The following is a 54,270-nucleotide window of genomic DNA, read 5'->3' as shown; positions in this document are numbered from 1 at the left end:
AGTCCTGCCTCGGCTGATGGTGGACGCTACGGCGAGGTCAGCGGACCGGATAGCGACTTCGCAGGCGTAACAGGGTCGACTCGATGCCTGCTGCGTTTGCCTTGACGAAACCCGTTGCCGCATAGAACTTGATGAAATCCTTGAGCCACCCGGTGTCGCGGTAGTCGAAGGTCTCCACCACGCGCGTCAGGCCTGGGGCGACGCTCTCGAACTCCCAGCGCCAGCGATGCCCCAGGGGGTGACGCCATTCGATCACCTGATCGGGAATCAGCCGCGTGATCGTGCTGGTGATGCGGTAGGGCAGCCCGAGACGGCGCATCTTGGTCGAGAACCTACTACCTTCAACCACGGCCGTTGGCACGCTAACGTTGCCCACCACGGTGCCGGAGCCATCCAGTTCGGCATGCCGACGCGGGTCGGCGGCAATGGCGAACAAATCCGAGGGGCTGGCACCCACCAGTACGGCCCTACTCACTTGTCGCGATCCGGCGTCGACCATGTCGACAGCCGTTGTCCTTGATGTCATATTGATTGTGCCTTCGGTTGAGAATCGCGTGCGCGGCTCTTGCGGCTGGGAACGGCTCAAGAGCCTGCCGATCGTCACGATCACGCCGCGATTGACCATCTGGGGTCAGATGACCCACAAATGTACGATAGCAATCCGACGGGAATGCGTCCACGCCGGCGTTGCCCGAGGGCGCCAAATCCCTTGACCGCCAGCGCCAGCGAAAGTCATCGGCGGTCACAGTCGCTAACCTCGTCGACAGAAGCGGTATCCGCATGCAAGACCAACGATCCTCGAAGGGGAGTGCCACATGTCTGTTTGGTTCATCACCGGCGCGTCGCGCGGGTTCGGCCGCGAGATCGCTCGCGAGGCCCTTCGGCGTGGTGATCGGGTCGTGGCCACTGCGCGCGATGCCGGCAGCGTGAGCGCGGCATTCCCGCAGGCGGATGATCGGCTCTTCGCGGTAGACCTGGACGTGCACCTACCGGATCAGATCAACGCTGCAGTCGATGCGGCGATCGAACGGTTCGGGCGCATCGATGTCTTGGTCAACAACGCGGGACGCGGGCTGGTGGGCGCGGTCGAGGAAACCTCTGACGCCGAAGCACGTGCGGCGTTCGACGTGAACGTGTTCGGCCTGCTCGACGTGACCCGGGCGGTCCTGCCTCATCTACGTTCGCAACGCTCTGGCCTAATCGTCAACCTGTCCTCGGTTGGAGGATTCGTCTCGTGGGCGGGGTGGGGTGTCTATTGCGCCACCAAGTTCGCCGTCGAGGGACTCTCGGATGCGATGGCGCAGGAGTTGGCGCCGATGGGCATCCGGGTGACCGCGATCGAACCCGGGCCGTTCCGTACGGACTTCCTCGACGCAACCAGCCTGCACGTGGCGGACGCCCAGATCGCGGACTACAGCGAGAGCGGCGGAAGCGCCCGCAGTTGGGCGGTGGAATCCAACAAGGAGCAAGCCGGCGATCCTCGCAAGGCCGCTGCGATCATCGTTGACCTTGCGGGTCGCCCCGACCTTCCTCCTCGGATTCAGCTGGGCGCGAATGCCATCAACGACGTGGCCGCCAAGCTCGAGCGCACCGCCAAGGACCAGGAACAGTGGCGAGACATCGGCCTTTCGGCGGATTACTGATATCCCCCTCAGTACCGGAGGGAGCCTCGCGGTCGGCACCCGCACCAGGGGGAGACGCTGGTCGATTCGATGCGGGAGCCGGGCGGTGTGGCACCTCTCCCGGACGTTGGTCCTATACGACGAGCGCGGCTGCGGTCGCATGTACCGCGCGGCTCGGCTGGGGGCGTAACGACCCCGCCTATCGAAAGGTCTACGCGTCAAGGTCTACGCGTCGCAGTTTCAGTCGCGCGCCATTCTCACTGCGTCGACCACCAGCGGAAGATGCGGTCTAGCGCCTCTCCAGCCGAGACCTCGGGCGCATCGGCAGCAACCGAGCTCATCGTGAGATCGGCAATGTTCGTCCAGTCAACGGTGGCCACGCCGTTCCGGTAACCACATACGACAATGCCTTGGCCTTGCTGCGGCGTCCGACCGCGGTGCCACGGTCCTGGCGACTGAAATCCACCGGGACAGTCAATGATTCGTAGTCGGCGCATTGATTCGACGAATCTGGTAGCCAAATCAACCTCGTCGCGATAGGCGACGAGTGTTGCGGCCGTTGGGCCACCGGCGTCGACACCGGCCGAGCACTGGATGCTGGCGAGCGCATCCGGTGGAACTGCGGTCGCGGTGCACCCATCGGCATCGAAGCCGCCGGGAAGGGACCGCAAGAGCAGTGCCTGGGCCAGTGGCTTGGGTGCCGCTACACCGGGGGCTGTCGTACGTGTCGATGACGCGGCGGTGGCTTCCTCGGCGAAGCGGCCGAGGAGCACCGAAGCCGCGACGGCCGCCACGGCAATGACGATCGCGCCCGCCCCGAACGCCCCAGCCAGCGGGGTGCGTCGGCGCTCGACTTCCACGCCGTCGGCCTCGCAGACGTCGTCGGCGAATAGCTCCGACCATTCGGCTTCGTTCTCGGCCCGTCCGCCCGACTGCCGACCCGGCCCGGATGGGATCGGGTCGAAGTTCCCTCGGCTGAGGACTTTTGGGCGGATCACGGTGTGCTACTCCTGCGTAGTATCGGGGGCGCTACCCGACGGCGTTCTTTTCCTGCTCCCATAGAGACGCCTACGGCTGCGGAAGCGTTTCCTTCACGGGATTCGAGGCGGACGGACCGCTGTGCCCTTTGGTGACGTGCTTACGGAGGAGACCGGGTACGCATGCCGGTAACCGGCGAGACCGTGGGGACTACCGTCCGTTCTCGATCCGGTCCCAGACGGACTCGACCAAGAACATCACCAGATCGACTACTCGCTCCCGAGTGAGCTGTGAGCCGCCCTGCGTCCACTCGGCGAGCAATCGCTCGGATGCCGCGAGCAGACCGATGCAGATATGCCGCCGGTCCGGGTCATCACCGGGCGGCAGCGACTCAGCCATCAAGGCTGCGAACGTGTCAAGCGCTGCCTGACGCTGTCGACGGCACTCTGGCCCCGCAAGCGCAATCTCCCTAAGCTTGATCCGCGCCCGCCCTGGAGCTTCTTCTAGCCACCGGGTGAGGGTGTCCAGCATCGCCCGGACGCCGTCCTTGGTCGAGCAGCCGGTAGCAGCCATCGCAGCATGAAGCACGACGGCTTCCTCGTCGATCACCTGCTTGTAGACCGCGGCCAGCAGTGAATCCATGTCGGCGAAGTGCTCGGTGAAGAAACGTGCCTCCAAACCGGTGCGACGCAGCACCGCCCGCATCGTTGTACCCGAAAAGCCATTCTTGCCGAAGAGTTCGAGTCCAGCGCTGATCAGCGTCATTCGACGCCGTGCGGCGGCGGCGCTTCCATCGTCTCGCATGACCCTCTCCCGGTATCGAGGCGGCCGCGTCGAGGGCCTTCGCCTACTCCCTATCTGAACGCAGATGACTCCTGATGCATTCCGCGGGTGATCCAGTGAAGGGAACATCAACCACAACCGGCGGTTTCACATGGCGATCGACTTCAGAGCGGGTGGCACGACCGTCTCGCGGCCAGGTCGTAGGTGGGGGCGTCGACTACCCGGTCGGGGTTCGAGGCTAGCCACCACTCACCCAAATGGACCTTCGGCGCGACTCATCGACGCGAACGCACCGGCTCCTTGCGGGGTTTGGCCGAGGTCGGCGCCAAAGGGTGCGGGGGCGTCGGTCGATCCGACGACACGTGCTCACTGACCGACTCGAACAGCATCATCACCAGGTCCACGACACCCTTGCGGCTAAGGCCGCGCTCGCCGTCCAGCCAAGCGTTCGCGAGTTCGTATGTGGCGGCGACCAGACTCACCGCAATTAGTTGCCGGCTGCGCTTGGCACCGCCAGGTAGCAGATCCGCGACGATCGCCGCCATCGCGTCCATGTCCTTACGGCGTTGGGCTCGAGATGCGGGACCGGCGCTGAGCACCTCGTGCAGCTTGATTCGGGCGCGTCCCCTGTCTCGATCCAAGGAGCGCATCATCACCTCGAGTACCGCTCGAGCGCGATCCGTGGCTGATCCGCCTGTAGCGGCCGTCACTTCCCGGCACGCGACCAACTCCTCCTCGACGATCCGTGCGTGCACCGCTGCCAGGAGCGTATCCAGGTCCGCGAAACTCTCGTTGAAATAGCGGTCCTGCAGCCCCGACTGCCGCAGCACCATACGGATGGAGGTTTCGGCGTATCCGTACTCGCCGAACAGCACATAACCCGCGTCGATGAGACGCTCGCGCCGCTCCGCGATCCGCTGGGTCGCGGACTTGCCGTCATAGTCCCTCATGGCGTGTCTCCGTTCGCCGCCCTGGATCGGGTCTGCCTGGTCAAGCATATAACTGATCTGGTGACGGGAAACGTCCGATGACGACTCACCCCGGTTCGTCGCCAGCCCCCGTGGGCGACGGTGTACGACGGCGACGCGGTGCGGGGGCCGAGCCTCCCACTCTGACGAGCCATCGCAACGAGGAGTGGTCATGCCCGGAAAGCCATCAACCGGGTCGCTATCTGGCAGCGCGTTCGTTCAGAAGATAGGTCGTTGCCCTGAATGCCGTTGCCCTGAATGTCGCTGCCCTGAATGTCGTTGCCCTGAATGTTGCCCTGAATGCCGTCAACACCACGCTTGCTGCGGACTACGGCCGTCTCGAATTTGTGCTCAGGACGCCAGATGGCTTGCCCCACGGCGCCACGCACTCGTCCGCGTCAGGTAGTTCGGATAGCCTCGGCCGGCGGGACTTGGCTCCCGCCATCGGTCGCGGCCACAAAGGGTCGGCCGTTCGACGTCCCAGCCACCCCAGGAAACGAGAGAGATGATGGCGACACCCCCGATCTACAGCCAACTGTTTGCAGACCTCGCTGCAAAACCTCCCACCCCGACGCTGGACGTCATCAACGCCACGGTCGAGATCGTGAGCTTCTACGAAGACATTTGCGTGCTTCGGGGGGTGGTTCCGCCCGGCTCGGTCGTACCGATGCACCGGCACGACGACTTCGAGGACTTCTTCATTCTGTCCGGCCGGCAGCAGGTCTTGGTGTCGGATGGCGAATCGCTGGCGTGGCGCGAGTGCGTTGCCGGTGACTATCTGCGCATCCCTGGACACGCCGTGCACGCACACCGGAACGTCTCCGATGAACCGGCCGTCGACATGATCATCACCACCGCGCGGCTTGGAAGGTTCTTCGAAGAAGTTGGCCGCCCGGCAACGGAGCCGCTGACGCCGCCGACGGACGCCGAACTCGCTCACTTCCTCGCGAAGTCAGCAGAGTACGGCTACGTGCTGAGCACGCCAGAGGAGAACGCGCGCTACGGGATCGACCTGCCTGCGTTCACCGCGTGAGGGTGCCATGGTGGCGCTGCGCCGCTGCAGGCAGGTGGGTGGGGACTCACAGCGAGATGTCCGCACCCACCTGCGCCTTGGGCATCGTCGACCTGGTCGGCGGCCGTCACACGTCGATGCGAGACGCGTCCCTTCGCACGTCACTCGGTCGAACGCCGTAACGATCGCTGAAGTCTCGGGAATGGTGCGCTGCACTGCGGTACCCCCACCTCTTCGCAACTTCGCCGATCTTGAGGTGGCGCAGGCTGGGATCCGTGAGATCCCGATAGCTCGCGGCGAGTCGTTGCTCCCGAACCCATGTACCGAAGGTGGATCCGCCATGAGCGAACACGCGGTACAGCTGCCGAACCGAGATCGCGCATGCGGCAGCGACGTCAGCCGGTGTCAGCTCGGGATTGCCCAGCTGATACCGCGTCTCACGCTGAACGTGGAGCAAGGTCTGCGCATGCGGGGAGAGAGGAGAACGGGAACCGGCGATCTGCTGGAGCGTGGCCCCCAACAGATCGAGACCTGAGTCGAGGAAGCGACCCGTGAGGGCAGACTCGGTCCAGTCGGGGTCCACGACCGTCACGAAGAACGGTGCCAACACGCGGCCCGCGACGCTCGAGGCGTCCACACGGACTGCGGTGATCGCCGAGGAGTGCACGCCCGCGGCGTTGAGACGACGACGAGGCACGCCTATGAGTACGTGCTCGAACCGATCGCTGCCGCTCAATTCGATTGCATAGGGCCGTGACGTGTCGAGTAGGGCGATGTCGCCGGGCTCGAGCGTCGCACGTCGACCATCCTGAGCCATGCGAACGGTCCCGCGTAGGTGGACGGCCACCAGGTAGTCGTTTCGAGGTCCCCGGCGGATGTCGCCGGGCGTTCGATAGCTCGTCATCGGGCTCCCCGTGAAGTGTGCGATCGACAGGCCGTCCAGTCGTCGGTGGCGGTAGGACCCGACGACGAAGTCAGCGGGCGAGCCTGCGACACCGGGGTGCAGCCGCACCTTCACCAGTTCCTGCTCGAGTACGGCTCCCAGCTCGCTCACCGCGCGGGGCAGAGCCGAACCGCTGACCTTTCCCTCGGCGCTGAACAGTGTCTTCACGCAGATTCCTCCCGGGTCGGTCGCCGTTGGTCAACGGGACCCAAATCTGATGTCATTCGCCATCTGATTCTACAACGCGGCCCCGACCGATTTGTTCCACTTATCTGGTAGCACGTGCCGTACGTTGAGCGCGGTCATGCCCCGAGTGCCCTTGCATCGACCGTGCCACGCTCTTTCACGACGGTGCCTGCTTCTTTGACGACCCACGCCACGGCAGCCGAAGCCTGCACGTCCAGCGTTAATCTCGCCGAGGTGCCCCAAGTAGCCATGCCAGCGGCGGGTGAACTCTTCGAGCGGCGCCGTCGGGTGGGCCTCTCGAGAACAATACCGACGAGCACCGTGCTCGTCCGTGGGGTCACGTCGATCGAAGGATGAAAGAGCGAGGAATGCCACAACAATCAGATTCATATGACTACATCGTCGTAGGCGCCGGAACCGCAGGCTCCGTCGTCGCGGCCCGGCTTACGGAAGACCCGGGCGTTCGGGTGCTGCTGATCGAGGCGGGTGCACCCAACACGACGTCGACGAGCGACTTCCCACCGGCGTGGCCGGCGTTGCTGCAATCGGCTCAGAACTGGGGCGGCGAGATGACCGTCCAAGCGGCGACGGGTACGTCCCCGCACATCGGACGCGGCAAGGGAATTGGGGGATCGTCCGCCATCAACGCGATGGTCTTCGCACGTGGCCACCGAGAGTCCTACGCCGACTGGCCCGAGCGGGGAGCCAAGGGCTGGGCGTTCGACGATCTGCTGCCCTTCTTCAAGCGCAGTGAGACGGCGGTTGGCCGCGAGGCGACTCTTCGCGGCCAAGACGGTCCGTTGGTCGTCGGACCGGCCTCCATCCTTCACGAGATTCCTGCTGCCATGTTGCGCGCGGCCGTCGAATGCGGGCATCCGTCTGCCGACGACATCAGTGGTGGAAACGAGATCGGTTTTGGTGCAGTCGATCTGAACATCGTCAACGGACGCAGGCAGTCCGCGGCGAACGCCTACCTGACTGACGGGCCGGGGCGGCCCAACCTACGGCTGGAATCCAACGCGCTGGTTCACCGCGTGACGTTCGACGGGGATCGTGTCACCGGTGTCGAATACGGCATCGGCCCGTCGACGGTGACGGCGAATGCGCGCGAGGTGATTCTGTGCGCCGGGGCGATCGGCACCCCACAATTGTTGATGCTGTCCGGTATCGGTCCGGCGCAACACCTTCGGGATCACGGCATCGCGGTGCTCCACGATCGCCCCGGGGTGGGTTCGAACCTTCAGGACCACCCCATGACGGCGGCGATCTGGGCCTCGGCGCGCATGGTGTCCCCGTCGACGCGCAACCACGGTGAGGTCATCGGTCTCATCCGGTCGGAACTGGCACAGAGCGACGCACCGGACATTCAACTGATGTTCGCCGAAAATCTTGCCGGTGCCCAGCCGGAAGTTCCCAACGTCTTCGGACTGTCGGTGTCCGGCATGCAGCCCCACAGTCGCGGCACCGTCCGGTTGGCCGATGCCAACCCCGCGTCGCTACCGCTCGTCGACCCCAACTTCCTTGGCGACGAACGCGATCTGGAGGTACTCGTGCGTGGATTACGCATCGGTCATCAGATCGGCAGTGCATCCGCGCTCGACGAGTGGCGCGGTCCCGAGATCATCCCGGGGCCGGCGTTCTCCAGCGACGATGCGTTGCGGGCATACGTCAGGGCAAGCGTTGGCAGCCACTACCATCCCATCGGAACCTGTGCCATCGGTGACACCGTCGACTCCGTCGTCGGCACCGACTTGACGGTGCATGGCATCGACGGCCTACGCGTCGTCGATGCATCGGTGATGCCCTCGCTTCCGTCGAACAACACCGTCGCCACGGTGTACGCGATCGCCGAGCGCGGCGCACACCTGTTGCGGCAGCAATAGCGCCGCACGACCAGGATGCCGCCGGGGGCTAGCTCCCGGCGGCATCGTTCGGCGGAGCCCGATCCGCGCGCCCGTAGGCAGGACACAGTCGACGCAGTGGCGTGCTCCCGAGGTGGCCCACGAGCTGCCAATCCTTAGCCCCGGCCGCCGTATTCGCGCAACGCCGCTCGCGTGCGCTGGCGCACCTCGGCGGACTCGCCGATGAGGACGGCGACGAACTCGTCGACGCCTGCCTCGCGCAGTTCGTCGAGCTTGGCCCCCACCGCCGTCTCGTCGCCGACGATCGCCACGTCCTCGGGACCCGTCAGGCCCTCACGGTCGAGCATCTTGCGGTACGACGGCAGTGTGCCGTAGAAGGCGAGGTGGTCGGCCGCGTGCTTCAAGGTGCCGTCGACGTCGTCGGTGACGACGATGGGCAGCCCCGCAACCACCCGCGCCGATCCGGCCGGCCGGCCGGCCAGGGCGGCTGCGCCACGGATGGCCGGACCGACGTACGTCGACAGCGTCTCGGGCCCGGTCATCCACGTAAACGTGCCCGAGGTCCGCCGCCCCGCAAGTTGCAACATCTTCGGTCCCAGCGCCGCGACGTAGACCTCGACGGGCTGGGCTGGGCCCGATGCGATCGACCCCCGCGCCGTCACGGTCTCTCCGACGGCGGCAACCTCCTCGCCCGCGAGCAGGGGTTGAAGTCCGTCGAGATACTCGTTGAGGCGGCGAATTGGTCTGTCCCAGGGGATGCCCCACCACTCCTCGGAGACGACGGCGTGTGTCAGGCCGACGCCGAGTGAGAATCGTCCGCCCGAGATGACGCTCAGGGCCAGTGCCCGCTGGGCGAGCAGCATCGGGTGTTGATTCTGGATTGGGACCACGCCGCTGGCGACCTCTATCGTGTCGATCTCGCGCATCGCGGCGGCGAGGATCGTCAGGAGATCTAGGTCCATTGGCCACTGGCCCATCCACACCCGACGGAATCCCTCGTCGCGAAGCATGGCCAAATTGGCGACCACGGCGTCGACGGGATCCTGGTCGGCGGCGTCGCTCAACAGACCGAACACGCTGATGTCCATGAACTCACTTTCCCGGGGGCGCCGTGCCCGGCGCGGTAAGTTGGTGGCTGGCTCCCGTGGCGGTCACGTCACCGCAACGGCGTACACGCGGCGAGGGACGAGCCGCCCGCGAGGTGCTCCCGCAGTCTCGTCTTGAGGATCTTGCCTGCCGCATTCATCGGGAACGCCTCTACGACATGCCATTCGCGAGGAATCTTCTGTGGTGCAAGACTTTCGCCCAAGAACGTCTGCAGGTCGTCCGCGGTGCTCTCGCTTCCGGCCGACCACCTCACGAATCCGACGGGACGTTCGCCCCAGTAGTCGTCGGCGGCGCCCACGACGGACGCCTCGGCCACCGCGGGGTGACGAACCAGCACCGACTCCACCTCGGCCGGATAGACGTTCTCACCGCCGCGGATGATCATGTCCTTGAGCCGTCCGCAGATGTGGAGGTAGCCGCGTTCGTCCATCCAGCCGAGGTCGCCAGTGTGCAGCCACCCCTCGGCATCGACGGTGTCGGCGGTCATCGCTTCCTCCAACACGTAACCGGCCATGACGTTTTCGCCGCGGACGCATACCTCTCCGACACCGGCTTCGCCCTCGTCCACCCCTGGGTTGCCCGCGGTGGCGATGCGGACTTCGATACCCGGGAATGGTCGTCCCACCGAGTTCCAGCGGTCGCGTGCCTCGTCGGCCGGGCTGGTCATCGTGATGATCGACGAACTCTCCGTCTGGCCGTAGACGATGGCCAGGGGCACCCCTAGCTGGGTCTCCACGCGTTGCGCGAGCGCGGGTTCGACCAATGCGCCGCCGGAGACGGCCACTCGTAGTGACGACAGGTCCGCCGCATCGAAAGACGGGTGGTCGAGAACGGCCCGCAGCATCGTGGGAACTCCGCTGAGGACGGCCGACTTCTCCTGTGCGGTCACGGCGAGCTGCAGGCCCGGATCGAAGGTGGGGAGCATGACGTTGCGACTTCGACTGTGGATGCACCCCATGGCGACGACGACCAATCCCGCCACGTGATGTAGCGGCATCGCGTGAACGTGGGCATCGCCTGCCCGAAGACCGAGGCGCTGGCTGGCGCGCGCCGAAGAGGTGACGACGCCTTGGTGGGTGAGTGCCACGCCCTTGGGTCGACCCGTGGTCCCAGAGGTGTACTGGATCTGCGCCACGTGCGTCCCTGCGACCACCGGTAGCGGCCGCGCATCGTCGCGCTCGTGGCGGAACGCGTCGAAGGTCGACAGCGGTACTGCGTGGCGGAGTGCGGGGAGTCGTCGACGCAGGTCGGCGACGTCCGACGCGATGTCGGAGCCGCGGTACTCCTCGACGTGGAAGACGACGCTGGCTGCGGAATGGCCCAGGACGTAGGCGGCTTCCTCGAAGCGGAGCGCGGGGTTCACCGGGACTACGGTCATGTCGGCCAACGAAGCGCCGAGCTGAACGTGGATCCATTCCGGCACGTTGTGTGCCCAGATCGCCACCCGTTCACCCGGTTCGGCAATCTGGAGCAAGGCGCGAGCGGCTTGTTCGGATACGTCGAGCAGCTGCGCGTAGGACCAGGACCGCGCCACGGCACCGGGGGCGACGCCCTCGCGCAGGGCTACGAGGTCGGGCTCATCCCTGGCTGCTGCTCGCAGCAAGTCACCGATGGTGAGCCGTGATGGGGGCGCGTCGGCGACGTTGCGCGGTCCGAGGGGCATCTTCGTGGCTCCGATCTGACCTCGTTGAGGGGAGACGGGATCGAGGCCGTGGTCAACGACGAGCCCGCGATATCATATGGCGCGTGCCATCAGAAGTCAAAGCGCCGGCACGAAATGCTCTGTGAGGACTCGAAACCGAGTGCCCCGTCTTTAACTGGTATCACGTGTCCTCAGATGAGCTAGGATATCCATGCTGACTCCACGCAATCTGAAAGTTCTCAGGCGGAGACGCGACAGGCTTCAAGACATCGCGCGACGAGGCGCCACACGTCGCCACCAACGAAATGGGTGTGCAGTCCCGCAGACCGAGCGGGGCCCATTGGAAGGTGGTTGACACCAAATGCCGGTAGTGCGGTGCGTCATTGCGCGACTTCTGTACCGCGCCGCCGACGTCGAGCTCCCAGAAAGGTATGCCATGCCCCAAACCGACGATCGCAGCGAAGAATTCGTTCGTGAAGCGTTCCCGCACGGTGAATACCTGCTCCGTCGCGCGTGGTACCTCACCCGTCAGCGCGTGGACGCCGAAGACCTGGTCCAGGACACCATGCTCAAGGCTTATGTCTCGTACGGCAAGTTCCGCAAAGGGTCCAATCTGCGGTCATGGCTGTGCCAGATCATGGTCAATACGTGGGTCGATCGCTATCGGGCGGCGCAACGTCGGCCGTCGGAGAAGCTCAGCGCCGACATCACCGACGCGATGTTCGGCAACGTCCCGGCAGGCATGCACGGTGGCCCGCCATCGGCCGAGGCGGAGGCGATGGCAGCGCTGCCAGGCAAGGCTCACCGAGCGCTGCGGACACTGCCCGCAGACCTGCGGTTGACCATCTACTACGCGGACATCGAGGGATACCGCAACACCGAGATCGCCGAGCTGCTCGACATCCCGGTCGGCACCGTCGCCTCTCGGCTGCATCGAGGTCGGAGCCGTCTGCGCGATCTGCTCATCGGTGCCCACTGATGCGGAGTCCGGACGTAGTCGTCGCCTTGCGTGCCTTCCGCGTTCGTGCTGCGCAGCGGGCTGCCGTTGGAATCCCGCCGATGGCTCGCTGGCGGTCTGCGCATAGAGGCTGCGCATGCAGCGGCCGCTCCGCGCCATGCATTGTTCTGCCCCCCACATTCGTTTTTTGACAGTGGGTATGCGGCACGCCGAGTGTCACGAGGCACTTCGCACATCGCTCCCTCGGACAAGGAAGCTGTTGGAGCGGTGTTGTCGCACCGAATCGATCGCCTAGTGGCAAGCGACGCGCGCATCAGTCCGATGCGCGGCACTTCGAAGAATGGTTACCGAAAAGGGTGAACCCGGTCGCCAAGGAGCGAGACTCCACGTCGAGAATCGATTGTCGATCCGTAACCCCGCCTGGACGACGTGACTGTCGAATTCGTCCACCGTGTATCCGTGCTCGGAGCCGAACCCCACGATGACGGGTCCGCCGTCACGTACGTGGGCAGCGACGCTGCGCAGTACCAATACCTCGGTGTCAGGTTCGAGGAACGGCATGACGTTGCCCGCTAGTACCGCGGAATCGAACATGCGCCTGGCCTGTCCCGCATCGCGGAGGTCGAGGTCGCGGAGGTCGGCGACGACCCAGTCCACACCTGGGTGGTCTTCCCTGGCCGACGCGATCAGCAACTCATCCGCATCGACCCCCACCACCGTGTACCCGGCGGAGTTCAGTGCGGCGCCCACACGGCCTGTCCCGCAACCTGCGTCAAGCACCGACGTGCCCGGATCGATCACCGCGCTCACGAACCTAGCCTCACCGCCTAGATCGGCCCCCTCTCGGGCGAGTCGTCGGAAGTGGTCGATGAGCCACTGTGAGTGGCCTTCTGGGGTGTCGGTAATCCAACGGGTCTTGTTGTCGCGCATCTCTTCGGTCTCCGTCTCAGCTGCCGGGGGTGATCGTCCCGAGCAGCGGTTTGAGCATGTCCGCCACCGCCGTCGTGGCGTCGGCGACGGCCGATTGTCTAATCTCCTCGGGGATCTGCCCGAGATCCGCATCGTCGCCGATCACGGCGACCACGTTGGTGCCGAGCTCGAGAGTGTCGGGATCCCGGCCGACCTCCTCGCACCGCTGCCGCGCGACCCGCACCTCGTGGGAGAGCGAGTCGAACGGCGCCATGACGATCTGCCCGTTCCGTAGCTGAAGTTGGTGACGTAGAGGCCAAGTTGAATCGCCACGTGTCAAGCCCTCCTGTCAGGATCCGGTCCTTGCTGGACCGCCGATGTTCGACGCTAGCGTCGAGGTCGGATCAGCTCGACATCATGGCACTGTGCATCAACATATTTGGCAACCTGAGTGAACGTCCCTGAGCCGCGGGTCGTTGAGTGACGCAGGCGCGCAATGGTAAAGACTTCCCACTCGGTGACAGAGCGGGCGACCATTCGTAGCCGACGACGAAGCATGTCCGATGGCCTCGGGCAGCCCATTGCGGGCCGAGTTTCAGCTGGCGGTCTGCGCGTAGAGGCTCTTGCCGCCACAGACGTAGAGCACCTGTCCCGTGATCGACCGCGCCGCCGGGCTGGCGAGAAACCCTGCCGCGTGTGCGATGTCGGCCGGATCGCCCAACGTGCCCATCGGTTGCGCCTGCAGCAGCCGCTCCATGACCTCGGGCGGTTCGGCCCTCAGTAGCGGCGTGTCGATGAGTCCCGGTGCGAGGCAGTTGACGGTGATGCCGTACTTCGCGAGCTCGATGCCTAGCGCGCGCGTCGCCGAGACGACGCCACCCTTCGACGAGGCGTAGGCGAGCTGCCCGAACCAGCCGAGCCACGCCCTGGAGGCAATGTTGATGATGCGTCCGGTGCGTCTCGGGATCATGCTCGTGGCGGCCGCCTGTGAACACAGGAACACCCCGGTCTGATTGACGGCGATGGTCCGGCGCCAGTCCTCGTCGGTGATCCGCCGCACCCCGCGGTCGATGCTGATCCCCGCGTTGTTGATCAAGACGTCCACGGGTCCGAGGTCGTTCTCGACTGCGGCGAACATGGCCTCGACCGAGGGCCGTGACGCGACGTCCACGGGAAGTCCTAGGGCCCGGCCCCCGTCGTCGACGATCGCCGCCGCCGCAACGTCGGCGGCCTCGGCGTTGAGGTCGGCGACCGCGATCAAGCCACCGCGCGAGGCGAATTCGCGGGCGATGGCCAGTCCGATCCCGCTCGCGGCACCGGTGACGACCGCGACGCGGCCTGCCAAGTCCAATTGGGACGACATGTTCTTCTCCTCATTCGGTGGGTTCACATTCGGTGGGTTCACACGGACAGGCTCGACAGCAGGCTTGCGCCGCCGCAGCAGTGCAGCACCTGGCCGGTGATGTAGCCGCTTCGTTCGTCGAGGAAGAACGCCACCGTGGCGGCGATGTCCTCGGCGAGGACGGGCGTGCCGGTCAGCGGCAGGGGTTCGTGGAGATGAGTGCCGGGGACGACGCCTGCCTCCCGGCGCGCCGCGGCGTCGAGGGGCAGGCCGAGCACCGCATTGACCGTGACGCCGGCGCGACCGTGTGCCAGAGCCAGACTGCGTACGGTGGCCACCAGGGCGGCCGAGCGTGCGGCCGTGCGGGGGCGATTCGGCCAGCCGAGCCAGTCCCGGCTGCCGACCGCCACGACGCGGCTGCCGCCGTCTGCGACCGCCCTCAGGTTGGGACCCAACGCAGTGACGTAGTCCAGCAGCGTCCCGGCTGGATCCGGGTCTCCCGACTGCTCGTCGGCAGCGAGCAGACCTGGGACGTACACGGCCGTCGTCACCGCATCGGCTCGGTGCGCTAGGACGCAGGCAACCGACCCCACGTCGTTGACGAGGTCGGCGTGGGACCCCGCGTCGCGGAGGGCGCGGACGACCGCGTCGGTGACCTCGTCGTCGCCACCGGAGAGCACGACGGCTCGCGGCGCCGTGCCGGTCATGACTGCACCTGCGCACTGGTGAGGATGTGCACCGAGCAGGCGCCGTTGTCGACGCCGAAGATGCCGCCACCCGTCACGTGGGTGAGTCCGACGCGTGCTCCGGGGACCTGCAGCTCACCGGCCTGATCGGTGAGCTGCCAGTAGGTTTCGGCAATCTGTGCGACGCCGGTGGCGCCAACGGGATGCCCTCTGGACAGGAGCCCGCCGCTGGGGCTGACGGCGACGCGGCCGTCGCGGTCGAACTCGCCGGTGGCGACGGCGACATGGGCCTTGCCTCGTTCGGCGATGCCGAGTGCCTCGGCGTGGAGGAGCTCGGCGACGGCGAACGCGTCATGCAGCTCGACGACGTCGAGGTCTTCGGGCCCGAGCCCGGCCTGCGCGTACGCGGCGGTGGCGGTCCGGTCGGTGATGTCCGGCCACGTCATGTCGCGGTAACCCGTCGAGAAATGGCCGGAGCGAACGACACTCGCCGCCACCCGCGCCTGTGGCCCAGCGAGGGTCGCCGCCACCTCTTGCGAGCAGAGCAACACTGCGGCCGCACCGTCGCTGTTCGGGCAGCAGTGCAGCAGCCGGAGCGGATCGGCGACGGGTCGCGATTCGGCGACCTGGTCCCGGCTGACTTCCTCTTGGAAGTGGGCCCGCGGATTGGCCGCACCGTTGCGTCGGTTCTTCACCGAGACGTTCGTGAGGTCGTTGACCGTGGCATTCCAGTCACTGAGGTATCGCTGAGCGCGCATGGCGTACGCGGCAGGCATGACCATGCCCTGGTCGATCTCGATGTCGGCGGTCGTCAGGGGAAGCGTTCCGCCGCCGAGGGAGGACAGGTTCTCGGCGCCGAACGCGACGGCGCAGTCGGCCGACCCGGAGGCGACGGCCTGCCACGCGAGATGTACGGCGGATGCGCCACTTGCGCAGGCATTCTCGACGGTGAAGACCGGCTGGCCGGAGATCCCGACGCGCTGCAGCACTCGTTGGGCGAGTAGTGAGCCGCCGTAGACCGAGCCGCCGAACCCGGTGTCGACCCGGTCGGGTTGCACACCGGTGGTGGCGAGCAGTTCGCTGACGGCGAGGTAGCCGAGTTGGTCGGCGGGCAGGTCGCGGTGCTTGCCGAACGGGTGGACGGCGGCACCGGCGATGAACACGTCCCTCATGGGTTCACTTCCTCTGTCGTGGGGCTGACGGCGTAGGAGTACATCGGTCCGTCCTGGTCGGCTCCGATCTCGGCCAGGCGCAATGCGACCGGTGTGCCCGGCGCGAGGGCCGAGGTGGTCGTCGTGTGGGCGAGCAGTCGCACACCGTCGACGTCGACGTAGGACAGCACGTACGGGGGCCTGAATTGCCTGGGACCGATCTGAACGACGGTCGACGCGTACGCCGTGCCCTCGGTGGTGGTCAGTTCCTCGGCAACGTCGCGGGAGGCACAGGTGCAGCACTGTGCCCTGGCCGGGAACCAGCTGCTGCCGCACTGGCGGCAGCGCGTGACGCGGAGCACCGCGCGTGTTCCGTCGGTGAGGAAGTGGTCGGCTCCGGTAACCCGCCCGGTGGGCGGACCGAATTGTTCTGTGCCGTTGATCATTTCGGGTCCTCGCTCTCTCGTGGTGATCATCTACCGTGATATTCGGGTGTGCGGTGTTCGGCGAAGGCGGTGCGGCCCTCGATGCGGTCGTGCGTGTCGCGCAGTACGCCCCACAGCAGCTGCTCGAGCTCGATCGAGCGGCTCAGCGGGAGGTCTTCGGTACGCGTAGCCAGTGTCTTGATGCTGCGGACGGCGAGCGGGCCGTTGGCGGCGATCCGCCCGGCGATCTCCAGTGCGCGTTCGAGGAGTCGCTCGGGGTTCACCACCTCGCTGACGAGACCGACCCGGTGGGCCTCCGTCGCGTCGATGCGGTCACCGGTGAGCAGCATCTGCATCGCTGTCGCTCTGGGGATGGCGCGCAACAGCTTCGACACGCCACCGACGGCGGGGACACTGCCCCAGCGGGCCTCCGGTAGTCCGAACGTCGCGGTCGTGCTGGCGATGCGGATGTCGCAGTCGAGTGCGATCTCCGCGCCTCCGCCTAGTGCGTGCCCGTTCACCGCGGCGATGAGTGGCTTGTTGATGTCCAGTGCACTGAGCGTGATTGCCCTGACGTACAGCCCGCTGGCGACGCTTTCGTCGTGCGGCTGGTAGTAGGTCTGCGCGAACGACGCATCGCTCGGGAGTGTGCGCTTGAGATCCGCTCCGGTGCAGAAGGCCCGCTCTCCTGTCCCGGTGAGCACTGCGACGTGGAGTTCGGGATCGTCGCGGAAACCTCGGAGCGCGGCGTTGAGGTCGATCATCGAATCGACGTCGAGCGCGTTGAGGGCCTCGGGGCGGTTCATTCGGACGACGAGGGTTCTGCCGTGCCTTTCGCTGGTGATGGTCATGTCAGCCCGCTACTCCTTCTGAGACGAGTTCGTCGTAGGTGTTCTCGGCAACGCCGAGCAGTTCGATGCAGACCGCCCTGGTGTCCGCGCCAAGCAGCGGCGCGGCCGATCGCAGGTGGCCTGGTGTGGCGGACAACCGGTACGGGATGCCGTCATAGACACTGGCTCCCATCACCGGATGTTCGAGGCGGACCCAGTGTCCGCGGGCTGCGAGTTGCTCGTCCGATGCGACGAGCTGATCGGCGCGCAGCACCGGTGAGGCGGGCACTCCGCGCGCGGTCAGTTCGCCGGCGAGGCGATCAGCGTTCCACCTTGTCGTGACTTGCCCGAGCATGTCGTCGAGCAGTTCGCGGCCGCGTCGTCGACCGTCCACGGCGTCGAACTCCGGGTGGTCCGCCCAGCCGGGGTGGGGGAGCGCGGCGCGGCACGCCGCCCATTGGTCGTCGGTGAACACCGCGATCGCGCACCACTCGTCGTCACCGGCGCACCGGTACACCCCGTGGGGAGCCGCGACGTCGTCGCGATTTCCGACACGACTCACGGGTTCGCCGGCCGCCGCCGCCACGATGGCGGGACCGATGGCGTTGATGGTCGACTCCAGTTGGGAGACTTCGATGTACTCGCCCTGCCCGGTGCGCTGGCGCTTGTGCAGCGCCGCCAGCACTGCCACCGCACCGTGCAACGGGTTTGGGACGTGGTCCGGGTAGTTGGTGCCGGTGCCGACGGGGGGCCGGTCGTCGTACCCGGTCAGGCCGAGGATGCCGCCTGCCGCGCCGATCGTCAGGCCGTAGCCACGGCAGTCCCGTTGGGGCCCTTCGGTGCCCATCATCGGCATCTCCAGGTAGATCACGTCGGGCCGTACCGCCTTCGCCGCGTCATAGCCGAGCCCCAGCCGGTCCATCGTCCCTGGACTGAAGTTGTTGACGACGACGTCGCTGCACCCGATCAGGCGTAGTGCAAGCTCGTGGCCGCGAGCATCCTTGAGATCCAGGCAGATCGAGCGCTTGCTCGAGTTGCGGTTCGCGAAGTAACCGCTGCGTTCGGTGCCTCTGACGCCGTCGCGGAACGGCGACATGGACCTGATCGGGTCGAGCCGCGTCCTCGATTCGACCTTCACCACGTCTGCGCCGTGGTCGGCCAGCGGCTTGGTGAGGAACGGCCCCGCGCCGACCCAGGAGAAGTCGGCCACCCGAATACCCTGCAGGGGAAGTGGAAGATTCACGATGCGCCCTCCTCGAGGATGCCGATGTGAGACGTGCGGAAGCGGTAGGGCGGTCCTGGCAGCGTGACCCGCCGACCGTCGACGTCGACGGTGCGAAAGTAGTCCCGTGCCACCAGCTGCGGATTGCGGAGCAGGTCTTGCGGCGTGGCGACGGGTGCGACGCTGATGCCACGCTTCTGGCCCGTGGTGAACAGCTCGCTCTTGGTCCTCGACCGCGCGAACGCCTCGAAAGAAGTGCGGAACAGCTGGCAGGCATGAGGCGTGCGTCGAAAGTCGGCCTGCTGCCAGGCCTCTGCCCCGAGATCGGCCGCCTCGACCACACCCCCGTCGAGGAGCCAGTCCACGATGGCGCCCCACGCCAGGGGTTTGCCACCAAGGCCGCCGACCAGGTAGATCCAGCCGTCCGCGCAGCGAAACAACCCAGTTCCGGCCTCGGTGGGACCGGCTCCGACGCGGTTGCGGACCACGCCCTCCAAGTCGAAGTACTGCGCGGCGTTCTCGATCGAATGTGCAACGGCCTCTTGGGCCGACAGGTCGACGACCTGTCCGCGATGCTCCGTCACGAGGATTCGCAGCGCGATCAGCGCGGCCGTCACGGCATGCGTTCCTGCGATCACCGCGGTCTGCTCGCCGAAGGCCCGTACCGGTTCGCGGTCGGGCTCTCCGGCCAGGGCGAGCAGACCGCCCGCGGCCATCAGGGTCAGGTCGCTGGCGGGCCGGTCGGCGTACGGTCCGGTGAGTCCGAAGGGACTGATCGCGACGTGAATCAGCCCGGGGTGACGACTGGTCACCCTGGCGGGGTCGAGACCCCTGCTCCGGAGCGCCGCGGGTCCCTCGCTGGTGAGTAGTAACTGCGCCAGCGGCAGCAGTTCCGCCAACTCCTCGGCGTCGTGAATCTGCTTGCCCGCGTTCATGAATGTGTGCCGATGTGGTGAGCCGTGGGAGTCGCCCGTCCTCACTCGCAGGACGGTCGCTCCCAGGTCGGTCAGGAGCCGGCCTGCGTACTCACCGAGGCTGGTCGTCGCGTCGACGACGGTGACGTCGGACAGGGGAGCCGAGTGGTCGATGGTGGACATGGCGGTCACCAGCCCGGCAGGACGAGGGCTGCCCACGTCACCACTGGGGCCACCAGTACGAGGCCGAAACCCCAGATCATCAACCCGCGGTAGACCATCGGCTCGCGACCGTCCGGAGCGTTCGCCACGACGAGCGCGCCATTGGTGGAGAACGGGCTCGAATCGACCACCGAGGCCGAGATCGACAGTGCTGCAACGAGTGCGACCGCCCCGATCTCGCCCGCCGCCAGCAGGGGCACGGCCAGGGGTATCAGTGCCCCGAGGATTCCGGTAGTCGATGCAAAGGCCGAGACGACGGCGCCGACCAGCAGCAGCACCAGGGCTGCGAGCAAGGGCGAGGACACCGAGGCGATGCCATGGCCGACCCAGTCGACCGTCCCGACGGACTCCAGATAACCGACGTAGGTGACGATGCCGCAGATGAGAAGGACTACGCCCCAACTGATGTCGGCGGTCGCGGCCTTCGCCGTCGCCGGGGACATCACCGCGAGGACGGCCGCGACGGTCAGCGCAGCCAAGCCGATGTCGAGGTCGAAGACCAGGGCGCCGACCGCTAGGACGCCGAGCCCGACGATCGTCGTGATCCGCTCGCGAAGGCTGCCACGTACGGACGTGGCGAGTTCGGGCGCCTTGGTCTTCAGCGCGCCGCCGTCACCACCGGGGCCGGGCGGTGACGCGATTGGCGCGGGGGCCGACGAATCCGTCACCGGGCAGCGGGCACCGGACCGCAGCAGCTTCATTCCACCGAACGAGACGTAGATGACGACGGCTAGTACGAGGTTGAAGACGAGGTTCGAGGCGAACAGCACCGTCGGGCTGCCGGGAAGCCGGCTGGTGTCGACTATGCCGTTGGTGATGACACCGAGCACACCCAGCGGGGAGAAGTTTCCGGCGGCCGAACCGTGAATCACCATCAGACCCATCAGAAGTGGGTTGATGCCGTACTGCGCGGCCAGGGCCATGCCGATCGGCGCGATGATCGCAACGGCCGCGGGGCTGAGCGCCCCGAGCGCCACCAGGACGCCGCTGAGCAGGAACATCACCCAGGGCAGCGCCGCCACCCGGCCTCGGACCGCGCGGACGGATCCCTGGACGAGCCAGTCGACGGTGCCGTTGCGGGTGGCGATGGCGAACAGGAACGTGACGCCGACCAGGATCACGAAGAGGTTCGCGGGGAAGCCGGCGAGTACGTCCTTGACGCCGGATCCGAATACCAGTGACCCGACGCCGAACGCGCCCACGAGAGCCAGTACGCCGAGGTTTACCGATCTCACGGTGCCAATGACGAAGATGAGGGCCAGTACGAGGACCGCAATGAGGTGTGGCGACATGCTTGCTCCTGAATGGTGAATCACTTCGCAGGTGCGTAGTGAACTTCGAGATACCGAAGTGTAGGCGTGGTCAACGTCACCCGTCAATGGATATTTCGCAAACACGGATTCGACTTCGAGTTTTGATGGCACGATGTGAGGCGTGAACCCAGCCCGCCTCGAACGAGCGCTGAGCATCTTGGAGTACCTCGCCCGCCATCAGGAAGGCAGCGCGCTCAAACCAATGTGCGCCGACCTCGTCATGCCGATGAGCAGCGCACACGACCTGGTCACTGCACTGATGGACATCGGCGCGGTCCGGCAGATCGACCAGAAGACCTACGTCATCGGACCCCGATCGCTGATCCTGGCGCTGTCGATCACCGACGCCGTCGACATACGTCAGATCAGCCGCCCGTTCCTGCTCGAGCTGTGCGAGTCGGTCAACGAGAACACGTATCTGGCGCTTCGCAGCGGGACGACGGTCACGTACGCGGATCGCTACGAGGCCGGGCAGAACCTGTCCGTCGTGATGAAGCTCGGTGGTGCCCGACCACTACACGGATCCAGCATCGGCAAGCTGTTCTCGGCGTTCAACCCCGACCTCGAAGCCCGTGTGCTCGGTGAGGAGGACCTCGAACGGCTAACCCCGTTCACGCTGGTCGACCGGGCGGCGCTGGCCGCTGAGCTAGCGGGTATCCGACGTCGCGGATACAGCGTCAGCGACGGCGAGAGCGTCGAGGGCATCGTCGCCCTCGCGACCCCCGTCGTGGACGCCGCTGGGACCGTCAACGCTGCCGTGCACGTCTCGGCGCCCCGCGGTCGTCTGTCGCCGGAACGATTGCCGTCGGTCCTGGCCGAGATGCTGCGCACCAGCGCGGCGATCTCCGAGCAATTGGGCGCGACCGGCGCCGCGATCGTCGCGCCGGACATAGCGCAAATCGCCGACATGGAGAAGGAGCGCCTTGCGCCCTAGTCGCGAGCCGCCCGAACGTCTTCCGACTCGGGCGACGGCAGGCCGCCTCGGCGCAGAAGTCACGTTGCCAGCATCTGCTCGATCCGGATGGGAAGGCTCCGCACCCGCACTCCGGTGGCGTGGTACACCGCGTTGGCGATCGCCGGGGCCATACCGACTAGCGCTATCTCGCCAATACCCTTGACCCCCAGGGGATTCACATGCGGATCCTGCTCATCGACGAAGTAGGACTCGAGCGTCGCCACATCGAGGTTCACCGGCAACAGGTAGTCGGCCATGTGGGCATTCACCGGCCGTCCGTCGCGGGTATCGTGCACGGTTTGCTCCATCAGGGCCATTCCGATGCCGCCGACCATGCCTCCTGTGCATTGGCTCTTGGCGAGTCGCGGATTGATGATCCGCCCGCAGCCGTATACGCCGACGGCACGACGCACGCGGATGATGCCGACGTCCGGGTCGACCGAGACTTCGACGAAAACCGCTCCGAACGCGTGCATGGAAAACTCACTGGCGACAAGGGGATCGCGACGCGAGGACGCGTGGGCCTCGATCGGCACGCCCAAGCCAGCAACGATCTGAGACAACGTCATGGCTTTCGAACGGCCCTCGCCACGCGTGAACGCACCTCGCTCCCAGACCAGTTCGTCGACGTCCGCTCCATACAGCGGTGAACGAGAATCTGCCGCAGCACGCCGCACTGCTTCACCGCGCAGGGCCACGCACGCGTCGCGGACGGCCGTCCCGACCGAGGCCATGGTCTGGGAACCGCCATGCGATGGTGCCGACGGAAAGTCCGAGCGACCCAGATGGAAACGCACTCGCTCGATCGGCAACCCCAGCGTCTCGGCGGCGACCTGTGTCATCGAGGTGTAGGTGCCGGGACCCATGTCGCTGGCCGCCACCTCGATCTCCACGGTGCCGTCGGGCAGCATCGACGCCCACGCGTCGGTAGGGCTCTGCAGTGCGGGATAGGTCGCCGCAGAGACGCCTTGGCCGATCAGCAAGCGTCCATCACGCATGCTTCGTGGTGCCGGGGTGCGTCGTGACCAACCAAATCGCTCCGCACCCTGCTGCAGGCACTGGGCAAGTGAGCGACTGGAGAACGGTTTGCCTTCGCCCTCATCGACATTCGTGTCATTGTCAAGCCGCAGCCGCACCGGGTCGAGCCCCAACTCGTAGGACAGCTCGTCGATCGCGCACTCCAGGGCGAAGATGCCGGTGGCCTCGCCAGGTCCGCGCATGTGGTTGGGAGTGCTCGAATCGAGCGGGGTGAGCCGATAGCTGGTGCGGACATTGGGGCACGAGTACATGAAGGTCGTCGCCGAGGTGAGTGCTTCGACGAACTGCTCGTAGCGGCTGGTCTCACCGGTGCCCTCGTGGACGACGGCGGTGAGCCGACCGTCGTTCGTGGACCCGAGCGCGACGCGCTGGCGGGTGCGAGGCCGGTGTCCGGTAGTGAAGAACATCTGCTTGCGAGTAAGGACCAACTTCACCGGTCGATCCGTTACCCGCGCAGCCATCGCGGCCAGCGTGACGTGCGGCCAGGTACGCAGTGAGGTGCCGAACGCGCCGCCGATGAAGGGACAGATCACCTGCACCTGCTTGGGGACGAGGCCGAACACCGCTGCGATCTCGGCCTGTTCGTTGACCACGAACTGACTCTTGCTCCATATCGTGAGGCGGTTGCCCTCCCATGCGGCGACGGTTGCGTGAGGCTCCATCGGGTTGTGATTCTCGCGGGCGGTGAGGTACTCGGCCTCGAATCGAACGGGTGCGGACCCCAACGCTGCGTCGGCATCACCGCGAGTGCTGTCGGCGGCGATGCGTCCGCGCGATTCAGGGGTGATCGGCTCGGCGGCAGGGTCGGCCATGTCGACCACCGGGCGCGTGCCTTCGTAGCTGACGTCGAGTGCAGCTGCCGCGTGCTCGGCCTGGTCCAACGTCTCGGCCACGACCACCGCCACGGGTTGTCCATGGAAGCGCACCTGCTCGTCCTGCAGCAGGTGCAGACGCTCGCCGACCGGTGGGTCGATCGGCCCCTTGTGCGGGGCATAGGGCAACCGCGGTGCGTTGAGGTGACTGATGACGGCGACGACACCCGGCATCGTCTCCACTGCGGCTGCCCCAATGCCAGTCACCCGTCCCAGCCCAATGGTGGCGCTGACGAGCACTGCATAGGCCTGGCCCGCTTGGTTGAAGTCGGCGGCGTACCGGGCGGCACCCATGACCTTGGCCCGCCCGTCGATGCGGGGCACCGGCGTGCCGATGACGTCGGTCATCTTGCCTCCCTGGACATCTCCAGCGCTCGCACCAGCGTCCGGGTCAGCAATTCGAGCTTGTAGCGGTTGCCCGATAGTGGCTTGGCCCCTTCCAGAGCAAGTTCGGCGGCCGCCACGAAGGCGTCCCGCCTGGCGGGCTTGCCGATCAGCGCTTCCTCGACCGAGCGCAAGCGCCACGGTCGGGTTCCCACGCCTCCCGCGGCCAGTCGAACGGCGCGGATCAAGTCGTCCTCGACGTGCAGCGCAGCGGCGATCGCCACCAACGCGAATTCGTAGGAGGCGCGGTCGCGAATCTTCAGATATCGCCCGTGAAGGCTGTGGCGCTCGGTCGGCACCCGCACCTCGACGATGAGCTCACCCGGCTGCAGCGTGTGCTCCAGATGCGGAGTGTCCGCGGGTAGGCGGAAGAGCTCTTCTACGGGGAAGGAACGATGGCCCTCCGGACCGTGAACGGTCATCGTCGCCTCCGTGGCGACCAGTGCCACCGCGAGATCGGAGGGGTGGGTGGCTGCACACTGGCTGCTGGTGCCCAGGATGGCGAGTCCCGCGTCGATGCCGCCGATCGCCGCACAACCACTGCCTGGGTTCCGCTTGTTGCACGCCGCATCTCGCATGCGAAAGTACGGGCACCGCACCCGTTGGAGCAGATTTCCCCCTATCGAGGCCATGTTTCGCAGTTGGGGAGAGGCGCCTTCGACGAGGGCCTCGGCGATGAGGGGTTGCAGTCGCCGAGTGTGGGGATGTGCCGCCACGTCCGCCATGCGTGCCAGCGCCCCGATGACCAACGTGTCGCCCTCGGCGCGGATGTCGCGCAGGGGCAGGGCGTTGATGTCGATCAGTTGCGACGGCTGCTCCACCTCCTCACGCATGAGGTCCACCAGCGTCGTGCCGCCGGCGAGATATCTACCGCCGTCGGTAGCTGCACCGATGGCCTCGCTCTCCGAAGAGATCTTGCGGTAGCCGAAAGGTCGCATCAGTCACTCCTCCCGGCTGCCTCGGCGACTGCTGCGACGATCCCGGGATAGGCGGCGCAGCGACAGATGTTCCCGCTCATCCAGAACTTGATCTCCTCGGCCGAACCCGCATGCCCCTCGGCGATGCAGCCGACGCCGGACATGATTTGCCCCGGCGTGCAAAATCCGCATTGCAATCCTTCGTGCTCGATGAAGGCGGCCTGCAGCGGATGCAGATCCTCGCCGTCGGCGAGGCCCTCGATGGTCGTCACCTCGGCCCCCGCGAGCGTCACGGCCAACGTCAAGCAGGACAGCACCCGTCGGCCCTCTACCAACACGGTGCAAGCACCGCAGGCGCCCTGATTGCAGCCCTTCTTGCTGCCGGTCAAGTCGAGCCGCTCACGCAACACGTCGAGCAGCGATTGACGGGGGTCGATCTCCAGCTCTCGGGGCTCACCGTTGACGACGACCCGAATGCGCGTCGACTCGCCTGCTGAGACGGCCACCGGTTCGCCCTCAGGTGAATCGCGTTGCGCAACAGCAAGGAGCGCGGCAAGCGACGCGGCGCCGCCCCCGGCCACTTGCAGAACGGTTCGCCTTCTGACGGCTCGGCGTGGCGAGGGCAAGGCGGGCGCCCCGGGTTCTACGTCCTCGGGCATCGCTGGCTCCCAACTCGTGGTGCGGATTGTCGCAACGGTATGCGGTCCTGGGTGGTATGTGCGAGATTGCACTCTGAGGCAACTAGTTTGGCGCGGATGGACACAGACTGCCACACGAGATTATCCGTCGGCCAGCGGTCACCTGGCAGGATTTCACGATTCATGTTCGTCGACAGCGGATTTGACGCCGTCACACCCGAGGGGTTTCCCCGGCGAGCAGATGTGGGTACGCTTGCGTGCAGATATCCCCGCTAGCGAAGCCGCGCATGGCTGGTCGGTGGAGATTGCCACACCGCGACGGCGGCAAGCGGTGTGTTCGACACATCGTTGGGTGCGTCGCCGACGGTCACGATGGTCGGTACCCGCCCGTTCCCGTCGCCCCCATCAATACGACTCAGATCACGTTTCCGAGATACGGAGAGAGACAACGCCACCACGGCGCAAACCGATCACCGTCCGGCTGTGTTGCCGCACGACTGCGTTGGTGAGACCAACCCCTCACCTGAGAGGAATGCCGATGAGCCGCACGGTTCGCTTCCACACCACGGGCCCGGCTGAAGTTCTACGGCTCGACGACATCGAGGTCAAGGAACCCGGCCCCGGTGAAGTGCGCATCAGCACCCGCGCCCTCGGACTCAACCGCGCCGAGGCCATGTTCCGCAGTGGCCAGTACGTCACCGATCCCGTGATGCCGTCGTTGATCGGTTACGAGGCGTCGGGCGTCGTTGACGCCGTCGGTCCGGACGTCGATCACGTTGAGGTCGGCGATCGAGTCAGCGTGATTCCGGCATTCTCCATGACCGACTACGGCGTGCACGGGGAGCTCGTCCTGGCTCCCTCCCGCGCCGTGGTCGAGAATCCCCCGACACTCTCCTTCGAGGCCGCCGCGGCGGCATGGATGCAGTTCATCACGGCCTACGGTGGTCTGGTCGATCTGGCTGGCCTCAGCGCGGGGGATACGGTCGTGATCTCGGCGGCATCCTCGAGTGTGGGTTTGGCGGCGATCCAGGTCGCCAACATGGTGGGCGCGCGCCCAGTGGCCTTGACCCGTTCGTCCGCCAAGACGCAACGCCTCCTCGCCGCCGGAGCAGCGGCAGTGATCGCCACCGCGGAGGAGGACGTGGCCACGCGCATCGGCGAGGTGACGGACGGCGCCGGTGCTCGCGTCGTCTTCGATCCGGTCGGCGGTCCGGAATTCGGCGCGTTGACCGCTGCAGCAGCGACTCGCGCGGTGCTGGTCGTCTACGGAGCATTGAGCGAGGACCCCACTCCGTTGTCGCTCTTGGACGTTCTGTCGAAGTACTTGACGATCCGTGGGTATCAGCTGTTCGAGACCACCACTGATGACGAACAACTCAGTGCAGCAATTGAATTCGTCATGGCCGGACTGCGATCCGGCCAGCTGAGCCCGGTGATCGACACCACGTTCGGCCTCGACGAGATCGTCGAGGCCCACCGCTATCTCGAGCGGGGTGCACAGGTCGGCAAGATCGTCGTCACCGTGCCGCACTGAACGAACGACGTCGAAGCTCGCACGCAATACGCCCGTGAATGATCATCTGTGCCCAAGCGCTTGACTGGTGTCGCCAATCGGGCCTTGCTTCGGACGTCGGAGTTAGGGTCGTCACATGGCCTCAAAGCGCCTGAGCGCCAATGACTTGCGATCACGGACGGATCCTCAGGGATCCAAGGGTCCGTTTGCTCTATGCGAGTCGCATGCGAGAGCTAGGCCATGCCGACGCTGGGTCGCGTTGGTACCGGCTGCACGGAACGGGAGACCCCGTGATCACCGATACCCTGCTGCGGGTGCTCAGTGAACGGATACGCGACTTCGAGATCGAGAAGGTCGACGGAGTCGGACACTGGGCGCAGTGGTCGCAGGGTTAGGCGAACTTGCTTGCGAGGGCGTGCAATCTGAGTGCGACGCGAAGTTCGAGGTTCTCGCCGGTCGGATCCCAACGTTGGCCGAGTATCTCGCGGATTCTGTTCAACCGCTTGAGGACGGTATTCGTGTGGACGAACAGCTCGGCCGCCGTGGCCGGGACGCTGCCGCCGAGGCCGTAGTACCGCTCGAGGGTGGGAACCAAATCGGTGCGGTGGGCCGCGTCGTATTCCAGTAGTGGTCCGAGGATGCGATCCATCATCCGTTCGAGCTGTGGCGCGCGGTCGCCGTCGAACAGCGCGGTGAACAGGGCCAGATCGTCGGTGGTCGTGTGTCCTCGATCGACGTTGAGCCCCTTGAGGATCTGCACGCAACCGGATGCGGAGCGCCACACCGTCGAAAGTGCCGTTCCTGACTCGGATACGCCGGCCGCTACGCGAACCGATCCCGACGTCGCGGCAGCCAGACGCTTGAAGAGCAGTTCTGCCGCCGACGCGGAATCCGATCCGGGCAGGATGGCAACGAGGAGACCAAGATGCTCGCCGCCGAGGCCGCCGAGCTCGTCGCAAATGCTCGCCGCGAGAAACCGCTGCCGGGCGCGATCACCAGCGTCGACCTCGATGGCGGCCACACAGTGCGGTTCGCTCAAGTCAAGGCCACGGGTGCGTGCCCGCAACACCGTGCCGGCTTCGGTGCGGGCGGTGGTGAGCAACTCCGTGACCAGTTCGTCTCGGACCCGCTCTTCGGCTTGAATCTCGGCCCGTTCGCGCAACCTCAGCAGTGCCGCGATCTGGGCAGCTCGCTCGAAGATCCGCATTTCCACCGCGGATAGCGGCTCGGGGCGGCTCACCGTCAATGCACCGAGATGGACGTCGCCCGCGCCCACCGCTACGGCGAAGTTGACTCCTCCAAGACCGCGCTCCAAGGTGACGGGCACGGCGTGGCCCGTTCGTCGGCTCTCCTCCGTTCCGGAGGCCCAGGCATGGGCGAGAGCCTTGGCGCGACGTCGGTCCATCGGTGGGCCCTGCCTGTCACCGAGCACGGGACGACCGTGCTCATCGACTTGGGTGACCGTGCCAGACAACGCTCCGCCGACGGCATCGACCAAGGCCGTCATGTCGCCGCCCCGCAACACCAGTTCGGTCAACGCCTCGTGCACTTGCTCGGAGCGCTGTGCCGCCGTGACGAGTTCTTCGAGGTCTCGTCGAGCGGCCTCCGAGGTGGCGAAGGTCCTTGCGTTGTCCAAGGCCACGGCGGCACTGTCGGCGAACGCGTTCATCAACGTCACCTCTTCGGGAAGGAAGGGACGCGGTCTGCGGTTCGAGGTGAACAGCACGCCCAACACCTCGTCACCCTTGACCAACGGAACCCCCAACGTGGCGTGCAGATTCTCTCCGCGCATTGCCTGATCCAGGTCTGGGTCGTGGGTGATGTGCTCAGCCGTGCCGTACTCCTCGGACCAGAACGGCTTGCGGCTCTCGATGACGAACCAGGACATACCGGTCGATGGGCGGACCCGGATGTCGCGGAACCGCGCCGTGGCGAGGCCGATGCTGGATCGAATGTAGAGATCGCCGCGGTCCTGATCTACGACGCCCAGGTACGTGGCATCGGTGCGCGCGAGCTCGTGGGCCCGGTGCACGATCGCCCGCAGCACGTCGTCCACGTCGTGTAGCTGCGCGAGATCGCGCGCCGTGGCATAGAGAGCGGATAGTTCCTCTTCTCGACGTCTACGCCACCGCGCGTTCTCCCACACGCGGATTGCGGCGTTGTAGGCCTCGCCGATCTCGCGGTTGAGATCTGGATACTTCTCGACGAGCTCGCTACGCACGTCCTCTAGCTGCGATGCGGTGGGATCGGCCTCTCGGGCGAGCAGTTCCAAGAAGTCGTAACGCACCAGTCGTCGTCGCCCCGCATCCTCGGAATCCTCGTCGCTCACGAGACCCACTCCCACTCCAGCGATGCGTGCACACCGTCCAATGTGCGAGCCACGACCTCGCTGCCATATGTGGATTCTCCCACTGTAGGCCGTTTCGCGGTGTGGATTTACACATGTCGGTGGGGGTTACCGACCCCTAATTTCGCTACTAGAAGGTTCGACGGCGGAAGGCGGAGGCCATGGCGTCCTATTACGCATACGGCGTGGCGGAGGTACGTGCATTCGTCGGACGGGAGGTCGGTCCTGGGGCCTGGCGCGCCGTGAATCAACACGACGTCGACAGGTTCGCCGACGTGACCCACGATCGTCAGTGGATACACGTCGACCCGGCTGCAGCCTCGACGTCGCCATCCGGCGGGACCGTGATCCACGGCAACTTCATCCTGAGTCTGGTGATGCCGCTGTTCGCCGATCTCCTGGAGATCTCGGGCTTCGACACGGTCGTCAACTACGGCTTTGATCGCGTGCGGTTCCCGGCACCCGCACCCACCGGCGGTCGCCTGCGCGTCACCGCCCGCGTCACGTCATTCGACGAGGTCGACGATGGCGAGCACCAGATGCGTGCCACCTTCACCGTCTACAGCGACCTGGCGCAGAAACCCGTATGCGTCGCCGACGGCCTGCTCCGCTACCTCGAGGCGGCCGACGCAGCGGCGGCCGCCTCCGTCGCCGAGGAAGGAGTTGAATCGTGAGGTCCAATGGGGTTGTTGCCACGTCGATTTCACAGGGGCGTGCAGTAAGCACCGAGAGTGAGACGGGCAGCGCCCCAGGGATTAGGACGGTCGTCGCATCCAGCGTCATCGGAACCGTTGTCGAGTGGTTCGACTTCTTCGCCTATTCGACGGCGGCCGCCATGGTCTTCAACGTCCTGTTCTTCCCGCAATACGATTCCGTGGTCGGCACGATCCTGGCGTTCGGTGGCATCGCCGTCGGTTACTTCGGTAGGCCCCTGGGCTCAATCTTCTTCGGACACTTCGGCGATCGGATCGGCCGCAAGGCGATGTTGGTGGTGTCGCTGTTCACCATGGGCGGCGCGACCTTTCTGATCGGACTAATGCCCACCTATGCCACGATCGGCATCGCCGCTCCGGCCATCCTGTTGACACTGCGGTTCCTTCAGGGGTTCGCTCTCGGCGGCGAATGGGGCGGGGCCGTTCTCTTGGTGGTCGAACACGCGCCTCCCCGACGGCGCGGCTTCTTCGCCAGCTTTCCTCAAGTCGGCCTGGCCATCGGCCTGAGCCTGGCGACCCTGACGTACCTTGCGCTCGTCCAACTCCCGCCGGCGCAGTTTCAGTCCTGGGGATGGCGAATCCCATTCCTACTCAGTGCGATTCTCGTGTTCGTCGGCATGGTGATCCGCCTGAAGATCACCGAGACCCCGCAGTTCGAGGCGTTGCGTCAACGAGGCGGTCAGGTAAAGCTGCCGTTCGTGGAGACGCTCCGCACGCATGGTGGTCAAGTCGCTCTGTGTGCGTTGACCTTTGGGACGATTGGCGGGGTTTTCTACGCTCTGTTCACGTTCAGCGTGACCTACGGAAAGGATTTCATCGGCCAGTCCACCAATCTGATGTTGGCGGTGTCGACGTTGTGCGCCGCGGTGTCGGTGATCGGGTTGCCGATTGCTGGACATCTGGCAGACCGCTTCGGCGTCAGAGCGGTGTTCTGTTCAGGAGTGGTCGTGACGATCGTGACGGCCTTTCCCGCATTCTGGCTCATCGATAGTGGATCGACGGTTTGGTTGACACTCGGCTACCTACTGATCACCGTCGGATTCTGTGGTTCCTACGGCACCTTGGGCCTGCTCTACGCTCAGGCGTTCGACGTGTCGGTCCGATATACCGGCATCTCGCTGGGAATTGGGCTCGGAACGATCATCGGTTCGGCATTCGTCCCGATCATCTACCTGGAGCTGCTGGACACCTTCGGCGGGTCGTGGGCCATCAGTGCATACCTGGTGCTCACTGGAATCGTTGCCGTCGCCACGTCGATCGGGTTGACGCGGCGCAACGGATTCGGCGATGACGCCGAAGGCAGTTCCGAGGTCGACGTCGTGCCCTGCACACGACGATTGATCAGCAGGCCTGGTCTCAGCAACTCACGACCGCATCGATGACCTGAGGTGTGCCGACGGCGTCGATGGCAAAGTCGGCACCCACCCGGGGCCGACGGGCAACGCACCGGGGTACTGGTGTGAGACTCGCGCCTGAATCGCATGCGCTGGTGTGGCAATCCACACTGACCGCGGATGGCCTCCGACGCATGATTGCTTCATAAGAGAGGAGGTCGTGAATGCTGATCGAGAATGCCGCCGACGTCACCGACGCAGCCGCAGTGACAGTCCTGGTCGACGAGGTCGTCTCGCGATACGGCCGATTGAACATCGCCGTGAATTGTGCTGGCATTGCCCCAGCATTCAAAGTCGTCAATCGCGCGCGAGCAAGGCGGGCATCGAGTTCGCCCATCTCGTCGCGCATCCCGTGACGAACCAGTATTTCAACGCGTCCTGCGTGCGCTTCGACGCGGGACTGCGGACGGCCGCGAGCTGACGACGCGGCAATGCACAGCCCCATCTAGATGTAGTTGAAAGGAAGAGTCATGACTGTTTGGTTCATCACCGGCGCGTCTCGAGGATTTGGTCTCGAGATTGCGCGAGAGGCTCTCTCGCGCGGAGATCACGTCGTCGCGACCGCCCGAGACCCTCAGGCCGTAGCGACCGCGCTGCCCGATGGGGGTGATCGACTTCTGGCGGTTGAACTCGACGTGCATCGACCCGAGCAGATCGCGGCGGCAGTGGACGCCGCGGTGGCTAAGTTCGGTCGCATCGACGCCCTGGTGAACAACGCGGGCCGCGGCCTGGTGGGCGCGGTGGAGGAGACCTCCGACGCGGAGGCGCGTGCGGCCTTCGACGTCAACGTCTTCGGACTGCTCGACGTCACGCGCGCGGTGTTGCCGCACATGCGTTCTCAGCGATCCGGCCTGGTAGTCAACCTGTCGTCCGTCGGTGGGTTCGTCTCGTGGCCCGGATGGGGTGTGTACTGTGCGACCAAGTTCGCCGTCGAGGGACTTTCGGAGGCCATGGGACACGAACTGGCTCCACTCGGGATCAAGGTTACGGCCATCGAGCCGGGACCATTTCGCACCGACTTCCTCGACGGAAGCAGCCTGCACGTCTCGGCGACTCAGATCGACGACTACACGGCGAGCGGCGGGAGTGCCCGTACGTGGGCGGCTGAGAACAACGCCGGCCAAGACGGCGACCCCGTCAAGGCGGCGAAGATCATCGTCGACCTCGCTCAGCGTGACGAGCTCCCGCAACGAATCCAGCTGGGTGCCAACGCGATCAACGACATCGCAGAAAAGATCCAGCGCACTGCGCATGACCAGGAGCAGTGGCGGGCGATTGGTCTCTCCGCGGACTTCGATGCGGCGATCGGCTCATGACCTTGATACTGATCGCAGAACTTCACGCCAAGCCTGGCCGAAGTGACGAGGTGCTACGGGCACTTACGGACATGATCGCGCCATCGGAGGCCGAGCCGGGGTGCGTGAGTTATCGACCACTCGTAGACCCGAGTGGTGAGGGCAAGATCCTGTGCCTGGAAGAGTGGGTGGACGAGGAAGCTCTCGAGCACCACTTCGCTACACCATATTTCAAGGATGTCGCCGCTCTCTTCGATGATCTTCTCGCGGAGCCCTTTCAGCTGCGCAGACTCCGTCCACAGTCGGACGGCTAGGTGCGCAAGGGGGCCTCGGCGCCTGGGATGCCGGTGACCGGCGAGGTACCGTGGCGGCAGTGCCCGAGCGCACGGTCGACGAGCTGGTCGTCAACGGAAGCGCAGAGCAGTGCGTCGAACACGTCGGAGCTGGCACCGTTCCAGCGCTGATCCGTGTCGCACGACAGTGGACGTAGCTGGGTCTGCATCTAGTGGCAGGCGCCATCACATGGCTGTAGTGTTGAAGCTGTGTCGTTCGACCGGGCGACACGAACCGACGACGAGCAGCTGGCCGATGACTACCGATACCGCACTCCTCATTCTCGCCGCGCTGTCCCTACTTCTGGCAGTCGCAATTCGCCGCGTCAGGGGGTTGTGTCATCTGTGTGATGACCCCCGGCTGGTGGGCCGTTGGAGCGCAGCGCTGGATCGAGTCTCGACCTACAAGGCTGCGACGTCGAGCCCTCGCGAACCGTCAGCGACCCACGGACACCCGAACGTGCACGACGTCGCCGTCGTCGACGTTCTCCGGCCGCCGCAGCGCGACCTTGAGTGGCACCAGGTAGACGTCGTCCCTTGGGATCAATGACGTCGTGACCTCGGTCTGGCCGATGCGCACCAGGGCGGGGATCACGCCCCAGCCGTAGGTGAGCTCCCGGAGGTGGTCGTGGAGAAAGGCGTCCAGGTCGGGTGGAGTCTCGACGAAGAAGTAGGGTGCCGGCCCGCGCCACTGGAACACTTCGGCGTCGAACTCCCAACACTCCTTTCTCATGGCCGACCAGAGTACGGGCGCAGGATCTTCAGCGCCCCCGGCACCGCCGACACTTCGACGGGCAGCGGACAGACGAACTCGCCGTCGGCGTAGGAGTTGATGCCGGGGCACTCGACCTTGATCACCTTCGCCCGCGCGGTACTCACCTCGTCGAGGGCGGTGTGGGTGCCCTTGAAGACCGTGGGGAACAGCCGGATTAGCTTCGTCCGCGACGCGGAGGCGACCATCGTCACGTCGAGCAGGCCGTCGGAGTGGTCGGCGTCGGGACAGATGAGCATGCCGCCGCCGTAGCTCCTGGTGTTTCCGATCGCAGCCATCGTGAGGTCGGTGACGAATTCCTCGCCGTCGTCGAGGGTCAGCCGGAAGGGCAGCAGGCGCAGTTTGGACAGTTCGGCCACCATCGCGACGTTGTACCGCATCCGGCCGTGCGGCCACCGGATGCGGTTGGTCCGATCGGTCACCAGTGAGTCGAAGCCCGCGGCCATCACGGTGCCGAACCACCGGTCGGTGCCGTCCGCGCCGCGGATGCGACCCAGATCGATGGTTTCGATGCGACCATCGACGACGACGTCGGCCGCAGCTTCGGGATCCCTTGTCGGGATCTCGAATTCGCGCGCGTGGTCATTCCCGGTGCCCGCCGGGATGATGCCGAGTGGGATGTCGGTCTGCGCGAGTACCTGCAGAGCGAGCGCAACGATGCCGTCCCCGCCGACGACGACGAGCGCGTCCATCCCTCGGTCGAGGGCGCCCTCGACGAGTCGCCGCGCGTGGGAGGCGTCGGTGCCCGCGATGGCGACGACGTCGACCCCCCGGCGGTGGAACTGACCGACCGCCCGCTCGGCGGCATGCAGCGCGCTGCCGTGCCCCGATGCCGGATTGGTCAGCAGCGTGATCCGTTTGGTCACGGGATCAGCTTGCCCGGGTTGAGGATTCCCGCGGGGTCGAGCACCGCCTTCACGGCGCGCAACACCTCGACGCCGAGATCGCCGACCTCGTCGCGCATCCACGGCCGGTGGTCGGCGCCCACGGCGTGGTGGTGGGTGATGGTTCCGCCGTTTCGGACGATGGCGTCGGACGCTGCGGTCTTTGCCGCGCGCCACTGCTCGATCGGGTTACCGCGCTGGCCGGCGACCACGGTGAAGTACAGCGACGCCCCGGTGGGATACACATGGGAAATGTGGCACAACACCAGCGCCGGGGTGCCGGTTTCGGCCAGCGACGTGGTCAGGGCGTCGGTCACCGCGGCCTTCAACGTGAACAGATTCGACCAACTGGTCGCCGTCTCAAGGGTTTCGCACAGTGCGCCCGCCGCCAGCAGCGAATCCCGTAGGTAGGGCGCACCGAAACGGCCGTGCTCCCACGCGAGCGCTGGTCCGTCGCCCAGCGACGTGCCGCCATTGGCCTGCAACACCGCGCGGGTCTCGGCATGCCTGCTCTCGGCGTGCATGGCGGATCCCTCGAAGGCCGTGATGGCCAGGCACCCTCCGGTGTCCTTCCCGTCGCCTCGCTCGCCCTGGATGTTCGACGGCTCGCCGATGCTCTCGGTGGTGGCGAGGTTGACGCCCGTCTCTGCCTCGTCGGAGAGCCGGATCACGGTGGGGCCGGTGCCGGTTTGGACGACGGCCCGCAACGCGGCGGCCCCCGTGGCGAAGTCGGGGAACGACCAGGCCTCGTAGCGCGTCGTCTCCGGCGCCGGATGGACCCGAACCCGCACCCGGGTGATCACGCCGAACACGCCCTCGGAGCCGACGATGAGTTGCCGCAGATCCGGGCCCGCGGCCGAGGCCGGCGCGCGGCCCAAGTCCAGGACCCCGGCGGGGGTAACCACTCGCAGGCCACGGACCATGTCGTCGAATCGACCGTAGCCCGCCGAGTCCTGGCCGGACGATCGAGTCGCCGCGAAGCCGCCGATGGTGGCGAACTGGAAGCTCTGTGGAAAGTGGCCGAGCGAGAACCCATGTGCGTCAAGCAGTCGCTCGGCCGCCGGGCCGGTGACGCCTGCGCCGATTTCAGCCTGCCCGGATACCTCGTCGATGCCGTGCAACGCGTCGAGGCGGCGCAGATCCAATGACACCACGGCCTTGAAGTCGGCGCGGATGGGATCGAGTCCACCGACCACGCTGGTGCCGCCACCGAACGGCACGACCGCGATGCTCCGCTGGGCGCAGAGTCGCAGCACGGTCAACACCTGGTCCTCGTCGGCGGGCAGGAGCACTGCGTCGGGTGCATCCTGCACGCCGGAGTCCCTGCGCCGCAACAGGTCCAGCGTGGACTTACCCCCTGCGCGCAGGAGGCGTCCGTAGTCGTCGGACACGCAAAAGGTCTCGCCGACTACGGCGACCAGCGCTTGCCGATCGACGTCCGACAACGCCGAGGGGCGCAACCTGACCTGCGCGGCGTCGAGTTCGGCGGCGGTGGACGCGTCGATTCCCAGCGCCTGGACGAGCAGACTCCGGATCCCCTCGGAGAGCGGTTTGGCCGCCGCCGGGTCGCCCCAGGCATTCCACTTCATCGGGGGCAACAACTGGTCATCCGGTCGAGTCATGCGTTACAGTATTACAGATAATGTCAATTAGTAACGAGGGACGATCGAAGTCGGTCGAGGATCGCATCCTCGACGCCGCTGCCGACTGCGTGCTCGCCTTCGGCGTCGACCGCGTGACGCTTGCCGAGATCGCCCGCCGCGCGGCCATCAGCAGGCCCACCGTGTACCGCCGATTCCCCGACACGCGGTCCATCCTGGCGGCGCTACTGACCAGGCGGATCACCGATGCTCTCGATGCCGTACCCAGCCCGGGTGTCGGCCGCAGGCCGTTGGTGGCGCGCGTCGTCGGCGTGGCCCAACGGGTGCGCCGCGACGACGTGATCATGACGGTGCTCCACCAGGCGCCCGACCTCGCGATGTTCTATCTCGCCGAGCGGCTCGGCACCAGCCAGCAGATCCTTCTCGACACCGTCGCGGGCGAAATCAAGTCCGCCCAGGACGAGGGCAGCGTGCGCGCTGGATCGGCCAGGGAGCTGGCCGCGATGAGCCTGCTCATCACGCAGTCGACCATCCTCTCGGCACAGATGGTTCAGGCCATCCTTCCCGCCGATCACCTGGTCACCGAGTTGGCCCTCGCATTGGACGGATACCTCAAGCCATGACGACCTCAGCGCCCTCGACCGCCCTCAATGCCGCCCGCCGCGCCGCCGACCTGACCGCGCTCGGTGACGGCGCGGCCGTCGACCTCGTCGTCATCGGTGGCGGCATCACCGGAACGGGTATTGCGTTGGACGCGGCCAGCCGCGGCCTTGCGGTCGTGTTGGTGGAGAAACACGACCTGGCCTTCGGGACAAGCAGGTGGAGCTCGAAGCTGGTGCACGGTGGCCTGCGCTACCTGGCGACGGGCAACGTCGGCATCGCTCGCCGCAGCGCCATCGAACGCGGAATCCTGATGACGCGCAACGCTCCTCACCTCGTCAAGGCGATGCCGCAACTGGTACCGCTGCTGCCCGCCATGAGCAGTGCGTCGCGGGCGCTGGTCCGCGTCGGCTTCACCGCGGGCGACGGTCTGCGCAGGCTGGCAGGCACGCCGGCCTCGGCTTTGCCCCGGTCGCGTCGCATCGACGCCGCCCGCGCCATCGAGCTGGCACCGACCGTGCGCCGCGACGGACTCGACGGCGCCTTCCTCGCCTACGACGGCCAACTCGTCGACGACGCGCGCCTGGTGGTCGCCGTCGCTCGGACCGCCGCCCAGCACGGTGCCAGAATCCTCACCCGCGTTGCCGCATCGGATGCGACCGGTACGTCGGTGCGGCTCACCGATCAGCTGACCGGTGAATCCCTCCAACTCTCCGCACGTGCGGTGATCAACGCCACCGGGGTGTGGGCGGGGGACGTCGACCCGTCGATCCATCTGCGCCCGAGCCGCGGCACGCACCTGGTGTTCGATGCCGCCGCATTCGGTAATCCCACTGCAGCCCTTACCGTTCCGATCCCTGGCTCCCTCAACCGCTTCGTCTTCGCCATGCCAGAACAGCTCGGCCGGATCTACCTAGGACTCACCGACGAGGACGCGCCGGGGCCGATCCCCGACGTGCCCCAGCCGACCGCAGGGGAGATCGGCTTCCTGCTCGACACGGTGAACACCGCGCTGGCCGTCGGGCTGGGACCCGACGACGTGATCGGGGCGTACGCGGGGTTGCGACCGCTGATCGACAATGGGGCAGGCAGTACCGCCGACGTGTCGCGCGAGCACGCCGTGGTGGAATCGGCGAACGGCGTGTTCAGCGTGATCGGTGGGAAGCTCACCGAGTACCGCTACATGGCGCAGGACGTGCTCGACCGCGCGGTCACGGCGCGCGGCCTGTCCGCCACGCCCTGCCGCACCCGCAACCTGCCACTCGTCGGTGCGCCCGCCAATCCCGTGTCCACCCTGCGATCGCCCGTGGACCTGCCGTCTTCGCTCGTCGCCCGATACGGCGCGGAGGGCCCCAACGTCGTCGCCCGCGCCACCTGTGACCGACCCGACGAGACCGTGGCGGACGGAATCGACGTCATCCGAGCGGAATTCGAGTACGCGGTCACCCACGAGGGTGCGCTGACACCCGACGACATCCTCGACCGTCGGACCCGGATCGGCCTGGTGGAAGCGGATCGGTCCCGCGTTGCCGGCGTCGCAGAACAGTTCTTGGCGCTCCGGCGCTGATACCATCACCCGGTGTTCATGGCGCGCCGAACGGTGATCACCACCGCCGCCACCGTGATCGCCGCGGTCGTCTTGACCGCCTGCGATCGGAGCCAAGATCCAGGGACCGCCACCGCGCAGGCCGACGCGAACGCGCAGGTTGGCCCCACGGGCCCGCGAACGCCAAGGCTCGGATACAGCAACGGCAAGACCTACGTCGTCAACCCGACGTCGCTCAACGGCAGCACGCCCGATCTGCGGGGTACGTGGCGGGCGACGAGGCAACAGCTCTCCGGCGGCGACCCCGCTGTTGCGGAGGCATTCAACGGAGCCAGTCACGGGGTCGTTCGCGGCCAGATCGCCAGGGCACTCGACGGCGTCGACGAGGGATCGTCGCCGTGGGACTTCGAGTCCGCCGGGCAGGTGACGTTCCGCGACATCGTGATTGCCCAGGTCATCACCGGCACCCTCTACTGGGGTTCGAAAACGACGAGCTTCGTCGGCACCGTCGTAATCGACACTCGGACAGCGAAACCCGTCACGTTCGCCGGTCTCTTCGCCAATGAGCGCGCGGGCCTGGAACGGCTCTCGAAGCAGACCAAGATCATCGTGCCGAAGGCCAACGGATGGGAGGGCATGGTGATGCCCGACGTGCCGGGCAACGCGCCGACGGCAGCGAACTTCGCCAACTGGATCCCGACCGTCGACGGCATGGAGATCTTCTTCCCCGACAACCAGTTCGGGATTGCGCCCGCCCAGACGATCACCGTGCCGTGGCGCGAGTTGGTCGACGTGCTTTCGCCTCGGATGGCCGGGCTTGCCAAGGGCCGATGAGTTTCTGAAACCGGACGTGTCACCACCTGCATGAGAAAGCTGATTGCGAACACGTTCCTCACCCTCGACGGAGTGATGCAGGCGCCAGGTGGACCCGACGAGGACACCGACGGTGGATTCACGCTCGGCGGGTGGTCGGTGAACTACTGGGACGACGTCATGGGCGACGTGATGGCAAAGACGATGGGTGTGCCGTTCGACCTCGTCCTTGGCCGCCGGACGTACGACATCTTCGCCGCGCATTGGCCTCGAGCGACCGAGGAGGACGGCGCCAAGCCGCTCAACGCCGCCACCAAATACGTCGCCTCCCGCGGCAATCCAGCTCTGAAGTGGGCCAATTCGCGGCTGCTCGACGGTGCCCCGGAGAATGGCATCGACGCGCTCAAGGCAGGTGACGGGCCCGAGCTACAGGTGCACGGCAGCGCGAACCTGCTCCAGACCCTGATCCGCCACGGCCTCGTCGACGAGTACCGCCTGTGGGTGTTCCCCGTGATCGCCGGCTCGGGCAAGCGACTATTCGCCGACGGCGCCGTACCGGCCGGGCTCAGCCTGGTCGAAAGCACCGTGTCGACCACGGGCGTGGTGATCGGCACCTACCGGCCGGCAGGCGCCATCACCGTCGGATCGTTTGCGCTGGAGGACTGACCTACAGCGGGATGTTCTTGTGGCGACCGCGGCGGGCGGGTGCCTCAGCCAGCGCCTGCGTCAGGACGCTGCGAGTGTGGGCGGGATCGATCTTCGCGTCGACCACGCCGATCTCGATGGCGCTGTCCACGCCGCCCGCGATCCGCTCGTGCTCGGCGGCCAGTTCCTCGTGCAGGGCCTCCCGGTCCTCGGGGGCGGCGGCGGCCAGCTTGCGCTTGTGCAGGATGCCGACCGCGGCCTTGGCGCCCATCACGGCGACCTCGGCGTCCGGCCATGCGAACACCTTGGTGGCGTTCAACGACCGCGAGTTCATTGCAATGTAGGCGCCGCCGTAGATCTTTCGGGTCACCAGCGTGACGCGGGGAACCGACGACTCGCCAAAGGCGTGCAGCAGCTTGGCGCCGCGGCGAACCACGCCGCCCCACTCCTGATCGACACCCGGCAAGTAGCCGGGCACGTCGACGATCACCACGATGGGGATGCCGAAGGCATCGCACAGGCGGACGAATCGTGCTGCCTTCTCGGCGCTTTCCGAATTGAGGCAACCCCCGAGCCGCAGCGGGTTGTTGGCGAGCACGCCGACGGCGCGACCGGCCAACCGGCCAAGGCCGACCACCATGGAGGGTGCCCACTTGGCCTGGAACTCGTCGAAGGGCGACTCGTCGTCCAGCAGTGCCGAGATCAGCGGGTGCACGTCGTAGGCGCGGCGGGCCGAATCCGGCAGAAGGGCGCGCAGGTCGGTATCGCCGGCCTCGGCCTTGGTGCGGTCGAAATGACCCTGCTGGCAGAACAATCCGACCAGTCGGCGGCCACGCTCGTAGGCGTCGGTCTCGTCGTCGGCGACGATGTGGCACACGCCGGACTTCTTGTGGTGCGTGTCGGGGCCACCGAGCGACGCCATGTCGACGTCCTCACCGGTGACGCTTCGGACCACGTCGGGGCCGGTGACGAAGACGCGGCCTTCGGGCGCCATGATGACGACGTCGGTGAGGGCGGGCCCGTAAGCCGCACCGCCAGCGGCGAATCCGACCACGACGGAGATCTGCGGGATGTAACCGGACGCGCGGATCATCGCCTCGAATACCAGCCCGACGGCGTGCAGGGCCTTGACGCCCTCGGCCAGCCGGGCGCCGCCGGAGTGCCAGATGCCGACGATCGGGCTCTGGTCCTCGATCGCGGTGTCATAGGCGTTGACGATGTGAGCGCAACCTTCGACGCCCATCGCACCGCCCATGACGGTGCCGTCCGTGCAGAACGCCACGGTGCGAACACCATTGACAGCGCCAACAGCGGCCAGTACGCCGGACTTGTCCCGCTCGTGCAACAGTTCGACCGTGTCGTCGTCGAAGAAGGCGCGCAGGCGCAACAGGGGATCGCGGGGGTCGGTGGACTCGTCGACCGCTTCAGGCACCATCGTCGTCATCTATGTCTCCTGTGTTCTCAATACTTCCCGAAGGCGATCGCTACGTTGTGCCCGCCGAAACCGAATGAATTGTTGATTGCGTACTCGAAGTTGCCATACCGCGGTTGCCCTGCGACCACGTCGAGATCGATCTCCGGGTCGAGGTTCCGCAGATTGAGTGTGGGTGGGACGACGCCGTCGCGCAGCGCCATGACCGTCAAGATCGACTCCACTGCGCCCACCGCGCCGACGGAGTGACCCAGCGCCGACTTGGGTGCATACACCGCAGGTCGGTTGTCGCCCAACGCATTGTTGATGGCCTTGCCCTCGGCCACGTCACCGACCGAGGTACCCGTCGCGTGTGCGTTGACGTGATCGATGTCACCCGGCGTCAGTCCCGCGAGCTGGATCGCCCTGGTCATCGCGCGACCCGCGTGGGTGCCGGTCGCGTCGGGCGCGACGATGTGGAAGCCGTCCGAGGTGACTCCGGCGCCCATCAGCCTGGCGATGACATTGGCGCCGCGCGCCTTCGCGTGCTCCTCGGTCTCGATGACCATGAGCCCGGCACCTTCGCCGAACACGAAGCCGTTGCGATCCTTGTCGAACGGTTTGCAGGCGCCTGCCGGGTCGTCGTTGCTGGTGGACAACACGATTCGCATCTGTGCGAACCCCGCGATCGGCACCGCCTCGATCCTGGTCTCGACGCCGCCACAGATGGCGACGTCGGCCTCACCGAGAACGATGCTGCGCCAGGCGTGGGCGATGGCCTCGCTGCCGGACGCGCACGCCGAGACCGGTGTCACCACACCTGCCTTGGCGCCGCGTTCGAGCGCCACCGCCGCGGCAGCGGCGGTGGGCACGTACTTCTGCACGACGAGCGGATGAACGGCACCGACGCCCTTCTCCCGAACGCCGTCGAAGGCGTACAGCAGTTCCTCGATGCTGCCGATGCCGGTACCGATCGACACCATCAGACGCCTGGTGTCCACGTCGGGCGAGCCCGCATGCTCCCACGCCCGCCGTCCGATGACGGTGGACATCTTCTGGAGGTAGGAAAGTCGACCCCGTTCGTCCGGAGTCAGTTCGCTCTCGAAGTCCTCCAGGAGATGGCCACCGATGCGGACCGGGAGGTCGTACAGGTCGACGAAGTAGTCATCCAACGTGCGGATGCCGCTCTCACCGTCGAGTAGCCGCTTCCACGTCCCGTCCGCATCGGTCGCCAAGGCCGTCGTCATGGCGTAGCCGGTGACGACGACGTTGGGGAGACCGTTCCCCGCCGACGAGAGAGTCGAGCGAGTCGGGCGAGACGAGCGAGTCAAGCGGGACAGACCTTCCTCTCAGCGCGGATCAGTTGTACGGATCGGTTGTTCAGTAGCGCCCGAAGGCTAGGGCGACATTGTGTCCACCGAAACCGAACGAGTTGTTGATGGCGTACTGGTAGTCGCCGTATCGAGGCTCACCCGCGACGACATCGAGATCGATCTCGGGGTCGGGTGTCTCGTAGTTGAGCGTCGGCGGGATCACGCCATCGCGCAGCGACAACACCGTCAGGATCGACTCCAGGGCGCCGACGGCACCGATGGAGTGGCCCAGCGCGGACTTCGGGGCGTACACCGCGGCGTGTTCCACACCGGCAACCCGGATGGCATTGGCCTCGGCGACGTCACCGATGGACGTGGACGTGGCGTGCGCGTTGACGTGCTGGATGTCCTTGGGGTCCAGGCCCGCGGTCTCCATGGCCCGCTTCATCGCGAAGCCCGCCCGCTTGCCGTCGGCGGCGGGTGCCACCATGTGGAAGGCGTCTGAGGAGATGCCTGCGCCCAGCAGCCTGGCCAACGGCTTGGCGCCGCGTGCCTTGGCGTGCTCCTCGGTCTCGATGATCATGAGCGCTCCGGCCTCGCCGAAGACGAATCCGTCGCGGTTCTTGTCGAAAGGCCGCGACGCACCCTCGGGATCGTCGTTGCGGGTGGACATCGCCCGCATCATCGAGAACGCCGCGATGGGCAGCGCCTCGATGCCACCTTCGACACCACCGCAGACGGCGATGTCGGCATCGCCCATGACGAGCTGGCGCCACGCGTGAGCGATGGCCTCGGAACCCGAGGAACAAGCCGACACCGGGGTGATGACGCCGGCGCGGGCACCGAGCTCCAGCCCGACGACCGCGGCGGCGCCGTTCGGCATGATCATCTGAACGGCCAGCGGTGACACCTTGCGGGGGCCACCCTCGTTCATCGCGTCGTAGCTCTCGACGATCTTCTCGCCGCCACCCAGCCCAGTGCCGACCACGACCGAGAAACGATCGGGATCGACCTCCGGGTTACCAGCCGAGTCCCACAGCTGCTTGCTGAGGTACTTCGACATCCGCTGGACATAGGACATGCGTCGCATCTCGAGCCGGGACATCAGGGGATCGAGGGGCTCCTTGAGGTGCCCGCCGATCTTGACCTGAAGGTCCCACTTGGCGACGAAGTCGTCTTCGAGGACGCGGATACCGCTTTCTCCTGCCAGCAGTCCCTTCCACGTGCTCTCGATGTCCGATGCGATCGACGTGGTCGCCGTGACGGCGGTCACGACGACGTTGGGGAAACCGCCGTTAGCAGTGGAAGGGCGGGTCACTGTGCGAACTTATCGCGCAGTGCAGCGGCAGCCTCGGGGTTCTCTTCCTCAAGCTTCTGGATGTAGGCGACGACGTCGCCGACGGTGCGCAACCCGGCGAGGTCCTCGTCGGGGATCTTCACGCCGTACTTGTCCTCGGTCTGCACCGCGATTTCCACCATCGACAGCGAGTCGATGTCCAGGTCGTCGACGAACGACTTCTCCGGGGTGACCTCGGACGGCTCGATGCCCGTGACCTCTTCGATGATCTCGGCGAGACCGGCGATGATTTCTTCCTGCGTGGCAGCCACGTTGGCTCCTTCTATTTTCGGTGTGTTTCTTCGGGCACCGACGCTCCCTGATGGAGGGTCGGCATGGACTTCTCTGGCTAGAGCTCGGCGAGCCCGTCCAGGTCTGCGGGGGTCTTGACGGCGTACGTCGGTACACCCCGAAGTTCTCGTTTCGCGATGCCAACCAGCGTGCCTGCCGGCGGGAACTCGACGATGGCGGTGACGCCGCGCGCGCGCATGGTCTCAGTGCACAGATCCCAGCGCACCGGTCGGGTCAGCTGTGCGACGAGCTTGGTCATCGCGTCGGGGGCGGAGGCGACGGGCTGGCCGTCGGCGTTGGACAGCAGCGTGGCGGTCGGTTCGCCGGCCGCGACGGCCTCGGCTGCCGCGGAATAGCCGTCCAGCGCCGATCCCATGAAGTGCGTGTGGAAGGCGCCCGCGGTCGCGAGCTTGCGGACCCGTGCCTTCGCGGGCGGATCTTCGACCAGCTTGTCGAGGGCGGACAGGGCGCCTGCGGCGACGATCTGCCCTGCCGCATTGCGGTTGGCGGGCACCAGATCGAGAGCTTCGAGGCGGGCCAGGACCTCGGCCTCGTCACCGCCCAGCACGGCGGCCATCCCAGTGGGCTCGGCAGCGCAGGCCGTGGCCATCTCGGAGCCTCGCGTTGCGGCCAGGGACACCGCGTCGTCAGCGGACAGCAAACCCGCGATGGCGTAGGCGGCGATCTCGCCGACGGAGTGGCCCGCGACGATCGTCGTCTCGGCGGGGCGTCCGGCGAGCAGGCCGCGCCTGGTGAGTTCCTCGAAGGCCAGCAGCGTCGCAGCCACGACCAGCGGCTGGGTCACCGACGTGTCGGTGATCTCGTCAGCGGTCGCCGTGGTGCCCAGCGTGGCGAGATCCAGCCCGATGGACTCGGACCAGGCGGCGATTCTCTCGTCGGCGCCGGGCAGTTCCAGCCACGGCGAGAGCATGCCGGGAGTCTGCGATCCCTGTCCGGGAGCAAGCAGCGCAAGCACGGGTGTTTGAGGCACGAATTAAGAGAACACTGTGAAGACGGTTTTGCGTGGTGTAAGAGATTATGAACCTGGTCTTATGTTTTTGTGGGGAACCTCTAAAACGGCATGTGATGGGACTACATCGAGATCTCGCCGCGACCTACTGATCCCGGCGAGATGCCCGGCCAGACCACGCTCTGGGGTGCAATGTGGGTCACTCCCGCATTTGCCGTGTTGGCGAGCGTGGCCTGTCGATGCAAGCGACCAACCGTTGCTGCGACGCGCAGCACGTACGCGTCGCGCGGCGTCGTGGGGTCACGACCCGTGAAGTCCCCGATGCGTTTCAGGCGGTACCGAACGGTGTTTGGATGAACGAACAAGGCTCGCGCACAGGCCTCGATGGCGCCTCCGGAATCCAGATACGCGTCAAGGGTCTCGGTGAGCGCAGGGCCCGCGTCGGCCAGCGGCCGCATCACCTCGGTGTCCAGGGCTGCGATTGCCGTCGCATCTCCCAGCAACGCGCGCTCGGGAAGCAACTCGCGGGCCGCCACGGGCCGCGGGGCGCCGGTCCAGCCCGCGACGGCATTCATCCCCGCGATCGCCTCGGTGGCGCTGTGGTGGGCGGCACTGAGCGTTGGCGCGGTCGGCCCAATGACGACAGGTCCGTCGGCGAACACCACCAGCAGTTCCCCGAGGGTGCGATCCGTGGGGGACAGGGGGCCCGACACGATTGCCACCAGCCACGTGCCGTGGACGTCGGACAGGGCGGCCCGCCCGCTGCGGGTCGCAATCTCGTGGACGTCCTCACTGGCGAAGTCGATGCGATCGGGGCGCGGCAACCCCACGATCACCGTCGCGGGCGCGGTGGCGTCCCAATTCAACGCCGCCGCCTGCGACTGCAACTCTGGCCCGATGTCGCCGCGAACCACCGCGTCGACGACGTTGGCCTCCATCCTGGTGTCCCAGGCGCCGCGCGCCTCTGCGGCGTCGGCGTATCCCGAGGCCGCCGCGAATGCGAGATTGCGGCTGTACCGCAGGATGCCGACGGTGAGCGCGGTCTTCTGATCCTCGTTGCGGGCCAGCTGCGGCACGACCTCCTCGAAGTGCTCCATCGTGACGCGGACCATGTCGACGGTCTGCCGCAGCGCGATCCGACGGGTCAGTTCCTGCGGGACGAGGGCGAAGGCCTCGGCCGTGTACCCCACGTCGCCACGCGGATCGCGCATCCACTCGGCGAAGTTCACCAACGCGGTCTGGACGACGAGCTGGACGCTCGCGCGCTGGGAGGCCTCCAACTCGGCGAAGAACGGCAGCCTGTCGCCCATCACGTGGACGGCTTCGGTCGCGAGCCGGCCCGAGTACTGCTTGACGCGCCGGAGCAGTGACTCCGGCACGCCGAGCAGTTCGAGCGACGAGGGCGCCGCATCCGGATGCTTCCCCGTCGATGCGCTAGCCCCGGGCTGTTTGTCGGCCACCCCTAAAAGCTACGCCTACTTTCTGGTGGATTCCTCCAAGCGGCCGGAATCGCGGCTAGGCGCTTCCCGTGTCGGCGAAGGACACGCCCGCCGCCAGGACGTCGTCGATCTGATACTGCTTGGCCGCCGCAATCGCCACCGACGGATCGATCTCACCGTCGCGGGCCAGGGCCTCCAGTACCGCCACCACGACGGACTCGGCATCGGTGTTGAAGTATCGCCTCGCGGCAGGACGGGTATCGGAGAAACCGAAGCCATCGGCACCGAGCGTGACGTAGGTGTTGGGCACCCACGCGCGGATCTGCTCCGGCACCGCCCGCATCCAGTCCGACACGGCCACCACGGGTCCCGCGGTGGATTCCAACGCCTTGGTCACGTAGGGGACACCCGCCTGCTTGTCGGGATGGCGCAGCAGTTCCTTCTCAACGGCCAGACCATCGCGATTGAGCTCGCCCCAGCTGGTCACCGACCAGACGTCCGCGGCGACGTCCCAATCGGCGGCCAGCATGTCGGCCGCCCGGAGGGCCTCCGGCATCGCCACCCCGGAGGTGAGGATCTGCGCGACGTTGTTCCGCTTGTCCTTCGCCGCCCGGTACCGGTACATGCCCTTGAGCAGTCCCTCGGGATCGAAGTTCTCCGGTTCCGGCGGCTGGGGGTAGGGCTCGTTGTAGATGGTGATGTAGAAGAAGACGTTTTCGGGGTCCTCCCCGTACATCCGGGCGAGCCCGCTCTCCACGATGTAGGCGATCTCGTAGGCGAACGCCGGGTCGTAGGCGACCACTGCGGGGTTGGTCGAGGCCAGCAGCAGTGAGTGACCGTCGGCGTGCTGCAGACCCTCGCCGGTCAGCGTGGTGCGACCGGCGGTCGCGCCGAGAACGAAGCCGCGGGCCATCTGATCCGTCGCCGCCCACAGGCCATCACCGGTGCGTTGGAACCCGAACATCGAATAGAAGATGTAGATCGGAATCATCGGCTCGTTGTGCGTCGAGTACGACGTGCCCACCGCGGTGAACGACGCCGTCGACCCGGCCTCGTTGATGCCCTCGTGCAGGATCTGACCGATCTCGCTCTCCTTGTACGCCAGCATCAACTCGGCGTCCACGGCGGTGTACAGCTGGCCGTTGCGGTTGTAGATCTTCAGGCTCGGGAACCAAGAGTCCATGCCGAACGTGCGCGCCTCATCGGGGATGATCGGGACTATTCGGTTGCCGATCCCGTCTTTTCCGTTGTCCCGCAACAGTTCCTTGAACGTCCGGACGATCGCCATGGTGGTGGCGACCGGCTGCTTCCCCGACCCCTTCTTGAGCGACTTGTAGGTGTCGCGGCCTGGCAGCTTCAAGACCTTGGCCTTGTTGCGGCGCTCGGGCAGGAAGCCACCGAGCGTCCTGCGCCGGTCGAGCATGTAGCGGATCTCGGGAGCATCCGGTCCCGGGTGGTAGTACGGCGGCAGGTACGGGTCCTTCTCGAGTTCCTCGTCCGATACCGGGACGCGGGTCGCGTCGCGGAAGCCCTTGAGATCGTCCAGCGCGAGCTTCTTCATCTGGTGGGTGGCGTTGCGGCCCTCGAAGTGCTGGCCGAGCGTGTAGCCCTTGATGGTCTTGGCCAGGATGATCGTCGGCTGGCCCTTGTGCTCCATGGCCGCCCGGTACGCCGCGTACACCTTGCGGTAGTCGTGGCCGCCGCGCTTGAGGTTCCAGATCTCCTGGTCGGTCATCGGATCGACGAGAGCCTTGGTGCGGGGATCGCGACCGAAGAAGTGGTCACGCACGTAGCCACCGTCGTTGGCCTTGTAGGTCTGGTAGTCACCGTCGGGCGTCGTGTTCATCAAGTTGACGAGGGCGCCGTCGCGGTCGGCGTGCAGCAGCGCATCCCACTCGCGGCCCCAGACCACCTTGATGACGTTCCAGCCGGCACCGCGGAAGAACGACTCCAACTCCTGGATGATCTTGCCGTTGCCGCGTACCGGGCCGTCGAGACGCTGCAGGTTGCAGTTGACGACGAACGTCAGGTTGTCCAGCGCCTCGTTGGCGGCGACCTGGATGAGGCCGCGCGATTCGGGTTCGTCCATCTCGCCGTCGCCGAGGAACGCCCAGACGTGCTGATCTGAGGTGTCCTTGATGCCCCGGTCATGCAGGTAGTGGTTGAACCGGGCCTGGTAGATGGCGTTCATGGGGCCGAGCCCCATCGACACCGTCGGGAACTCCCAGAAGTCGGGCATCAGCCGCGGGTGCGGGTAGGACGGAAGGCCGCCGCCCGGGTGGGAGTGCTCCTGGCGGAACCCATCGAGCTTGTCGGCAGTTAGCCGGCCCTCGAGGAAGGCGCGCGCGTAGATGCCGGGGGAGGCGTGGCCCTGGATGTAGATCTGGTCGCCGCCGCCGGGGTGCGCCTTGCCGCGGAAGAAGTGGTTGAAGCCGACCTCATACAGTGCCGCCGATGAAGCGTACGTCGAAATGTGGCCGCCCACACCAACTCCCGGTCGCTGGGCGCGGTGCACCATGATGGCGGCGTTCCAGCGGATCCAGGCGCGGTAGCGCCGCTCGACGTCCTCGTCGCCCGGGAACCACGGCTCCAGTTCGGTCGGAATGGTGTTCACGTAGTCCGTCGACGTCAGCGCTGGAATCGCCACGCGCTGTTCGCTGGAGCGTTCCAGCAGCCGCAGCATCAGGTAACGGGCGCGGGCCGGACCTTGACGCTCCAACAACTCGTCGAAGGACTCCAGCCACTCGGTGGTCTCGTCGGGATCGATGTCGGGTAAGTAGGAGGCGACGCCGTCGCGGATCACCCGGACCCGATCGGGTTCGCCTGTGTTACCTGAGTTTTGGGCCAGGTCCTGGCGCGCGAACTCGGTGGTCAACTGCCGCTCCTCGGTAGGCGGAATCGGGTGCTTTTGGCCCCGTCAATCGTGATGCCGGTCTATGTTCCAGCATCCGGTTCATCGTCCCCCTATCGTGCCGCACAACTTCGACCGGGGTTGGTCTACTGCACGAACGGCCGAAATTGGACGCGCGACGCACCGGACCTGCCGGTACGGTCTGAGGCTGTGAGGACGTGGCGGGGCGCGGGGCGGCTACGCCTGGCAGGTCGGATAACCGGCATCTTGGCTGCACTTGCCATGATCATCGTGGGTTGCAGCAACGTCACCGACGGCTCGGCCACGTCCAACGACAGCGACGCATCGGCGTACCGCACGTCCGTCCAGCGGTCGGTGTCGTCGTCCAGGGCCAGTGCGGCCGCAAGGGAGTCCGAGCGCCAACAGACGGTTACCGCAGAAGCCGTCAAGTCGTCCTGCGACGCGCTCGCCACCACCAGCGGTGACGCCATCCAGGCGGTGAACGTCTACGTCGACGCCTACAACGCGAACTCCGCCGACCAGGCCGGTGCGGTCGGCCCTGCTCAAGACGCCCTGAACCGCAGTGCGGTGCTGGTTAAGGCCAGTCTTTCCGATCCGCTGTCCGCGGGGTTGACGGACGCGCTCAACGCCTGGGTCGACGCGGCACAGCAGCTGGCGGACGTCCTGGCGACCGACGCGAGCTCCGATGAGCTGAACGTCGCGATCGACCGTTTGAACGCCACCAAGGACGCCGCTTTGGACGCCTGCGACGCCGCAAAGTGACCATTGCGCGCGCCAGGCATGGGTTCTCGCACGTCGGCATGCGACGATAGGACAAAGCAGATAGGCAGGCCGAAGGAGGGAACGGTGGTTGCGGCGGACTCGCCGAACTACGCCCGCAAACTGGGCATCGAGAAGAATCACCTCGTCCAGGAGCTGGGCTGGGACGAGGACACCGACGACGACATCCGGTTCGACATCGAGGACGCAAGCGGTGGCGAGCTCCTCGACGAGGACGCAGATGAGGTCATCGACGTCGTCCTGCTGTGGTGGCGCGACGACGATGGCGACCTGGTCGACCGCTTGATGGACGCCATCACCCCGTTGGCCGAGGACGGCGTCGTGTGGGTGGTGACACCCAAGACCGGAAAGCCGGGCCACGTCCGGCCGGCTGACATCGCCGAGTCGGCGCCGACGGCGGGCCTGATGCAGACCTCGTCGGCGAACCTCGGCGACTGGATCGCGAGCAGGCTCGTCCAACCCAAGTCGGGGCCGACGGGACGGCGCTGACGAGCGTGCTCGCCGTTGGCGCCACGGCGCCCGACTTCACGCTCAAGGACCAGAATGGTCGGCTCGTCACGCTGAGTGCGTTCCGTGGGGTCAAGGACGTGCTCGTGGTGTTCTTTCCCCTTGCCTTCACCGCGATCTGCGAAGGCGAGCTCGGCGAGGTCAGGGATCACCTGACCGACTACGTGAACCCCGGCGTGCACACGCTGACCATCTCGGTGGGACCGCCTGCGACGCACAAGGTCTGGAGCGCGCAAAGCGGCTTCACGTTCCCCGTGCTGTCCGACTTCTGGCCGCACGGTGAGGTGGCCCGCGCCTACGGAGTGTTCAACGCCGACACGGGCTTCGCCGACCGCGGCACCTTCGTGGTCGACCGCGGGGGCGTCATCAGGTTCGCCGAGTGTCTGGCGCCCGGCCAGGTGCGCGATAGCGAGCGGTGGACCGAGGCGCTCGCCGCGGTCCACCGCGGTTGACGGGATTTCCCGTCTCGGGTGCTCGCCAGGTAACCTGCCCCAGCACGGGCGTGTAGCTCAGTGGTAGAGCTCTGGTTTTACACACCAGCGGTCGTGGGTTCGATCCCCTCCGCGCCCACCATCAAGGCCCCTGTTCAGGGGCTTGAGGTCGAGATTCTCCGGAGCTTTCAAAGCCCCCGTTGTGCCGAGGGTGTGGGTGGCGGTGTATGGGATTTGACCCCGCTCGCATCACGAGGGCCACTCGATGGCGGGGAAACTAGAACCTAACGCGTTTGCTCGGCGAGCGAAGCTATGCTGGCATCGTCCGGAAGGGGTGAGTGATGGCAAAGACCGTGGAGTTCCATGGCGCTGACATGCGCCGTGCCTGGGATGAAGCCGCTGCCGCCGAGCGTGACGCAGAGCAGAATCGCGAGCGCATCGCAGAACGCCGTCGTCGCTTGAGCAATTGGGTTGAGGCACGCGCGAGCGCGTAGTTCACTGGCAGTCATCATGATCTCGGGTAAGACTTCGTTGATTGCGCACCTTGGGTTTCCGACGGAGACGTTCAAGTCGCCGTTGATCTACAACCCCTTCTTCGAGAAGGCCGGCATCGACGCCGTCGTGGTGCCGATGGGTGTGCGGGCCGTCGACTTCGCGAGCTTCCTCCCAGAATTGTTCAAGCTCAACAATATTCGTGGTGCGCTGGTGACGATGCCGCACAAGATGATGGCGATCGAGCTCGCTGACGAGGTGAGCCCGACGGCTCGAATCGCGGGCGCGGCCAACGTCATGCGCAAGCGCGACGACGGGAGTCTCGTCGCGGAGATGTTCGACGGTGAGGGCTTCGTCAGAGGTGTTCGCCGCAAGGGTCGTGAACTTGCAGAGACGAGTGCCTTGATCATCGGTGCCGGCGGAGTCGGGTCGGCGATAGCGGCGTCACTGGCGGCTGCGGGCGTGACGCGGATGGGCCTGGTCGATGCGGTGGGTGGTGCGGCCGAGTCTCTGGGCGGTCGGCTGTCTGGGCATTATCCTGATCTGACCGTGCGCACGGGGTCAGCCGATCCGACTGGTTACGACCTCGTCGTGAATGCCACCCCGCTTGGCATGAACGAGGGCGATCCGCTGCCGATCGACACGAGCCTCCTCTCATCGACTACCTTCGTCGGCGAGGTCGTGATGAAGTCGGCCGTGACGCCGTTTCTGCGGGCCGCTCGGGAGCGGGGCTGCGAGACTCAGGTGGGGGTGGACATGCTGTTCGAGCAGGTGCCGGCGAACCTGGAATTTCTCGGCTTCGGTACGGCCACCCCGGAGGAAGTGCGTGAGGTCGCCGAGATCGAGTATTAGTCCGACGCAGAGTCTTTGGCGTACGGATGCGGTGTCGCTCTCGGCGCTGGCTCAGACCCGTCGGCGTCGTTCCAAAATTCGGTAAGACGCACGTCGGTCCACGAGCACGGGCGCGCGCCGTGCTCGGACCAATACTCGTCCCAGTGGGCCAGCTTCCAGCGATCCCGTTCCAGGCCACGCTCGCGCAGGCGGTGCTGCAACGTTGCAGGCGATACCCGAACGCGGACCACTTCGACATCGACGGGCGGCCAGTCGAACCGGCGCGCGGACGCGCGGATGAAGCCAGGGTCACCGAGGTACGGACTGAACGGCGCGTCGAGGACCACCGATCGGCCGATGCGGAGGTTGTCGCCAGCGACATCGAGCAGAGAGTCGTATTCGAGGGGCAGTATCTCTTTGCGGTAGAAGGGGTTTGACTCCCGGTCGCCAGCATCGTAGCCGGCCGCTACCAACGCAGCTTCGACGAAGCGGGCGCTCATCGCGTCCTTGTCGAGGTAGGCGGCCCCATGCTGGACGGCGAGGCGCTGAGCTACCGTCGACTTGCCGGAGCCGGCGGTGCCTATGACGGCGATCAGCGTCGATGGGCTCACCGGCGCGCGTCCCGTACGGCGGCGAGGAAGTCGCGGGCGGCCGTGGTCACCCGGCCGTAGTCACCCTCGGGTTGCCATGCCTTGGTGACCGCGCTACCGACGCCGACACCCACCACGCCCGCTGCGAACCACTCCGCGACGTTCTCCACGGTGACTCCACCAGCAGGCATGATCGGCAGGTGCGCGAAAGGTGCGAGCACCGCCTTGGCGTAGGGAATACCCGCCCCCTCGGTCGGGAACAGCTTGAGTATGTCTGCCCCCGCCTCGGCGGATTCCAGGAGTTCCGTCGGGGTGAACGCCCCGCTGATCGTCGGCACCTGGTACCGGTTGGCGACACGGATCATCTCGCGGTTGAGCTGCGGACTGACCAGGAACCTGGCGCCGGCCCGGATGCACTCATAGGCTGCGTGTCCGTCCAGTACGGTTCCCGCGCCCACCGCGACCCCCTCTGAGTCGTATTGCCGCGCCAGTCGGCGGATGAGATCGACCGCCCCAGGAACGGACAGCGTGATCTCCAGAGCGCGAAAGCCGCCTTCGACCGCCGCATGCGCGACACGCTCGGCGGTATCGGTGTCGGGTAGCCGGACGATGAGGACTGCGCCGGATTCATCGATGGTCCGCAGTGTCTCGAGCTTGGAAGGCATGTTTTCCC

At 66.3% G+C, this 54,270-nt stretch carries 53 protein-coding genes, 1 tRNA gene and 1 pseudogene; 21 read left to right on the top strand and 34 right to left on the bottom strand.

Annotated elements, in window-relative coordinates:
* Positions 1 to 37: 37 nt before the first annotated feature.
* Positions 38 to 526: an SRPBCC family protein gene (locus tag ABW137_RS22035; RefSeq protein WP_526403573.1), complete on the bottom strand. Its 489-nt coding sequence runs from the start codon at positions 524 to 526 to the stop codon at positions 38 to 40.
* Positions 527 to 815: 289 nt separating this feature from the next.
* Between ABW137_RS22035 and ABW137_RS22030 the strand changes: the two genes are divergently transcribed.
* The gene (locus ABW137_RS22030; protein ID WP_526403569.1) at positions 816 to 1,643 is read left to right on the top strand and encodes an SDR family oxidoreductase; all 828 of its coding nucleotides are present in this window, start codon (positions 816 to 818) and stop codon (positions 1,641 to 1,643) included.
* 236 nt (positions 1,644 to 1,879) lie between these two features.
* Here the strand turns inward: ABW137_RS22030 and ABW137_RS22025 are convergent, their stop codons facing one another.
* From ABW137_RS22025 to ABW137_RS22010, 4 genes are all read right to left on the bottom strand, one after another.
* Positions 1,880 to 2,620 (bottom strand): hypothetical protein, encoded by a 741-nt coding sequence (locus tag ABW137_RS22025; RefSeq protein ID WP_526403568.1) that lies wholly within the window; start codon positions 2,618 to 2,620, stop codon positions 1,880 to 1,882.
* 190 nt (positions 2,621 to 2,810) lie between these two features.
* Entirely contained in the window at positions 2,811 to 3,404 is a 594-nt protein-coding gene (locus ABW137_RS22020) for a TetR/AcrR family transcriptional regulator (RefSeq protein WP_526403567.1), read from the bottom strand.
* A 254-nt stretch (positions 3,405 to 3,658) separates the two neighbouring features.
* Entirely contained in the window at positions 3,659 to 4,333 is a 675-nt protein-coding gene (locus ABW137_RS22015) for a TetR/AcrR family transcriptional regulator (RefSeq protein WP_526403566.1), read from the bottom strand.
* 188 nt (positions 4,334 to 4,521) lie between these two features.
* Positions 4,522 to 4,728, bottom strand: coding sequence for a hypothetical protein (locus tag ABW137_RS22010; RefSeq protein ID WP_526403565.1), 207 nt, complete (start codon positions 4,726 to 4,728; stop codon positions 4,522 to 4,524).
* A 131-nt stretch (positions 4,729 to 4,859) separates the two neighbouring features.
* On the opposite strand from ABW137_RS22010, the gene ABW137_RS22005 reads away from it, so the two are divergent.
* Positions 4,860 to 5,384 carry a cupin domain-containing protein gene (locus tag ABW137_RS22005; protein WP_526403564.1) on the top strand — a complete coding sequence of 175 codons (525 nt, stop codon included), beginning with the start codon at positions 4,860 to 4,862 and terminating at the stop codon, positions 5,382 to 5,384.
* Positions 5,385 to 5,490: 106 nt separating this feature from the next.
* Here ABW137_RS22005 and ABW137_RS22000 read toward each other — a convergent pair whose 3' ends face one another.
* Positions 5,491 to 6,474, bottom strand: a complete 984-nt coding sequence (locus tag ABW137_RS22000; RefSeq protein ID WP_526403563.1) for a helix-turn-helix transcriptional regulator — start codon at positions 6,472 to 6,474, stop codon at positions 5,491 to 5,493.
* 386 nt (positions 6,475 to 6,860) lie between these two features.
* Here ABW137_RS22000 and ABW137_RS21995 point away from each other — a divergent pair, with 386 nt between their 5' ends.
* Entirely contained in the window at positions 6,861 to 8,375 is a 1,515-nt protein-coding gene (locus ABW137_RS21995; RefSeq protein ID WP_526403562.1) for a GMC family oxidoreductase, read from the top strand.
* Between the two features lie 134 nt (positions 8,376 to 8,509).
* Here ABW137_RS21995 and ABW137_RS21990 read toward each other — a convergent pair whose 3' ends face one another.
* Positions 8,510 to 9,442, bottom strand: coding sequence for a TIGR03564 family F420-dependent LLM class oxidoreductase (locus ABW137_RS21990; protein ID WP_526403561.1), 933 nt, complete (start codon positions 9,440 to 9,442; stop codon positions 8,510 to 8,512).
* A gap of 68 nt (positions 9,443 to 9,510) precedes the next feature.
* Positions 9,511 to 11,124 carry a class I adenylate-forming enzyme family protein gene (locus ABW137_RS21985; RefSeq protein ID WP_526403560.1) on the bottom strand — a complete coding sequence of 538 codons (1,614 nt, stop codon included), beginning with the start codon at positions 11,122 to 11,124 and terminating at the stop codon, positions 9,511 to 9,513.
* 340 nt (positions 11,125 to 11,464) lie between these two features.
* On the opposite strand from ABW137_RS21985, the gene ABW137_RS21980 reads away from it, so the two are divergent.
* Positions 11,465 to 12,082 carry an RNA polymerase sigma factor gene (locus tag ABW137_RS21980; RefSeq protein ID WP_526403559.1) on the top strand — a complete coding sequence of 206 codons (618 nt, stop codon included), beginning with the start codon at positions 11,465 to 11,467 and terminating at the stop codon, positions 12,080 to 12,082.
* A 270-nt stretch (positions 12,083 to 12,352) separates the two neighbouring features.
* Here ABW137_RS21980 and ABW137_RS21975 read toward each other — a convergent pair whose 3' ends face one another.
* The 10 genes from ABW137_RS21975 to ABW137_RS21930 form a co-directional block, all read right to left on the bottom strand.
* Positions 12,353 to 12,871, bottom strand: a complete 519-nt coding sequence (locus ABW137_RS21975) for a class I SAM-dependent methyltransferase (protein ID WP_526403558.1) — start codon at positions 12,869 to 12,871, stop codon at positions 12,353 to 12,355.
* A gap of 136 nt (positions 12,872 to 13,007) precedes the next feature.
* Positions 13,008 to 13,244, bottom strand: coding sequence for a hypothetical protein (locus ABW137_RS21970; protein ID WP_526403557.1), 237 nt, complete (start codon positions 13,242 to 13,244; stop codon positions 13,008 to 13,010).
* 321 nt (positions 13,245 to 13,565) lie between these two features.
* Positions 13,566 to 14,333 (bottom strand): SDR family NAD(P)-dependent oxidoreductase, encoded by a 768-nt coding sequence (locus ABW137_RS21965; protein WP_526403556.1) that lies wholly within the window; start codon positions 14,331 to 14,333, stop codon positions 13,566 to 13,568.
* 38 nt (positions 14,334 to 14,371) lie between these two features.
* Positions 14,372 to 15,019, bottom strand: coding sequence for an SDR family oxidoreductase (locus ABW137_RS21960; protein ID WP_526403555.1), 648 nt, complete (start codon positions 15,017 to 15,019; stop codon positions 14,372 to 14,374).
* Positions 15,016 to 16,170 (bottom strand): thiolase family protein, encoded by a 1,155-nt coding sequence (locus ABW137_RS21955; protein ID WP_526403554.1) that lies wholly within the window; start codon positions 16,168 to 16,170, stop codon positions 15,016 to 15,018. The genes ABW137_RS21960 and ABW137_RS21955 overlap by 4 nt, the downstream gene beginning before the upstream one ends.
* Positions 16,167 to 16,595 (bottom strand): Zn-ribbon domain-containing OB-fold protein, encoded by a 429-nt coding sequence (locus tag ABW137_RS21950; RefSeq protein WP_526403553.1) that lies wholly within the window; start codon positions 16,593 to 16,595, stop codon positions 16,167 to 16,169. The genes ABW137_RS21955 and ABW137_RS21950 overlap by 4 nt, the downstream gene beginning before the upstream one ends.
* Before the next feature lie 26 nt (positions 16,596 to 16,621).
* A complete protein-coding gene (locus ABW137_RS21945) occupies positions 16,622 to 17,425 on the bottom strand; it encodes an enoyl-CoA hydratase/isomerase family protein (protein ID WP_526403552.1) in 804 nt (267 codons plus the stop codon).
* Between the two features lies 1 nt (position 17,426).
* A complete protein-coding gene (locus ABW137_RS21940) occupies positions 17,427 to 18,647 on the bottom strand; it encodes a CaiB/BaiF CoA transferase family protein (RefSeq protein WP_526403551.1) in 1,221 nt (406 codons plus the stop codon).
* A complete protein-coding gene (locus ABW137_RS21935; RefSeq protein WP_526403550.1) occupies positions 18,644 to 19,723 on the bottom strand; it encodes a CoA transferase in 1,080 nt (359 codons plus the stop codon). The genes ABW137_RS21940 and ABW137_RS21935 overlap by 4 nt, the downstream gene beginning before the upstream one ends.
* Positions 19,724 to 19,728: 5 nt before the next feature.
* On the bottom strand, positions 19,729 to 21,054 hold the full coding sequence (locus tag ABW137_RS21930) for an SLC13 family permease (RefSeq protein ID WP_526403549.1): 1,326 nt from the start codon (positions 21,052 to 21,054) through the stop codon (positions 19,729 to 19,731).
* A gap of 142 nt (positions 21,055 to 21,196) precedes the next feature.
* On the opposite strand from ABW137_RS21930, the gene ABW137_RS21925 reads away from it, so the two are divergent.
* Entirely contained in the window at positions 21,197 to 22,009 is an 813-nt protein-coding gene (locus tag ABW137_RS21925; protein ID WP_526403548.1) for an IclR family transcriptional regulator, read from the top strand.
* A gap of 59 nt (positions 22,010 to 22,068) precedes the next feature.
* Here ABW137_RS21925 and ABW137_RS21920 read toward each other — a convergent pair whose 3' ends face one another.
* From ABW137_RS21920 to ABW137_RS21910, 3 genes are read right to left on the bottom strand one after another with little or no spacing between them, the layout of a single operon-like run.
* Positions 22,069 to 24,288, bottom strand: coding sequence for a xanthine dehydrogenase family protein molybdopterin-binding subunit (locus ABW137_RS21920; protein ID WP_526403547.1), 2,220 nt, complete (start codon positions 24,286 to 24,288; stop codon positions 22,069 to 22,071).
* On the bottom strand, positions 24,285 to 25,262 hold the full coding sequence (locus ABW137_RS21915; protein WP_526403546.1) for an FAD binding domain-containing protein: 978 nt from the start codon (positions 25,260 to 25,262) through the stop codon (positions 24,285 to 24,287). Before ABW137_RS21915 ends, ABW137_RS21920 begins: the two co-directional genes overlap by 4 nt.
* On the bottom strand, positions 25,262 to 25,747 hold the full coding sequence (locus ABW137_RS21910; RefSeq protein WP_526403545.1) for a (2Fe-2S)-binding protein: 486 nt from the start codon (positions 25,745 to 25,747) through the stop codon (positions 25,262 to 25,264). Before ABW137_RS21910 ends, ABW137_RS21915 begins: the two co-directional genes overlap by 1 nt.
* A gap of 670 nt (positions 25,748 to 26,417) precedes the next feature.
* On the opposite strand from ABW137_RS21910, the gene ABW137_RS21905 reads away from it, so the two are divergent.
* Both ABW137_RS21905 and ABW137_RS21900 read left to right on the top strand, forming a co-directional pair.
* Positions 26,418 to 27,413: a zinc-dependent alcohol dehydrogenase family protein gene (locus tag ABW137_RS21905; protein ID WP_526403544.1), complete on the top strand. Its 996-nt coding sequence runs from the start codon at positions 26,418 to 26,420 to the stop codon at positions 27,411 to 27,413.
* Between the two features lie 188 nt (positions 27,414 to 27,601).
* Positions 27,602 to 27,787, top strand: a pseudogene (locus ABW137_RS21900) (alpha/beta fold hydrolase); the annotation flags it as partial.
* On the opposite strand, the gene ABW137_RS21895 reads toward ABW137_RS21900, so the two are convergent.
* Positions 27,784 to 29,721, bottom strand: a complete 1,938-nt coding sequence (locus ABW137_RS21895) for a helix-turn-helix domain-containing protein (RefSeq protein WP_526403543.1) — start codon at positions 29,719 to 29,721, stop codon at positions 27,784 to 27,786. The pseudogene ABW137_RS21900 and the gene ABW137_RS21895 sit on opposite strands and share 4 nt — an antisense overlap.
* Positions 29,722 to 29,900: 179 nt before the next feature.
* On the opposite strand from ABW137_RS21895, the gene ABW137_RS21890 reads away from it, so the two are divergent.
* The 5 genes from ABW137_RS21890 to ABW137_RS21870 all read left to right on the top strand — a co-directional run bounded on the left by ABW137_RS21890 (position 29,901) and on the right by ABW137_RS21870 (position 33,455).
* Positions 29,901 to 30,413 (top strand): MaoC family dehydratase, encoded by a 513-nt coding sequence (locus ABW137_RS21890; RefSeq protein WP_526403542.1) that lies wholly within the window; start codon positions 29,901 to 29,903, stop codon positions 30,411 to 30,413.
* Entirely contained in the window at positions 30,410 to 31,834 is a 1,425-nt protein-coding gene (locus tag ABW137_RS21885; RefSeq protein WP_526403541.1) for an MFS transporter, read from the top strand. Before ABW137_RS21890 ends, ABW137_RS21885 begins: the two co-directional genes overlap by 4 nt.
* Positions 31,835 to 32,010: 176 nt before the next feature.
* Entirely contained in the window at positions 32,011 to 32,202 is a 192-nt protein-coding gene (locus tag ABW137_RS21880) for an SDR family oxidoreductase (RefSeq protein ID WP_526403540.1), read from the top strand.
* Positions 32,203 to 32,316: 114 nt separating this feature from the next.
* Positions 32,317 to 33,162, top strand: coding sequence for an SDR family oxidoreductase (locus tag ABW137_RS21875; RefSeq protein WP_526403539.1), 846 nt, complete (start codon positions 32,317 to 32,319; stop codon positions 33,160 to 33,162).
* Positions 33,159 to 33,455, top strand: a complete 297-nt coding sequence (locus ABW137_RS21870; RefSeq protein WP_526403538.1) for a putative quinol monooxygenase — start codon at positions 33,159 to 33,161, stop codon at positions 33,453 to 33,455. The genes ABW137_RS21875 and ABW137_RS21870 overlap by 4 nt, the downstream gene beginning before the upstream one ends.
* A 454-nt stretch (positions 33,456 to 33,909) precedes the next feature.
* Here the strand turns inward: ABW137_RS21870 and ABW137_RS21865 are convergent, their stop codons facing one another.
* Genes ABW137_RS21865 through ABW137_RS21855 form a run of 3 tightly spaced genes read right to left on the bottom strand, consistent with a single transcriptional unit; the run spans position 33,910 to position 36,718 of the window.
* A complete protein-coding gene (locus ABW137_RS21865) occupies positions 33,910 to 34,206 on the bottom strand; it encodes a DUF1905 domain-containing protein (protein ID WP_526403537.1) in 297 nt (98 codons plus the stop codon).
* Complete coding sequence (locus tag ABW137_RS21860; protein ID WP_526403536.1) at positions 34,203 to 35,111, bottom strand: diacylglycerol kinase; 909 nt, start codon at positions 35,109 to 35,111, stop codon at positions 34,203 to 34,205. The genes ABW137_RS21865 and ABW137_RS21860 overlap by 4 nt, the downstream gene beginning before the upstream one ends.
* Entirely contained in the window at positions 35,108 to 36,718 is a 1,611-nt protein-coding gene (locus tag ABW137_RS21855) for an FAD-binding oxidoreductase (RefSeq protein WP_526403572.1), read from the bottom strand. Before ABW137_RS21855 ends, ABW137_RS21860 begins: the two co-directional genes overlap by 4 nt.
* A gap of 50 nt (positions 36,719 to 36,768) precedes the next feature.
* Between ABW137_RS21855 and ABW137_RS21850 the strand changes: the two genes are divergently transcribed.
* The 4 genes from ABW137_RS21850 to ABW137_RS21835 are packed head-to-tail and all read left to right on the top strand — an operon-like array spanning position 36,769 to position 40,355.
* Entirely contained in the window at positions 36,769 to 37,353 is a 585-nt protein-coding gene (locus tag ABW137_RS21850) for a TetR/AcrR family transcriptional regulator (protein WP_526403571.1), read from the top strand.
* Positions 37,350 to 38,897: a glycerol-3-phosphate dehydrogenase/oxidase gene (locus ABW137_RS21845; protein WP_526403535.1), complete on the top strand. Its 1,548-nt coding sequence runs from the start codon at positions 37,350 to 37,352 to the stop codon at positions 38,895 to 38,897. Before ABW137_RS21850 ends, ABW137_RS21845 begins: the two co-directional genes overlap by 4 nt.
* Before the next feature lie 18 nt (positions 38,898 to 38,915).
* Complete coding sequence (locus ABW137_RS21840; RefSeq protein WP_526403534.1) at positions 38,916 to 39,710, top strand: DUF3298 domain-containing protein; 795 nt, start codon at positions 38,916 to 38,918, stop codon at positions 39,708 to 39,710.
* Positions 39,711 to 39,740: 30 nt separating this feature from the next.
* Positions 39,741 to 40,355 carry a dihydrofolate reductase family protein gene (locus ABW137_RS21835; RefSeq protein WP_526403533.1) on the top strand — a complete coding sequence of 205 codons (615 nt, stop codon included), beginning with the start codon at positions 39,741 to 39,743 and terminating at the stop codon, positions 40,353 to 40,355.
* A gap of 1 nt (position 40,356) precedes the next feature.
* Here the strand turns inward: ABW137_RS21835 and ABW137_RS21830 are convergent, their stop codons facing one another.
* The 7 genes from ABW137_RS21830 to aceE form a co-directional block, all read right to left on the bottom strand.
* Positions 40,357 to 41,778 carry an acyl-CoA carboxylase subunit beta gene (locus ABW137_RS21830; protein ID WP_526403532.1) on the bottom strand — a complete coding sequence of 474 codons (1,422 nt, stop codon included), beginning with the start codon at positions 41,776 to 41,778 and terminating at the stop codon, positions 40,357 to 40,359.
* A 17-nt stretch (positions 41,779 to 41,795) separates the two neighbouring features.
* Positions 41,796 to 43,076 carry a 3-oxoacyl-ACP synthase KasB gene (gene kasB / locus ABW137_RS21825; RefSeq protein ID WP_526403531.1) on the bottom strand — a complete coding sequence of 427 codons (1,281 nt, stop codon included), beginning with the start codon at positions 43,074 to 43,076 and terminating at the stop codon, positions 41,796 to 41,798.
* A gap of 49 nt (positions 43,077 to 43,125) precedes the next feature.
* On the bottom strand, positions 43,126 to 44,376 hold the full coding sequence (kasA, locus tag ABW137_RS21820) for a 3-oxoacyl-ACP synthase KasA (RefSeq protein ID WP_526403530.1): 1,251 nt from the start codon (positions 44,374 to 44,376) through the stop codon (positions 43,126 to 43,128).
* Positions 44,373 to 44,666: a meromycolate extension acyl carrier protein AcpM gene (gene acpM, locus ABW137_RS21815; protein WP_526403529.1), complete on the bottom strand. Its 294-nt coding sequence runs from the start codon at positions 44,664 to 44,666 to the stop codon at positions 44,373 to 44,375. Before acpM ends, kasA begins: the two co-directional genes overlap by 4 nt.
* A gap of 77 nt (positions 44,667 to 44,743) precedes the next feature.
* A complete protein-coding gene (locus ABW137_RS21810; protein ID WP_526403570.1) occupies positions 44,744 to 45,661 on the bottom strand; it encodes an ACP S-malonyltransferase in 918 nt (305 codons plus the stop codon).
* Positions 45,662 to 45,777: 116 nt separating this feature from the next.
* Positions 45,778 to 47,115, bottom strand: a complete 1,338-nt coding sequence (locus ABW137_RS21805; RefSeq protein ID WP_526403528.1) for a PucR family transcriptional regulator — start codon at positions 47,113 to 47,115, stop codon at positions 45,778 to 45,780.
* Positions 47,116 to 47,170: 55 nt separating this feature from the next.
* A complete protein-coding gene (gene aceE, locus ABW137_RS21800) occupies positions 47,171 to 49,969 on the bottom strand; it encodes a pyruvate dehydrogenase (acetyl-transferring), homodimeric type (protein ID WP_526403527.1) in 2,799 nt (932 codons plus the stop codon).
* Positions 49,970 to 50,155: 186 nt separating this feature from the next.
* Between aceE and ABW137_RS21795 the strand changes: the two genes are divergently transcribed.
* The 5 genes from ABW137_RS21795 to ABW137_RS21775 all read left to right on the top strand — a co-directional run bounded on the left by ABW137_RS21795 (position 50,156) and on the right by ABW137_RS21775 (position 53,028).
* Entirely contained in the window at positions 50,156 to 50,728 is a 573-nt protein-coding gene (locus ABW137_RS21795) for an Rv2240c family protein (RefSeq protein WP_526403526.1), read from the top strand.
* A gap of 84 nt (positions 50,729 to 50,812) precedes the next feature.
* Entirely contained in the window at positions 50,813 to 51,235 is a 423-nt protein-coding gene (locus ABW137_RS21790; protein ID WP_526403525.1) for a DUF3052 family protein, read from the top strand.
* 5 nt (positions 51,236 to 51,240) lie between these two features.
* Positions 51,241 to 51,705 carry a peroxiredoxin gene (locus ABW137_RS21785; protein ID WP_526403524.1) on the top strand — a complete coding sequence of 155 codons (465 nt, stop codon included), beginning with the start codon at positions 51,241 to 51,243 and terminating at the stop codon, positions 51,703 to 51,705.
* 46 nt (positions 51,706 to 51,751) lie between these two features.
* Positions 51,752 to 51,826 (top strand) — tRNA-Val (locus ABW137_RS21780).
* 368 nt (positions 51,827 to 52,194) lie between these two features.
* Positions 52,195 to 53,028, top strand: a complete 834-nt coding sequence (locus ABW137_RS21775; RefSeq protein ID WP_526403523.1) for a shikimate dehydrogenase family protein — start codon at positions 52,195 to 52,197, stop codon at positions 53,026 to 53,028.
* Here ABW137_RS21775 and ABW137_RS21770 read toward each other — a convergent pair.
* Together ABW137_RS21770 and ABW137_RS21765 are read right to left on the bottom strand one after the other, a co-directional pair.
* A complete protein-coding gene (locus ABW137_RS21770) occupies positions 53,025 to 53,618 on the bottom strand; it encodes a P-loop nucleotide/nucleoside kinase family protein (protein WP_526403522.1) in 594 nt (197 codons plus the stop codon). The two genes, ABW137_RS21775 and ABW137_RS21770, sit on opposite strands and share 4 nt — an antisense overlap.
* Positions 53,615 to 54,270 (bottom strand): bifunctional 4-hydroxy-2-oxoglutarate aldolase/2-dehydro-3-deoxy-phosphogluconate aldolase (locus ABW137_RS21765; RefSeq protein WP_526403521.1); only part of this gene is annotated, 656 nt, incomplete at its 5' end. The genes ABW137_RS21770 and ABW137_RS21765, both read right to left, overlap by 4 nt.

Source organism: Mycobacterium sp. (genome assembly GCF_040509115.1).
Lineage (GTDB): Bacteria > Actinomycetota > Actinomycetes > Mycobacteriales > Mycobacteriaceae > Mycobacterium.
The sequence above is the reverse complement of the archived record's forward strand: the minus strand, read 5'-3'. Positions and strand labels throughout refer to the sequence as shown.

What these genes read in the sequence shown, in the direction of transcription:
- ABW137_RS21845 (WP_526403535.1), top strand. Translation starts at nt 37,350, where the DNA reads ATGACGACCTCAGCGCCCTCGACCGCCCTCAATGCCGCCCGCCGCGCC.
- ABW137_RS21950 (WP_526403553.1), bottom strand. Translation starts at nt 16,595, where the DNA reads ATGATCAACGGCACAGAACAATTCGGTCCGCCCACCGGGCGGGTTACC.
- ABW137_RS22020 (WP_526403567.1), bottom strand. Translation starts at nt 3,404, where the DNA reads ATGCGAGACGATGGAAGCGCCGCCGCCGCACGGCGTCGAATGACGCTG.
- ABW137_RS21995 (WP_526403562.1), top strand. Translation starts at nt 6,861, where the DNA reads ATGCCACAACAATCAGATTCATATGACTACATCGTCGTAGGCGCCGGA.
- ABW137_RS21965 (WP_526403556.1), bottom strand. Translation starts at nt 14,333, where the DNA reads ATGTCGTCCCAATTGGACTTGGCAGGCCGCGTCGCGGTCGTCACCGGT.
- ABW137_RS22015 (WP_526403566.1), bottom strand. Translation starts at nt 4,333, where the DNA reads ATGAGGGACTATGACGGCAAGTCCGCGACCCAGCGGATCGCGGAGCGG.
- ABW137_RS21855 (WP_526403572.1), bottom strand. Translation starts at nt 36,718, where the DNA reads ATGAAGTGGAATGCCTGGGGCGACCCGGCGGCGGCCAAACCGCTCTCC.
- ABW137_RS22030 (WP_526403569.1), top strand. Translation starts at nt 816, where the DNA reads ATGTCTGTTTGGTTCATCACCGGCGCGTCGCGCGGGTTCGGCCGCGAG.
- ABW137_RS21920 (WP_526403547.1), bottom strand. Translation starts at nt 24,288, where the DNA reads ATGACCGACGTCATCGGCACGCCGGTGCCCCGCATCGACGGGCGGGCC.
- ABW137_RS21865 (WP_526403537.1), bottom strand. Translation starts at nt 34,206, where the DNA reads ATGAGAAAGGAGTGTTGGGAGTTCGACGCCGAAGTGTTCCAGTGGCGC.
- ABW137_RS22035 (WP_526403573.1), bottom strand. Translation starts at nt 526, where the DNA reads ATGACATCAAGGACAACGGCTGTCGACATGGTCGACGCCGGATCGCGA.
- ABW137_RS21990 (WP_526403561.1), bottom strand. Translation starts at nt 9,442, where the DNA reads ATGGACATCAGCGTGTTCGGTCTGTTGAGCGACGCCGCCGACCAGGAT.
- ABW137_RS22005 (WP_526403564.1), top strand. Translation starts at nt 4,860, where the DNA reads ATGGCGACACCCCCGATCTACAGCCAACTGTTTGCAGACCTCGCTGCA.
- ABW137_RS21830 (WP_526403532.1), bottom strand. Translation starts at nt 41,778, where the DNA reads ATGACGACGATGGTGCCTGAAGCGGTCGACGAGTCCACCGACCCCCGC.
- ABW137_RS21835 (WP_526403533.1), top strand. Translation starts at nt 39,741, where the DNA reads ATGAGAAAGCTGATTGCGAACACGTTCCTCACCCTCGACGGAGTGATG.
- ABW137_RS21915 (WP_526403546.1), bottom strand. Translation starts at nt 25,262, where the DNA reads ATGCGACCTTTCGGCTACCGCAAGATCTCTTCGGAGAGCGAGGCCATC.
- ABW137_RS21945 (WP_526403552.1), bottom strand. Translation starts at nt 17,425, where the DNA reads ATGACCATCACCAGCGAAAGGCACGGCAGAACCCTCGTCGTCCGAATG.
- ABW137_RS21875 (WP_526403539.1), top strand. Translation starts at nt 32,317, where the DNA reads ATGACTGTTTGGTTCATCACCGGCGCGTCTCGAGGATTTGGTCTCGAG.
- ABW137_RS21870 (WP_526403538.1), top strand. Translation starts at nt 33,159, where the DNA reads ATGACCTTGATACTGATCGCAGAACTTCACGCCAAGCCTGGCCGAAGT.
- ABW137_RS21955 (WP_526403554.1), bottom strand. Translation starts at nt 16,170, where the DNA reads ATGAGGGACGTGTTCATCGCCGGTGCCGCCGTCCACCCGTTCGGCAAG.
- ABW137_RS21935 (WP_526403550.1), bottom strand. Translation starts at nt 19,723, where the DNA reads ATGTCCACCATCGACCACTCGGCTCCCCTGTCCGACGTCACCGTCGTC.
- ABW137_RS21985 (WP_526403560.1), bottom strand. Translation starts at nt 11,124, where the DNA reads ATGCCCCTCGGACCGCGCAACGTCGCCGACGCGCCCCCATCACGGCTC.
- ABW137_RS21775 (WP_526403523.1), top strand. Translation starts at nt 52,195, where the DNA reads ATGATCTCGGGTAAGACTTCGTTGATTGCGCACCTTGGGTTTCCGACG.
- ABW137_RS21980 (WP_526403559.1), top strand. Translation starts at nt 11,465, where the DNA reads ATGCCGGTAGTGCGGTGCGTCATTGCGCGACTTCTGTACCGCGCCGCC.
- ABW137_RS21905 (WP_526403544.1), top strand. Translation starts at nt 26,418, where the DNA reads ATGAGCCGCACGGTTCGCTTCCACACCACGGGCCCGGCTGAAGTTCTA.
- ABW137_RS21840 (WP_526403534.1), top strand. Translation starts at nt 38,916, where the DNA reads ATGGCGCGCCGAACGGTGATCACCACCGCCGCCACCGTGATCGCCGCG.
- ABW137_RS21960 (WP_526403555.1), bottom strand. Translation starts at nt 15,019, where the DNA reads ATGACCGGCACGGCGCCGCGAGCCGTCGTGCTCTCCGGTGGCGACGAC.
- ABW137_RS21890 (WP_526403542.1), top strand. Translation starts at nt 29,901, where the DNA reads ATGGCGTCCTATTACGCATACGGCGTGGCGGAGGTACGTGCATTCGTC.
- ABW137_RS21930 (WP_526403549.1), bottom strand. Translation starts at nt 21,054, where the DNA reads ATGTCGCCACACCTCATTGCGGTCCTCGTACTGGCCCTCATCTTCGTC.
- ABW137_RS21970 (WP_526403557.1), bottom strand. Translation starts at nt 13,244, where the DNA reads ATGGCGCCGTTCGACTCGCTCTCCCACGAGGTGCGGGTCGCGCGGCAG.
- ABW137_RS21880 (WP_526403540.1), top strand. Translation starts at nt 32,011, where the DNA reads ATGCTGATCGAGAATGCCGCCGACGTCACCGACGCAGCCGCAGTGACA.